The 57,517-nt window shown below is 73.0% G+C and carries 50 protein-coding genes and 4 pseudogenes (1 of these 54 only partly in view); 18 read left to right on the plus strand and 36 right to left on the minus strand.

The window, feature by feature from the left end; all coding sequences use genetic code 11:
• Positions 1-219: 219 nt before the first annotated feature.
• A complete protein-coding gene (locus CCZ36_RS06890; protein ID WP_069740024.1) occupies positions 220-951 on the minus strand; it encodes a VIT1/CCC1 transporter family protein in 732 nt (243 codons plus the stop codon).
• Between the two features lie 270 nt (positions 952-1,221).
• On the opposite strand from CCZ36_RS06890, the gene CCZ36_RS06895 reads away from it, so the two are divergent.
• The 7 genes and pseudogenes from CCZ36_RS06895 to CCZ36_RS06925 all read left to right on the plus strand — a co-directional run bounded on the left by CCZ36_RS06895 (position 1,222) and on the right by CCZ36_RS06925 (position 9,207).
• The gene (locus CCZ36_RS06895) at positions 1,222-2,310 is read left to right on the plus strand and encodes an ADP-ribosylglycohydrolase family protein (RefSeq protein WP_128817211.1); all 1,089 of its coding nucleotides are present in this window, start codon (positions 1,222-1,224) and stop codon (positions 2,308-2,310) included.
• On the plus strand, positions 2,307-3,722 hold the full coding sequence (locus CCZ36_RS06900; protein ID WP_443069794.1) for an ADP-ribosylglycohydrolase family protein: 1,416 nt from the start codon (positions 2,307-2,309) through the stop codon (positions 3,720-3,722). The genes CCZ36_RS06895 and CCZ36_RS06900 overlap by 4 nt, the downstream gene beginning before the upstream one ends.
• A complete protein-coding gene (locus tag CCZ36_RS06905) occupies positions 3,649-4,842 on the plus strand; it encodes an ADP-ribosylglycohydrolase family protein (protein ID WP_128817212.1) in 1,194 nt (397 codons plus the stop codon). Before CCZ36_RS06900 ends, CCZ36_RS06905 begins: the two co-directional genes overlap by 74 nt.
• A 77-nt stretch (positions 4,843-4,919) precedes the next feature.
• Positions 4,920-6,264 (plus strand): annotated as a pseudogene (locus tag CCZ36_RS06910) (ADP-ribosylglycohydrolase family protein).
• Positions 6,261-7,151 carry a ribokinase gene (gene rbsK, locus CCZ36_RS06915; protein ID WP_128817213.1) on the plus strand — a complete coding sequence of 297 codons (891 nt, stop codon included), beginning with the start codon at positions 6,261-6,263 and terminating at the stop codon, positions 7,149-7,151. Before CCZ36_RS06910 ends, rbsK begins: the two are co-directional and overlap by 4 nt.
• The gene (locus tag CCZ36_RS06920; RefSeq protein WP_069743255.1) at positions 7,148-8,344 is read left to right on the plus strand and encodes a CaiB/BaiF CoA transferase family protein; all 1,197 of its coding nucleotides are present in this window, start codon (positions 7,148-7,150) and stop codon (positions 8,342-8,344) included. Before rbsK ends, CCZ36_RS06920 begins: the two co-directional genes overlap by 4 nt.
• The gene (locus tag CCZ36_RS06925; protein ID WP_176734632.1) at positions 8,341-9,207 is read left to right on the plus strand and encodes an HpcH/HpaI aldolase/citrate lyase family protein; all 867 of its coding nucleotides are present in this window, start codon (positions 8,341-8,343) and stop codon (positions 9,205-9,207) included. Before CCZ36_RS06920 ends, CCZ36_RS06925 begins: the two co-directional genes overlap by 4 nt.
• Positions 9,208-9,423: 216 nt before the next feature.
• Here the strand turns inward: CCZ36_RS06925 and lgt are convergent, their stop codons facing one another.
• From lgt to hisI, 11 genes are all read right to left on the minus strand, one after another.
• Positions 9,424-10,410, minus strand: coding sequence for a prolipoprotein diacylglyceryl transferase (lgt, locus tag CCZ36_RS06930; RefSeq protein WP_069740019.1), 987 nt, complete (start codon positions 10,408-10,410; stop codon positions 9,424-9,426).
• A gap of 122 nt (positions 10,411-10,532) precedes the next feature.
• Complete coding sequence (locus CCZ36_RS06935) at positions 10,533-11,453, minus strand: DsbA family protein (protein WP_128817214.1); 921 nt, start codon at positions 11,451-11,453, stop codon at positions 10,533-10,535.
• A 75-nt stretch (positions 11,454-11,528) separates the two neighbouring features.
• Entirely contained in the window at positions 11,529-12,341 is an 813-nt protein-coding gene (trpA, locus tag CCZ36_RS06940; protein WP_069740017.1) for a tryptophan synthase subunit alpha, read from the minus strand.
• On the minus strand, positions 12,338-13,624 hold the full coding sequence (gene trpB / locus CCZ36_RS06945; RefSeq protein WP_069740016.1) for a tryptophan synthase subunit beta: 1,287 nt from the start codon (positions 13,622-13,624) through the stop codon (positions 12,338-12,340). The genes trpA and trpB overlap by 4 nt, the downstream gene beginning before the upstream one ends.
• A 143-nt stretch (positions 13,625-13,767) precedes the next feature.
• Positions 13,768-13,980 (minus strand): tryptophan biosynthesis modulator TrpM, encoded by a 213-nt coding sequence (gene trpM / locus CCZ36_RS06950; protein ID WP_069740015.1) that lies wholly within the window; start codon positions 13,978-13,980, stop codon positions 13,768-13,770.
• Positions 13,981-13,998: 18 nt separating this feature from the next.
• Positions 13,999-14,808, minus strand: coding sequence for an indole-3-glycerol phosphate synthase TrpC (gene trpC, locus CCZ36_RS06955; RefSeq protein WP_069740014.1), 810 nt, complete (start codon positions 14,806-14,808; stop codon positions 13,999-14,001).
• Positions 14,809-14,924: 116 nt separating this feature from the next.
• Positions 14,925-15,359 (minus strand): DUF2752 domain-containing protein, encoded by a 435-nt coding sequence (locus tag CCZ36_RS35590; protein ID WP_069740033.1) that lies wholly within the window; start codon positions 15,357-15,359, stop codon positions 14,925-14,927.
• A 389-nt stretch (positions 15,360-15,748) separates the two neighbouring features.
• The gene (locus tag CCZ36_RS06965) at positions 15,749-16,000 is read right to left on the minus strand and encodes an HGxxPAAW family protein (RefSeq protein ID WP_069740013.1); all 252 of its coding nucleotides are present in this window, start codon (positions 15,998-16,000) and stop codon (positions 15,749-15,751) included.
• A gap of 111 nt (positions 16,001-16,111) precedes the next feature.
• The gene (locus CCZ36_RS06970; protein WP_069740012.1) at positions 16,112-16,777 is read right to left on the minus strand and encodes a TIGR02234 family membrane protein; all 666 of its coding nucleotides are present in this window, start codon (positions 16,775-16,777) and stop codon (positions 16,112-16,114) included.
• A gap of 48 nt (positions 16,778-16,825) precedes the next feature.
• A complete protein-coding gene (locus CCZ36_RS06975; RefSeq protein ID WP_069743249.1) occupies positions 16,826-18,319 on the minus strand; it encodes an anthranilate synthase component I in 1,494 nt (497 codons plus the stop codon).
• A gap of 11 nt (positions 18,320-18,330) precedes the next feature.
• Entirely contained in the window at positions 18,331-18,711 is a 381-nt protein-coding gene (hisI, locus tag CCZ36_RS06980) for a phosphoribosyl-AMP cyclohydrolase (RefSeq protein ID WP_069740010.1), read from the minus strand.
• An 84-nt stretch (positions 18,712-18,795) separates the two neighbouring features.
• On the opposite strand from hisI, the gene CCZ36_RS06985 reads away from it, so the two are divergent.
• Complete coding sequence (locus tag CCZ36_RS06985; protein WP_069740009.1) at positions 18,796-19,428, plus strand: TIGR03085 family metal-binding protein; 633 nt, start codon at positions 18,796-18,798, stop codon at positions 19,426-19,428.
• A 35-nt stretch (positions 19,429-19,463) separates the two neighbouring features.
• On the opposite strand, the gene CCZ36_RS06990 is transcribed toward CCZ36_RS06985, so the two are convergent.
• The 13 genes and pseudogenes from CCZ36_RS06990 to hisD all read right to left on the minus strand — a co-directional run bounded on the left by CCZ36_RS06990 (position 19,464) and on the right by hisD (position 33,044).
• Entirely contained in the window at positions 19,464-20,720 is a 1,257-nt protein-coding gene (locus tag CCZ36_RS06990) for an MFS transporter (protein WP_128817215.1), read from the minus strand.
• A 46-nt stretch (positions 20,721-20,766) separates the two neighbouring features.
• Positions 20,767-21,354, minus strand: a complete 588-nt coding sequence (locus tag CCZ36_RS06995) for an ArsR/SmtB family transcription factor (RefSeq protein WP_128817216.1) — start codon at positions 21,352-21,354, stop codon at positions 20,767-20,769.
• Between the two features lie 83 nt (positions 21,355-21,437).
• Positions 21,438-22,766: a PucR family transcriptional regulator gene (locus CCZ36_RS07000; protein WP_206515713.1), complete on the minus strand. Its 1,329-nt coding sequence runs from the start codon at positions 22,764-22,766 to the stop codon at positions 21,438-21,440.
• Between the two features lie 194 nt (positions 22,767-22,960).
• Positions 22,961-26,002: a helix-turn-helix transcriptional regulator gene (locus CCZ36_RS07005; protein WP_237302602.1), complete on the minus strand. Its 3,042-nt coding sequence runs from the start codon at positions 26,000-26,002 to the stop codon at positions 22,961-22,963.
• A gap of 145 nt (positions 26,003-26,147) precedes the next feature.
• A complete protein-coding gene (gene bdeA, locus CCZ36_RS07010) occupies positions 26,148-27,098 on the minus strand; it encodes a bis(hydroxyethyl) terephthalate hydrolase (protein ID WP_069737825.1) in 951 nt (316 codons plus the stop codon).
• Positions 27,099-27,299: 201 nt separating this feature from the next.
• Entirely contained in the window at positions 27,300-28,055 is a 756-nt protein-coding gene (hisF, locus tag CCZ36_RS07015; RefSeq protein ID WP_128817218.1) for an imidazole glycerol phosphate synthase subunit HisF, read from the minus strand.
• Positions 28,052-28,459, minus strand: a complete 408-nt coding sequence (locus CCZ36_RS07020; protein WP_069737824.1) for a RidA family protein — start codon at positions 28,457-28,459, stop codon at positions 28,052-28,054. The genes hisF and CCZ36_RS07020 overlap by 4 nt, the downstream gene beginning before the upstream one ends.
• A complete protein-coding gene (priA, locus tag CCZ36_RS07025; protein ID WP_006123809.1) occupies positions 28,456-29,181 on the minus strand; it encodes a bifunctional 1-(5-phosphoribosyl)-5-((5-phosphoribosylamino)methylideneamino)imidazole-4-carboxamide isomerase/phosphoribosylanthranilate isomerase PriA in 726 nt (241 codons plus the stop codon). Before priA ends, CCZ36_RS07020 begins: the two co-directional genes overlap by 4 nt.
• Positions 29,181-29,824 (minus strand): annotated as a pseudogene (gene hisH, locus CCZ36_RS07030) (imidazole glycerol phosphate synthase subunit HisH). The gene priA and the pseudogene hisH overlap by 1 nt, the downstream one beginning before the upstream one ends.
• Positions 29,825-29,837: 13 nt before the next feature.
• A complete protein-coding gene (locus tag CCZ36_RS34730; protein ID WP_003969742.1) occupies positions 29,838-30,005 on the minus strand; it encodes a hypothetical protein in 168 nt (55 codons plus the stop codon).
• Positions 30,002-30,598, minus strand: coding sequence for an imidazoleglycerol-phosphate dehydratase HisB (gene hisB, locus CCZ36_RS07035; protein WP_003969740.1), 597 nt, complete (start codon positions 30,596-30,598; stop codon positions 30,002-30,004). The genes CCZ36_RS34730 and hisB overlap by 4 nt, the downstream gene beginning before the upstream one ends.
• Positions 30,595-31,725: a histidinol-phosphate transaminase gene (locus CCZ36_RS07040; protein WP_069737822.1), complete on the minus strand. Its 1,131-nt coding sequence runs from the start codon at positions 31,723-31,725 to the stop codon at positions 30,595-30,597. Before CCZ36_RS07040 ends, hisB begins: the two co-directional genes overlap by 4 nt.
• Positions 31,722-33,044, minus strand: a complete 1,323-nt coding sequence (gene hisD, locus CCZ36_RS07045; protein WP_069737821.1) for a histidinol dehydrogenase — start codon at positions 33,042-33,044, stop codon at positions 31,722-31,724. The genes CCZ36_RS07040 and hisD overlap by 4 nt, the downstream gene beginning before the upstream one ends.
• A 221-nt stretch (positions 33,045-33,265) precedes the next feature.
• Between hisD and CCZ36_RS07050 the strand changes: the two are divergent.
• The 4 genes and pseudogenes from CCZ36_RS07050 (at position 33,266) to ybaK (ending at position 37,462) form a co-directional block, all read left to right on the plus strand.
• Positions 33,266-34,866, plus strand: a pseudogene (locus CCZ36_RS07050) (oxidoreductase).
• A 265-nt stretch (positions 34,867-35,131) separates the two neighbouring features.
• Positions 35,132-36,172, plus strand: coding sequence for a hypothetical protein (locus CCZ36_RS07055; protein ID WP_069737819.1), 1,041 nt, complete (start codon positions 35,132-35,134; stop codon positions 36,170-36,172).
• Positions 36,173-36,177: 5 nt separating this feature from the next.
• Positions 36,178-36,942 (plus strand): LON peptidase substrate-binding domain-containing protein, encoded by a 765-nt coding sequence (locus tag CCZ36_RS07060; protein ID WP_128817219.1) that lies wholly within the window; start codon positions 36,178-36,180, stop codon positions 36,940-36,942.
• Positions 36,943-36,961: 19 nt separating this feature from the next.
• A complete protein-coding gene (gene ybaK / locus CCZ36_RS07065) occupies positions 36,962-37,462 on the plus strand; it encodes a Cys-tRNA(Pro) deacylase (RefSeq protein WP_128817220.1) in 501 nt (166 codons plus the stop codon).
• A 193-nt stretch (positions 37,463-37,655) separates the two neighbouring features.
• On the opposite strand, the gene CCZ36_RS07070 is transcribed toward ybaK, so the two are convergent.
• The 4 genes from CCZ36_RS07070 to CCZ36_RS07085 form a co-directional block, all read right to left on the minus strand.
• The gene (locus CCZ36_RS07070; RefSeq protein ID WP_069737816.1) at positions 37,656-38,384 is read right to left on the minus strand and encodes an ABC transporter permease; all 729 of its coding nucleotides are present in this window, start codon (positions 38,382-38,384) and stop codon (positions 37,656-37,658) included.
• Between the two features lie 52 nt (positions 38,385-38,436).
• Entirely contained in the window at positions 38,437-39,279 is an 843-nt protein-coding gene (locus tag CCZ36_RS07075) for an ABC transporter permease (protein WP_128817221.1), read from the minus strand.
• A 154-nt stretch (positions 39,280-39,433) separates the two neighbouring features.
• The gene (locus CCZ36_RS07080; RefSeq protein WP_069737835.1) at positions 39,434-40,417 is read right to left on the minus strand and encodes an ABC transporter ATP-binding protein; all 984 of its coding nucleotides are present in this window, start codon (positions 40,415-40,417) and stop codon (positions 39,434-39,436) included.
• 139 nt (positions 40,418-40,556) lie between these two features.
• Positions 40,557-41,822: an NYN domain-containing protein gene (locus CCZ36_RS07085; RefSeq protein ID WP_176735254.1), complete on the minus strand. Its 1,266-nt coding sequence runs from the start codon at positions 41,820-41,822 to the stop codon at positions 40,557-40,559.
• Between the two features lie 291 nt (positions 41,823-42,113).
• Here CCZ36_RS07085 and CCZ36_RS07090 point away from each other — a divergent pair, with 291 nt between their 5' ends.
• Complete coding sequence (locus tag CCZ36_RS07090; RefSeq protein WP_069737813.1) at positions 42,114-42,293, plus strand: hypothetical protein; 180 nt, start codon at positions 42,114-42,116, stop codon at positions 42,291-42,293.
• Positions 42,294-42,391: 98 nt separating this feature from the next.
• Here CCZ36_RS07090 and dnaE read toward each other — a convergent pair whose 3' ends face one another.
• Complete coding sequence (dnaE, locus tag CCZ36_RS07095) at positions 42,392-45,931, minus strand: DNA polymerase III subunit alpha (protein ID WP_128817222.1); 3,540 nt, start codon at positions 45,929-45,931, stop codon at positions 42,392-42,394.
• Positions 45,932-46,134: 203 nt separating this feature from the next.
• On the opposite strand from dnaE, the gene CCZ36_RS07100 reads away from it, so the two are divergent.
• The 3 genes from CCZ36_RS07100 (at position 46,135) to CCZ36_RS07110 (ending at position 49,155) form a co-directional block, all read left to right on the plus strand.
• Positions 46,135-47,460 carry a DUF2252 domain-containing protein gene (locus tag CCZ36_RS07100; RefSeq protein ID WP_069744657.1) on the plus strand — a complete coding sequence of 442 codons (1,326 nt, stop codon included), beginning with the start codon at positions 46,135-46,137 and terminating at the stop codon, positions 47,458-47,460.
• Positions 47,461-47,545: 85 nt separating this feature from the next.
• A complete protein-coding gene (locus tag CCZ36_RS07105; RefSeq protein ID WP_069737810.1) occupies positions 47,546-48,274 on the plus strand; it encodes a hypothetical protein in 729 nt (242 codons plus the stop codon).
• 65 nt (positions 48,275-48,339) lie between these two features.
• A complete protein-coding gene (locus CCZ36_RS07110) occupies positions 48,340-49,155 on the plus strand; it encodes a DsbA family protein (protein WP_069737809.1) in 816 nt (271 codons plus the stop codon).
• 94 nt (positions 49,156-49,249) lie between these two features.
• On the opposite strand, the gene CCZ36_RS07115 is transcribed toward CCZ36_RS07110, so the two are convergent.
• Positions 49,250-49,828 (minus strand): dienelactone hydrolase family protein, encoded by a 579-nt coding sequence (locus CCZ36_RS07115; protein ID WP_069737808.1) that lies wholly within the window; start codon positions 49,826-49,828, stop codon positions 49,250-49,252.
• A 52-nt stretch (positions 49,829-49,880) separates the two neighbouring features.
• Between CCZ36_RS07115 and CCZ36_RS07120 the strand changes: the two genes are divergently transcribed.
• Positions 49,881-51,035: a mechanosensitive ion channel family protein gene (locus tag CCZ36_RS07120; protein ID WP_128817223.1), complete on the plus strand. Its 1,155-nt coding sequence runs from the start codon at positions 49,881-49,883 to the stop codon at positions 51,033-51,035.
• A 22-nt stretch (positions 51,036-51,057) separates the two neighbouring features.
• Here CCZ36_RS07120 and CCZ36_RS07125 read toward each other — a convergent pair whose 3' ends face one another.
• The 5 genes and pseudogenes from CCZ36_RS07125 to CCZ36_RS07145 form a co-directional block, all read right to left on the minus strand.
• Positions 51,058-52,644, minus strand: a complete 1,587-nt coding sequence (locus CCZ36_RS07125; RefSeq protein ID WP_128817224.1) for a Na+/H+ antiporter — start codon at positions 52,642-52,644, stop codon at positions 51,058-51,060.
• Between the two features lie 129 nt (positions 52,645-52,773).
• Positions 52,774-53,259, minus strand: a complete 486-nt coding sequence (locus CCZ36_RS07130; protein WP_128817225.1) for a GNAT family N-acetyltransferase — start codon at positions 53,257-53,259, stop codon at positions 52,774-52,776.
• Positions 53,256-54,197: an RluA family pseudouridine synthase gene (locus tag CCZ36_RS07135; protein ID WP_069737804.1), complete on the minus strand. Its 942-nt coding sequence runs from the start codon at positions 54,195-54,197 to the stop codon at positions 53,256-53,258. Before CCZ36_RS07135 ends, CCZ36_RS07130 begins: the two co-directional genes overlap by 4 nt.
• A gap of 43 nt (positions 54,198-54,240) precedes the next feature.
• Positions 54,241-54,831 carry a signal peptidase II gene (gene lspA, locus CCZ36_RS07140; RefSeq protein WP_069737803.1) on the minus strand — a complete coding sequence of 197 codons (591 nt, stop codon included), beginning with the start codon at positions 54,829-54,831 and terminating at the stop codon, positions 54,241-54,243.
• A gap of 59 nt (positions 54,832-54,890) precedes the next feature.
• A pseudogene (locus tag CCZ36_RS07145) lies at positions 54,891-55,555 on the minus strand (TraR/DksA family transcriptional regulator).
• Between the two features lie 562 nt (positions 55,556-56,117).
• On the opposite strand from CCZ36_RS07145, the gene ileS reads away from it, so the two are divergent.
• Positions 56,118-57,517, plus strand: partial view of an isoleucine--tRNA ligase gene (ileS, locus tag CCZ36_RS07150; protein WP_128817226.1) — the beginning only. The gene runs 1,744 nt beyond the window's last position; the window shows 1,400 of its 3,144 coding nt (coding positions 1-1,400); its start codon is at positions 56,118-56,120; its stop codon lies off the right edge, out of view.

Raw genomic sequence — 57,517 nt, forward strand, 5'->3', positions numbered from 1 at the left:
AGCAGGCGTCGTTGCCTGCGGTGCTTACGGCTCTTGCCCGGCGGCACGGGAAACGAAACCACCGAGTAACGGCTACTTATGAGCGGCACTGCATAGCGTCTCATTTTACGGTCGTGGAGCCCGTCGCGCCCAGTGGGCGGCGCCAAGACGTACGTCACACGCGTTGCCGGGCGGTTGCGCCGTCCGGGCGGCCCGGTTACGCCGTCCACCGGGCCGCCGTCATCCGACGGCGACACCGAACAGGGTGCCGAGCCCGTACGTCATCGCGGCCGCCGCACCACCCAGGGCGAGCTGACGCAGTCCGCTGAACCACCAGCTACGGGCCGTCACCCGGGCCACGACCGCACCGCAGGCGAAGAGACCGAGGAGCGCGAGCAGCACGGCGGGCCACAGGGCGCTCGCGCCGAGGAGGTAGGGCAGGACGGGCAGCAGGGCGCCCAGCGCGAACGCGCCGAACGACGAGACGGCGGCGACCAGCGGCGAGGGCAGGTCGCCGGGGTCGATGCCCAGTTCCTCGCGGGCGTGGATCTCCAGTGCCTGCTCCGGGTCGCGCGACAGCTGGCGGGCGACCTCGCGGGCCAGCGGGGCGTCCACACCCCGGGACTCGTAGAGCGCGGCCAGCTCGGCCATCTCGTCCTTGGGGTGCTTCCGGAGTTCGCGGCGCTCGACGGCGAGCTCGGCCTCGACCAGTTCCCGCTGCGAGGCGACGGAGGTGTATTCGCCCGCCGCCATGGAGAACGCCCCGGCGGCCAGACCCGCGAGCCCGGTGATCACTATGGTCTGCTGGGAGACCGCGCCGCCCGCGACGCCGGTCATCAGGGCCAGGTTGGAGACCAGACCGTCCATCGCGCCGAAGACGGCGGGACGCAGCCAGCCACCGTTGACATCCCGGTGGGTGTGGTTCTCCCGGTGCGCCTCGTGCAGAACGGCGTCTGCCGCGATGATGGACACGACTCACTTCTCCCCTGTTGAGTACAACTCTCGACAAAGTCCAAAGTACGCCGCCCGAGCGATCCCCGCCAGCAAGGCAAGGCTGCCCTACACCCCCTCTGACCTGCGAAGGAAGGACAGCCTCAGCTTCCTGGGCCGTCATCCTCCTGGCCCCTTTCCCGCCGATTCCCGCCTCCCTTCGCCCTCCACGGGGGACAGATGCGGACAGGGCCCGTCGAAGGCCCCGGTCCGACTCGGGCGGACCCGCCGGACGAGCGGAAGGGCGACGCGATGAACACGGCCATCGGCCACGACCGGGCCAGGGGCGCACTGCTGGGGCTGGCGGTCGGGGACGCGCTCGGCGCTCCGGCGGAGAACCTGCGGCCCTCTGAGATCCGCCGCCGCTGGGGGCGGATCGAGGGGTTCGTGAGCGACGACCCGGCGGGCACCGACGACACGGAGTACGCGATCTTCTCCGGGCTTCTGCTGGCCCGGCACGGCTCCGCGCTCGACGTCACCCATGTTGAGCGGGCCTGGCACCACTGGATCGCCGATCTCGACGAGGGCCCGTTCCGGGGGGCCGGGTTCAGCGAGCGCGGCACGCTGGAGAACCTGCGCCGGGGTCTGGCCGCACCGATCTCGGCCCAGCACCGGCACGCCTGGAGCGACGGGCTCGCGATGCGGGCCGCGCCCTTCGGGGTGTTCGCGGCGGGCCGCCCCGCCGAGGCGGCCCGGCTGGTCGCGGTGGACGGCCGGGTCAGCCACGAGGGCGAGGGGATCTACGGAGGCCAGGCGGTGGCGGCCGGGGTGGCGGCGGCCATGGTCGGCTCGGGCCTCGCCTCGGTGATCGCGGCCGCGCTCTCGGTGGTCCCGATGGACTCCTGGACGGCCCGCTCGCTGCGCCGGGCGGTGGCGGCGGCCCAGCGCCCGTACCCCGACCGGCTCACGATGGAGCGGGCGGTGCGCTCGGCGGTGGTGATCGCCGGATACCCCTGGACGGACCTCGCGCCGGAGGCGGTGGGCCTGGCGTTCGGGGCGTTCACGGCGGCGCGCGGAGACTTCCGCACGGCGGTGCTGACGGCCGTCAACATGGGCCGGGACGCGGACACGACGGCGGCGGTGGCGGGGGCGCTGGCCGGGGCGCTGCACGGGGTGCGCGCCATCCCGCCGGACTGGGCGGCCGCGATCGGCCCGGTCCGGGGCAGCTGCCTGCCCTCGATGCGCGGCTACCACGTGCTGGACATCGCGGAACTGCTGACCCCGGACGAGGTGGAGGCGGGGGCGACGCGGGAGCGGGGCGGCGGACGTGAACCTTCGGCCGTGCGCGACATGGCGTCGGTAGCGGCGTCCTTCGAGCCGGGACGGGTGGAGGGCCGATGACGACGCGCGGGACGACGACGGGCGGGACGACGACGGGGCCAATCAGGAACCCGGGCCCCACCACAAACCCGGGGCCAACCGGAAACCGGGGAGCCACCGAAAGCCCGGGGCCAACCGGAAACCGGAGGGCCACCGGAAACCCGGGGGCCACCGGAAGCCCGGGGGTCACCCGGCCGAGTACGGAATCGGCCCTCTCCCCCGGCCCCTCCCGGCGCGCCCGGATCGAGGGCCTGTTGCTCGGGCTGGCCGCCGGGGACGCCGCCGGGTGGCCCGCCGCGCGGCACCGGGCGGCCCGGATGCCCGAGTGGACCCGGCGGCTCACCCGGGAACTGGACACCTTCGCCGAGCAGAACGCCACCACCACGCTCCCCGTGCCCATCGCCCTCAACCAGCCGCCCGAGCCGTTGCGGCTCGGACCGTCCGACGACGCCGAGTGGGCCGCGTTCGCCGCCCGTACGGTGCTGGCCGCTGCCGACGACGCGGTGGGCCTGGCTCCCGGCCGCCGGATGCGGGACGCCGTCGACCGGGCCTGGAACGCGCTGGCCGCCACCGTCGCCGCCGCCAGCGCCCGGGCCCCCGAGGTCGAGGCGGCCGTCCTTCCGTTGCGCGCCCGGATCTCGGTGCGGGCCGGGCTCGGCAACCTGGCCGCCGGGCTCCGGCCGCCCGCCACCGGGCACGACAACCCGCACTACTTCGACGACGCCGCCTGTGTCCGGGCGGCCGTGCTCGCCGTGGCCCACCCGGGCGATCCGGCGGAGGCAGCGGCCCTCGCGGAGTTCGACGCCCGCTACACCCAGGACGGCGACGGGGTCCACGGTGCCCGGGCCATGGCCGCCGCGATCGCCGTGGCGCTGACCGGGGCGGACGTCGACACCGTGGTGAACGCCGCCCTGGACCGGCTCCCCGAGGGCACCGAGATCGCCCGCAACGCCGTGCACGCGGTCCGCCTGGCCCGGGAGTTCGCGGACGAGCCGGCCGGGGCGTTCGCCCTGGTTCCGGTGTTGGAGCACCAGATCGTCGACCACGTCTACAGCTACGGGATCGCGGCGGCCGAGACCGTCCCCGTCGCGCTCGCCCTCACCACCGCCGCCCGGGGCGAGATCGCCCAGGCGATCCCGGCCGCCGCCTGCCTCTCCCGGGTCGCCGACTCCGCACCCGCCCTGGCCGGGGCGCTGACCGGGGCGATCGGCTCGATCACCGCCGTACCGGCGGGCTGGCGGGAGGCCTGCCGTACCCTCGCGGGCTGCGCGCTGCCCCGGCTCGCGGGCACGGACCTGATCGAACTCGCCGGGCTGCTGGCAGCCACGGAACCGGCCCTCCCGGGTGGACAATTCCGGCATGACGCCCACAACGGCCACGGCCCCCGCCGCCCCGACCCCGCAGACCTCTCCCTCCGCCCCCGGACTGGATGACCGCATCACCCGGGCCCTCGTCGGCGCGGCCGTCGGCGACGCGCTCGGCGGCCCGGTCGAGGGCTGGGCCCCCGAGCAGATCGCCGAGCGCCACGGCGGCCGGGTGACCGGGATCGTCGGCCCCTGGTACGGCGAGGACTGGCGCACCGCGCGCCCCATCGCGCCGTACCACAAGGGCGACGGGCACGTCACCGACGACACCTTGATGACCCACGCCCTGATCCGGGTCTACGAGAAGGTCCGCGACCACCTCGACGCGTACGCCGTCGCCGACCATCTCGTACCGGATCTGCTGTCTCCCCGCTGGATCCCGGAGCTGGAGGCCGAGGCGCTCCCCCTCCAGCGGATCTTCCTGGCGGAGAAGTGGATCGTGGCCCGGCTGCACTACGGGCACATGGACCCGCGCGAGGCCGGGGCGGGCAACATCGTCAACTGCGGGGCGGCGATGTACATGGCCCCGGTCGGCCTGGTCAACGCCGGCCACCCGGAGGCCGCGTACGCCGAGGCTCTGGAGGTCTCGGCCCCGCACCAGTCGTCGTACGGGCGGGAGGCGGCCGGGGTCTTCGCCGCCGCCGTCGCCGCCGCCTGCCACCCGGGCGCGACCCCCGACGCGGTGATCGACGCCGCCCTCGCGCTGGCGAAGGACGGCACCCGGTCCGCGATCGAAGCCGTCTGTGTAGTCGCCGCGCACCACGAGGACTTCGAGTCCGCGCTCGCACCGCTGCGGGCGGCGGTGGAGCCCTTCGACACGGTCGGCCCCGACTACCGCTCCCCCGCACTCGGCGCCCGCCGCCCGTCCCGGCTGCACGCCATCGAGGAACTGCCCGTCGCCCTAGGGATGTTGCTGGTCGGGAGCGGCGACTACCGGCGTACGGTGCTGGGTTCGGTCAACTACGGCCGCGACAGCGACTCCATCGCGACGATGAGCGGGGCGATCGTGGGCGCGCTCGGCGGCGGGATCCCGGCCGACTGGGCGGAGACGGTGGCGGAGGCGAGCCGCCTGGATCTGCACGCCCCGGCCCGGGCGCTGGCGCAGGTGGCCCGGGAGGTCTTCGCGCGCGACCTGGAGCGGCGCGCGGCCCACGAGGAGGCGTTCACCGCGCTGGCCGGTGAGCGGTGAACGTCGATCCGCCCCGGGCGCCGGTCCCGGACGCGGACGCCCGCCCGCCCCGTGATGCGCGCGTCCGGCTCACCTGGGTGCAGCCCGAGGACCTGGTCGGGCACGAGCTGCGGCAGGCCGCGCAGGACGGCCGGGACGCCCGGGAGATCCAGGAGCGGTGGTACGCGGCCGGGGCTCCCCCGCCCCGGACCGCGCGGGTGCCTCCGAACCGCCCGCACCGCCCCGGCTGCGGGCGCTGGCCGCTCAACTCCTCGACGAACTGGCCCTGCTTGAATCGCCGTTGGCCGCCGACGAGCCCACCGGCCTGGACGCGGTCGTCGCCGCCTGCCCGCAGTGGCCGGGCCCGCCCGAGGCCGCCCCCGTCATCGGGCGGGACCGGCTGCACGCCGCCTGGCTCGGCCGGGCGGCGGGCTGCCTCCTCGGCAAACCGGTCGAGAAGCTGCCGCTGTCCGGCATCCGCGCGCTCGCCCGGGCCACCGGGAACTGGCCCCTCACCACCTGGTTCACGTCGCACGGTGTGCCCGCCGAGCTGCTCGCCGCCCACCCCTGGAACCGCCGCTCGGCCCCCACCTCGCTCGCCGAGAACATCGACGGCATGCCCGAGGACGACGACCTCAACTACCCCCTGCTCACACTGCTGTTGCTCCAGCGACACGGGCGCTCCTTCACCACCGCCGACCTGGCCCGGCTCTGGCTGGACGAGCTTCCCGCCGGGCGCACCTTCACCGCCGAGCGCATCGCGTACGGCAACCTCCTGGCGGGCGTCGAACCCCGGAGACGGCCCGCCGCCGCAACCCGTTCCGGGAGTGGATCGGCGCACAGATCCGGGCCGACGTGCACGGCTGGACCCACCCCGGCGACCCGGCCGGGGCCGCCGCCCAGGCGCACCGGGACGCGGTCCTCACCCACACCGGCAACGGGGTCTACGGCGCGATGTTCACCGCCGCCGCGCTCGCCGTCGCGGCCGGGGGCGAGAGCGATGTGCACGGGTGCCTGGCGGCCGGGCTGCGGGTGGTGCCGCCGCATTCGCGGTACGCCCGCGCCGTCCGGCTGGGCATCGAAACCGCCCGTGGGGAAGGGGAGTTCGACGCCGTCGTGGACCGGCTGCACGCCGTCTACGCCGACACCCACCACTGGGTGCACGTGCTGCCCAACGCCGCGCTGCTGGCCGCCGCCCTCACCCACGCCGACGGCGACTTCACCCGGTCGATCGGCAACGCGGTCTCCGGCGGCTGGGACACCGACTCCAACGGGGCCACCGCCGGATCTCTGGCCGGGCTCCTCGCGGGCACCCCGGACACCCTGCCCGCGCACTGGACCGCCCCGCTGAAGAACCGGCTCGCCACCTCCGTACCCGGCTTCGACCGGGCCGGCTTCGACACCCTCGCAGCACTGACCCACCAGGAGGCTCTGCGCCCATGACTCGCATCGCGGTGCTCGGCAGCACCCATATGGACCTCGTCGCCTACACGGCCCGTGCCCCGGGACGCGGCGAGACCGTCACCGGACGGGAGTTCCGGACGAACCCCGGCGGCAAGGGCGCCAACCAGGCCGTCGCCGCCGCCCGCGCGGGCGGCGAGGTGATGATGATCGGCGCGGTCGGCGACGACGCGTACGGGACGCAGCTGCGCGAGGGCCTCGAACACGCCGGGGTGGACACCGACCTCCTGCACACCGCCGAGGGCCCCAGCGGCACCGCGCACATCGTCGTCGACGACACGGGCTCCAACGCGATCGTGGTGGTCCCCGGGGCGAACGGCGTCGTCACCACGCTCGGCCCCGGCGAGATCGCGGCGATCGCCGCGTCCGAACTGCTGCTGATGCAGCTCGAACTCCCCCTGTCCGCCGTCGTCGAGGGTGCCCGCGCGGCCCGGGCCCAGGGCGTACGGACCATCCTCACCCCCGCCCCCGTACAGCCACTCCCCGACGAACTCCTCGACCACATCGACCTCCTGGTCCCCAACGAGCACGAGGCCGCCGAGCTGTCCGGGCAGGCCGAGCCGCACGCCGCCGCCCAGATCCTGCTGCGCCGGGTGCCCGAGGTCATCGTCACGCTCGGCGCGAAGGGGTGCCTGTACGCGGCCCGGGGCGGCGAGCCGGTGCTCTTCGAGGCCCCTGCGGTGACGGCCGTCGACACCACCGGGGCCGGGGACACCTTCGTCGGGACGCTGGCCGTGGCGCTCGGCGAGGGGCGCCCGGTGGCCGAGGCGGTGGCGTTCGCGTCCTCCGCCGCCGCGCTCTGCGTCCAGAAGCCGGGCGCGTCCACCTCCATGCCCTACCGCAGCGAGATCGAGGCCGAGGCCGTATGAGTACGACAGCGGGACCCCTGACCGGGCTGAAGGTCATCGACCTGGCCACCCTCTTCGCCGGCCCCCTCGCCGCAACGATGCTGGGGGACTTCGGCGCCGACGTGATCAAGGTGGAGCACCCCCGTAGGCCGGACCCCTCGCGCGGGCACGGACCCGCCAAGGACGGGGTCGGCCTGTGGTGGAAGCTGCTCGGCCGCAACAAGCGCACCCTGACGCTCGACCTCTCCGCGCCCGGCGGCCGGGACGTGCTGCTCCAGCTGGCCGCCGAGACCGACGTCATCGTCGAGAACTTCCGGCCCGGGACGCTGGAGCGCTGGGGGCTCGGCCCCGAGGAGCTGCACGCCGTCAACCCGCGACTCGTCCTGGCCCGGGTCACCGGCTTCGGCCAGTCGGGACCGTACGCCCACCGCCCCGGCTTCGGGACGCTGGCCGAGGCGATGAGCGGGTTCGCGGCGATCACCGGGGAGCCGGACGGGCCGCCGACGCTGCCGCCGTTCGGACTGGCGGACTCCATCGCGGCGCTGGCGACGGCGTACGCGGTGATGGCGGCGCTCGCCGGGCGCGAGAAGACCGGCGAGGGGCAGGTGGTGGACCTGGCGATCATCGAGCCGATCCTGACCGTGCTGGGCCCGCAGCCGCTCTGGTACGACCAGCTCGGCTACGTCCAGCCGCGCACCGGCAACCGCTCCCGCAACAACGCCCCGCGCAACACCTACCGCACCGCCGACGGCCACTGGGTCGCGGTCTCCACATCCGCCCAGTCCGTCGCGGAGCGGGTGATGCGCCTGGTGGGCCGCCCGGACCTGATCGACGAACCCTGGTTCGGCGCGGGCACCACCCGCGCCGAACACACCGAGGAACTGGACGGGGCCGTCGGCCACTGGATCTCCCGCCACAGCCGGGAAGAGGTGCTCAACGGTTTCGAGAAGGCCGAGGCGGCCGTCGCGCCGATCCAGGACGTACGGGAGGTGATGGAGGACCCGCAGTACCGGGCGCTGGGCACGTTCGCCGAGGTCGACGACCCGGAGCTGGGGCCGCTGCGGATGCAGAACGTCCTCTTCCGGCTCTCGGAGACCCCCGGCTCCATCCGGTGGGCCGGCCGCCCGCACGGGGCGGACACCGAGGAGATCCTGGCCGGGCTCGGCCTCTCGGAGACCCGGATCGCGGCGCTGCGGGACCAGGGGGCGCTGTGACCGGCTGCGACACGCCCTTCCCTCCCCTGCCGGAGGACCCGCGGGACGACTTCGGCCGGCCGCCGCTGACCTGGCTGTACGTCCCCGGTGACCGGCCGGAGGTGGTGGCCAAGGCGCTGGGCTCGGGCGCGGACGTGGTGATCGTCGACCTGGAGGACGCGGTCGCGCCGGACCGCAAGGAGTACGCGCGCTCCGCCACCGCCGAACTCCTCGGCGACCAGGTGACCGCCGCCCCCGACGCCGTACCGGTCCATGTCCGGGTGCACGGCGAGGACGACATCCGGGCGCTGGCGGGGCTGCCCGGTCTGGCCGCGTTCCGGCTGCCGAAGATCACCCACGCGGTCTCGGTGCACCATGTGGCGGCCGTCGCCCCGGGCGTACCGCTGTATCCGCTGCTGGAGTCGGCGCTCGCGATCGAGCACGCGTACTCGATCGCCTCGGCGCACCACGCGGTCCGGGGCATCGCCCTGGGCGAGGCGGATCTCCGGGCCGATCTGGGCGTACGGGAGGACTCCGGGCTGGACTGGCCGCGCAGCCGGGTCGTGGTGGCGGCCCGGGCGGCCGCCCTGCCGCCACCGGCCCAGTCGGTGTTCCCGGACGTCCGGGACCTGAACGGGCTGTGGGCCTCGTGCGGGCGGGGGCGGGCGCTCGGGATGCTGGGGCGGGCGGCGATCCATCCGCGTCAGCTGGAGGTGATCGAGCGGGCGTTCCGGCCGACGGCGGAGGAGATCGAGGCGGCCGAGCAGATCGTCGCGGCCTCGGCGGTGGAGGCGGGGGCGCTGGCGCTGCCGGACGGGCGGTTCGTGGACGCCGCGGTGGTGGCGTCCGCCCGCCGTACGATCGCGCTCGCCGGACGGGCCTAAAAGGCTGTCGGGTGGCCTCGGGTCGGACAGCGGACGCGGTCTGGTGCGTGCGATTCCAAGGCGGAGGAGGGAGGCGAGGCGGAGCGTCGTCGACCGACGACAACGCGGGAAGCGCGCGTGCCAGGGCGTGGCCGCCCGGCCCGAGGCCACCCGACAGCCTCTGGGACCGCGGGCCCGCCCGGCGAGCGGGAGGTGGTGCGGGGAGGGCTCGGGGGGTCAGCCCTTCTCGGCCGCCGCTTCGGTGCTCCCGGCGGTGAGGTCCTTGCCGGATTCGCCCGGCTCGTCCTTGCTGAGCGGGTCCTTCTTCGCGTCGGTGTCCTGCTCGGCGTCCTTCGCGTCGGCGTCCGTCTGCGCGGAGCCGTCCGCGTCGGAGTCCTTCCCGGTGGTGTCCCGGTCGGGCTCGACGATCTCCTCGCGGCCCGGACGCAGCTTGGCGGAGACCACGATGTAGACGACGGCGAGGACGAAGACGATGATCGCGGTCCACACGTTCAGGCGGAGGCCCAGGATGTGGTGGGCCTCGTCGACGCGCATGTACTCGATCCAGCCGCGACCCGCGCAGTAGGCGGCGACGTACAGCGCGAACGCCCGTCCGTGGCCGAGCCTGAAGCGGCGGTCGGCCCAGATGACCAGGAGCGCCACACCGATGCACCACAGCGATTCGTACAGGAAGGTCGGGTGGTAGGTCCCGGCGACCCGGTTCGGGCCCTCGCTGATCTCCAGCGCCCAGGGGAGGTCGGTGGGCTTGCCGTACAGCTCCTGGTTGAACCAGTTGCCCCAGCGTCCGATGGCCTGCGCGAAGGCGAGGCTCGGGGCCATCGCGTCGGCCCAGGCAGGCAGCGGGATGCCCCGGCGGCGGCAGCCGATCCAGGCGCCGACCGCGCCGAAGGCCACCGCACCCCAGATGCCGAGGCCGCCCTCCCAGATCTTGAAGGCGTCGACCCAGTTCTCACCCTCGCTGAAGTACAGCTGGTAGTCGGTGATCACGTGGTAGAGCCGTCCGCCGACGAGGCCGAAGGGCACCGCCCAGACGGCGATGTCGGCCACCGTGCCGGCTTTCCCGCCCCGGGCGATCCAGCGCTTGTTGCCGAACCAGACGGCGACGAAGACACCGATGATGATGCAGAACGCGTAGCCGCGGAGCGGGATCGGGCCGAGCTCGATCACGCCGGTCGACGGACTGGGAATGGAGGCAAGATTCATGGCGAGGTCGACGCTACCTTGCCGGGCGGTGGGTACGGCAAGCCACCCGGCAACGTCTGGGTAACGAGGACCGCGTCACGGGCGGGCCCGGAACGCGGTCGGGGACCGGCGGCGGAACGCGGTCAGGAACCGGCGGCGGACGAGGGCGCGACCGGGGTGGCGGCCCCTTCGCCCGGGGTGGACGGGGCGCCGGATCCGTCGGCCGGCGCGGACGGGGCCGTGGACCCTTCGGCCGGGGCGGCGGTGCCCGGCTTCTTGCCCTTGTTGGCCTCGGCGACCCACTTCTTCAGGTTCTCCGCGGAGATCTGCTCCTCGCCCTTGCTCGGGAACACGGACTCCCCGTTGAGCAGCACCGTCGGCGTGCCCTGGAAGCCGCCCTCGCGGAAGGCCGTGTCGGACTTCTTCACCCAGCTGTCGTGATCGCCGTCCTCCACGCAGCTGCGGAAGTCCGGCGTGTCGAGCCCCTCGACCTCTCCGGCCAGCTCGATCAGCCGGCTGTTCTTGGCGAAGGCGTCGTCCGGCTCGGGAGGCTGGTTGCTGAAGAGGACGTCGTGGTACGGGGCGAACTTGCCGGCGTCCTGGGCGCAGGCGGCGGCGTTGGCGGCGCGCAGCGAGCCGGTGCCGCCGAGATTGCCGTCGATGATCGTGGCCAGGTGGTACTCCACCCGGATCTGGCCGTCGTCGGCGAGCTCGGTGATGGTGTCCCGGAAGGCCGTCTCGAACTGGGCGCAGACCGGGCAGCGGAAGTCCTCCCAGATCGTGAGGGTGGACGGGGCGTCGGCCGCGCCGACCGGCAGGGTCAGGGCGGCCTCGCCGATCGCACCCGACGGGGCGACCGCCGGGCCGGATGCGGAGTCGCCGCCGCCGTCCTTGCCCACGTTGGCCGCGATCAGGCCGACCACGGCGGCCAGGCCGAGCACCCCGACCACCGCCGAGGCGACGATCAGCGTCCGGCGTCGCTTCTCGCGCCCCTTCTCCCGCTCGCGCTGCTGGGCCAGGCGCTCGCGCGCGCTTCTGTTTCCCTCAGGGATCTTGTCGCTCACACCCGGGGAACGAACCGGGGAGGCACCTCCGCGCCTCCCCGGTCCACAATCCACCCATTCGGGTGGTTCACGGGCTCAGCGCTTTCGAACACCTTCGGCCAGTTCGCCCGCCAGGGAGCGGACGGCGGCGAGGCCGGCGGCCTCGTCGGGGGCGTCCAGCATGGCCTTGACGAAGGCCGAGCCGACGATCACGCCGTCGGCGAACCCGGCGACCTCGGCGGCCTGCGCCGCGTTGGAGACGCCGAGGCCGACGCAGACCGGCAGGTCGGTGGTGGCGCGGGTGCGTCCCACCAGGTCCTGGGCCTGGGCGCCGACGGAGGCGCGGGTGCCGGTGACGCCCATCAGGGACGCGGCGTAGACGAAGCCGCTCCCGGCCGCCGTGATGGTGGCGAGGCGGGCGTCCTGGCTGCTGGGAGCGACGACGAACACGGTGGCGAGACCGTGCTTGTCGGCGTGCTCGCGCCACAGCGCGGACTCCTGGACCGGCAGGTCGGGCAGGATGCACCCGGCGCCGCCCGCCTCGGCCAGCTCGGCGGTGAAGCGCTCGACGCCGTAGCGGTCGATGGGGTTCCAGTACGTCATGACGAGGATCGGGACGCCGGTGGCCTCGTACGCCTCGCGGACCGTGCGCATCACGTCGGCGATCCTGACGCCGCCGCGCAGGGCGATGTCGTCGGCCGTCTGGATGACCGGCCCGTCGAGGACCGGGTCGCTGTGCGGGAGACCGACCTCGACGATGTCCGCGCCGCCCGCGATGACGGCCTTGACCGCTTCGATGCCGCCGTCGACGGTCGGGAAGCCCGCCGGGAGGTAGGCGATGAGCGCCGCCCGGTCCGCGGCCTTCGCGGCGGCCAGGGTGGTGTTCAACAGCTCGATGTTGCCGCTCACTTGGCGTCCCCCTCGATCTCGGCGCGGTCGCTGTCGGCGTCCGCCTCGACGACGGCGTCGGTGTCGTAGAGCCCGAAGTAGCGGGCGGCGGTGTCCATGTCCTTGTCGCCGCGGCCGGACAGGTTGACGAGGATCAGCCCGTCCTTGCCCAGCTCCTTGCCGAGGTCCAGGGCCCCGGCGAGGGCGTGGGCGCTCTCGATGGCCGGGATGATGCCCTCGGTGCGGGACAGCAGGCGCAGGGCCTGCATGGCCGCGTCGTCGGTGACCGCGCGGTACTCGCCGCGCCCGACGTCCTTGAGGTAGGAGTGCTCGGGGCCGATGCCCGGGTAGTCGAGCCCCGCCGAGATGGAGTACGGCTCGGTGATCTGGCCCTCGTCGTCCTGGAGGACGTAGGAGCGGGAGCCGTGCAGGATGCCGGGCTCCCCGGCGGTGAGGGTCGCCGCGTGCTCGCCGGTCTCCACCCCGTGCCCGGCGGGCTCGCAGCCGACCAGGCGGACGCTCTCGTCGGGGATGAAGGCGTGGAAGAGGCCGATGGCGTTGGAGCCGCCGCCGACACAGGCGACCGCCGCGTCCGGGAGGCGGCCCGCGCGCTCCAGGAGCTGGCGGCGGGCCTCGACGCCGATGACCCGGTGGAAGTCGCGGACCATGGCGGGGAAGGGGTGCGGGCCCGCGACCGTACCGAAGAGGTAGTGGGTGCGGTCCACGTTGGCGACCCAGTCGCGGAACGCCTCGTTGATGGCGTCCTTCAGGGTCCGCGAGCCGGACTTCACGGCGACGACCTCGGCGCCGAGCATCCGCATCCGGGCCACGTTGAGCGCCTGGCGCTGGGTGTCGATCTCACCCATGTAGATGGTGCAGTCGAGGCCGAAGAGGGCGCAGGCGGTCGCGGTGGCGACGCCGTGCTGGCCGGCCCCGGTCTCGGCGATGACACGGGTCTTGCCCATGCGCTTGGTGAGGAGCGCCTGGCCCAGCACGTTGTTGATCTTGTGCGAGCCGGTGTGGTTCAGGTCCTCGCGCTTGAGGAAGATCCGGGCCCCGCCGGCGTGCTCGGCGAAGCGCGGGACCTCGGTCAGGGCGCTGGGGCGGCCGGTGTAGTTCACCATCAGCTCGTTGAGCTCGGCGGCGAACGCCGGGTCGGCCTTGGCCTTGTCGTACGCGACGGCGACCTCGTCCACGGCGGCGACGAGCGCCTCCGGGATGAACTTGCCGCCGTACGCGCCGAAATAGCCCTCGGCGCTGGGGATCAGACCCTCGGGGTCCGGAATGAAGAATTCGGACGTCATGCGACGTGCTCCTTGGCATGGCAACGGATGGATGCACCGTATGCGCGGAGCGGCGAGCGCCACCGCGACCGGCATGCGGTCGGGGCGGTGCGGTCGTACGTACGAGAGTGCTGCGGGTACTGCGGTACGTCGGCCGGGGCTCGCTACTGCGCGGACCCCGGGCGCCATCGCATGCCGTTGACCTGGCCGGGCTCGTCCCCGATGACGTACCGCACACGCCGTCCGTGCACGCGCCGGGCGGGGGCGCGGCAGCCACGCGGCCGGCAGCCGCGCGCCAGCGGGGCGTGCGGGTCCCGGGCCGGGACCCCGGCGGGGCCGAGGCCCGGCCGGGTACGGGGCGCGGGACGTCCGGTCATCGTCGTCGGGTCTCCCGGTCAGCCGCGACCGTGGCGGAGGGCCGGGTGGGCGCCCGCGGCGACCAGGTCGGCGACGGCGGCGCGCGGGTCGCGGCCGGTGACCAGGGACTCGCCGACCAGGACGGCGTCGGCGCCGGCGTTGGCGTACGCGATCAGGTCGTGCGGACCGCGGACACCGGACTCGGCGACCTTGACGATGTGGTCGGGGATCTCGGGGGCGACCCGCTCGAAGGTGGAGCGGTCGACCTTGAGGTCCTTCAGGTTGCGCGCGTTGACCCCGATGATCTTGGCCCCGGCGTCCACCGCGCGCTCCACCTCCTCCTCGTCGTGCACCTCGACGAGCGGGGTGAGCCCGATCGACTCGGCGCGCTCGATGAGGGAGACCAGGGCCTCCTGGTCGAGGGCGGCGACGATCAGCAGGGCGAGGTCGGCACCGTAGGCGCGGGCCTCCCACAGCTGGTACGAGGTGACGATGAAGTCCTTGCGCAGAATCGGCGTGTCGACCTTGGCGCGGACGGCCTCCAGATCGGCGAGCGAGCCGCCGAAGCGGCGCTCCTCGGTGAGGACCGAGATGACGGACGCACCGCCCGCCTCGTAGTCCGCGGCGAGCGCGGCCGGGTCGGCGATGGCCGCCAGGGCCCCCTTGGAGGGAGACGAGCGCTTGACCTCGCAGATGACGGTGACGCCCTCGCCGCGCAGGGCGGCGACTCCGTCCTTGGCCTGGGGGGCGCGGGCGGCGCGCTCCTTCAGCTCGTCGAGGCTGACGCGCGTCTGTCGCTCCGCGAGGTCGGCGCGAACGCCGTCGATGATCTCGTCGAGCACACTCACGCGAGCGGCCCCCTTCCGGAACGGTGAATAGGGAACAGGATCAGCCGTACCGATGGTATCCGCAGGAGGGCCCGGGGCCCGCATCCGGCCACGCCGCGTCCCATTACCTGGGCATTTCAGGGGGCCAGCGCCGAGCCGAACGGCAGATTCCGGACGATGGTGAAGACCAGCAGGACGGCGCCCACGCCCCACCACCAGGCGGGTGCCAGACCGATCCGCAGGGGCTTTCCGCGCCAGGCCCTGACCAGCCAGAGGACCCAGACGACGGCGAAGAGGAAGTAGCCGGCGGTGGCGATCGCGTTGGCTTCGAGCGCCGCGCCGAGGTCGCCGGTGATGAAGGCGTGGGCGCTGCGGAGGCCACCGCAGCCGGGACAGAGGACGCCGGTCAGCTTGAGCAGGGGGCAGACGGGGTAGTGGCCGGGCTCGTTGGGGTCGACGGTGCCGACGTACGCGAAGGCGCCGGAGACGGCGGCGAGGATCCCCAGCGGCGTGCCCAGCCGTTTCCAGCCCGTCCGACGGCCCACCTGGTCTTTGCGGCCCGGCCGGCCCACCTGGTCTCCCTGGTCCGGAGGGCCCACCCGGTCTTCCCGACGTTCGGGGGCGCCCACCCAGCCCGTCCGGCGTTTGAGGACGGAACCGTGGCCCTGGGGCTCGTGCACCTGCGAGGTTCCTTCGCCCGAGGGGCCTTTGGGCTGCGGGCTCTCCCCGCCGAGGGTTCCGTCCTCAAACGCCGGACGGGCTGGGGTGTCCGGGGTCGGGCAGACCGTCAAGGGCATGTTCCAGGGGCCGACGCCCCGGGGGTCGGGGTCCGGGGGCTCGGGTGCGGCGGGGGTCGGGGTGGCGTCCACCCGGTGATTGTCCCCCGCCGACGCGAAAAGGCGCAGCCCCGGGGGGCTGCGCCTGTCTGCGTGTCGGTCGCCGGGACGGTCCGGCGGCCGGATCAGTGGGAGATCTGCGCCTGGCCGGCGCGCGCCCTGGCCTCGGCCATCTCGGACGACTCCTTCGGTGCGCCGAGACCGGCGGCCCGCATGGCGAGGCCCACGAGTCCGCCGCCGAAGACCACGGCGACGCCGACCCAGAAACCGAGCGGGTTGGCCGCGACCATGAAGACGCCTGCGACGCAGAAGCCGATGAACGAGATGATGACACCGGTCCAGGCGGCCGGGGTGTGTCCGTGGCTCGTGCCCGCCATGAGTTGCTCCTCGTTGGTGTTGCGCTGTGGGTGACGCTGTAGGTGGGGCCGCCGCCGGGGGACGGCTCGGTTCCATTGTCCCGTACGGGGCCGCCGGGGGTGAGCGTGGGGTCACGCCTCGCGCGTCGGGTCCTCGCCGCGGTCCAGGGCCTTCCACAGGTCCTCGGGCCGGTCCGGGTCGGGGGCCGTGCGGGGCGCCTTGCCGGGGCGGGGGGTGCCGTCGCGCTCGTACTTTCCGGACATGGCGGGCCAGCGGCTGCCGTAGCGCAGCGCGAGGAGCCCGGCCAGCAGGATCAGCAGGCCGCCGGCGGCGGTGACGTAGGGCCAGGCGGTGTGGCTGAGGGCGTCGATGGTGGCCGCCGCGTCGCCGGTGGTCCTGGCCGCCTCCTCGTCCAGGGCCGTGCTGTCGGAGGCGCCCGCCCAGGCGCTGAGGGCGGCGCCGAGGCCGCTGAGGGCCAGGAGCGCGGCAACGATCCGGCGGCCCGCGCCGCGTACGGCGAAGACGGCGACGAGGGCGGCGAGCCCGACGATGGCGAGGGCGGCGGGGACGCCCGTGACGTCCCGGCCGTCGGCGGTCAGCGGCAGGGCGCCGCCGCCGGTGGCCGCCCGGCCCTCGGCCCAGGTCTGCCCGGAGGCCAGGAGGACGACGGTCGCGCCCACCGCGCCCAGGAGCAGACCGGCCGCGAGGGAGCGGCGACTCCCCGCGGAGTCGGACGCGGGGTCGGCGGCGGTTCGGGCACGGGGCTGGGGTACGGGGACAGCACTCACGCCCTCCACTATCCCCTACCGCCCCGCGGCCCGTGGAGCCGGTCGGCCGTCAGCGGTTCAGCGGCCGTGGAGCCGGTTGGCCGTATGGACGGCGCGGAGCACGGCCGCCGCCTTGTTGCGGCACTCGGTGTCCTCGGCGACCGGGTCGGAGTCGGCGACGACACCCGCTCCGGCCTGTACGTACGCGGTGCCGTCGCGGAGCAGGGCGGTACGGATGGCGATGGCGGTGTCGGAGTCCCCGGCGAAGTCGAGGTAGCCGACGCAGCCCCCGTACAGTCCGCGGCGGCTCGGCTCCAGCTCCTCGATGATCTGCATGGCGCGGGGCTTCGGGGCGCCGGAGAGGGTGCCCGCGGGGAAGCAGGCGGTGAGGACGTCGAAGGCGGTGCGGTCCTCGGTGACGCGGCCGGTGACGGTGGAGACGATGTGCATCACGTGGGAGTAGCGCTCGATCGACATGAAGTCGACGACCTCGACGCTGCCCGGTTCGCAGACCCGGCCCAGGTCGTTGCGGCCGAGGTCGACGAGCATCAGGTGCTCGGCGCGCTCCTTGGGGTCGGCGAGCAGTTCCTCGGCGAGCGCCTGGTCCTCCTGCGGGGTGGCGCCGCGGTGCCGGGTCCCGGCGATCGGGTGGACCATGGCCCTGCCGTCCTCGACCTTGACGAGGGCCTCGGGGCTGGAGCCGACGACGTCGAATCCGTCGAAGCGGAAGAGATACATGTACGGGGACGGGTTGGTGGCCCGCAGCACCCGGTAGACGTCCAGGGCGCTCGCGGTACAGGGGGTCTCGAAGCGCTGGGAGGGGACGACCTGGAAGGCCTCGCCCGCCCGGATGCGCTCCTTGATGTCGTCCACGGCCTCCTGGTAGGCCTCGCCGCCCCACCGGGCGGTGTACGGGGGCAGCTCGGACGGGGGCAGGACGGCGGGGGCGTTCTCGACCGGGCGGCGCAGGTCGCGCTCCATCGCGTCGAGGCGGGCGACGGCGTCCGCGTGGGCCTCGTCGACCCCGGTGGCGAGGTCGTTGTGGTTGATCGCGTTGGCGATCAGCAGGACCGTGCCGTTCTGGTGGTCGAGGACGGCGAGGTCCGAGGTGAGGAGCATGGTCAGCTCGGGCAGCTTCAGGTCGTCGCCGCCGTGCTCGCCGATCTTCTCCAGGCGGCGCACGACGTCGTAGCCGAGGTAGCCGACCATGCCGCCGGTGAAGGGCGGCAGGCCGGCGTCGCTCACCAGGTCGCGGGGGGTGTGGAGGGTCTCGACGGTGGCCCGCAGCGCGTCCAGCGGGTCGCCGGCGACGGGGACGCCGACGGGCGGGGTGCCGAGCCAGTGGGCCTCGCCGTCGCGAGTGGTGAGGGTGGCGTCGCTGCGGACGCCGATGAAGGAGTAGCGCGACCACGTCCGGCCGTTCTCCGCGGACTCCAGCAGGAAGGTCCCGGGGCGCTCGGCGGCGAGCTTGCGGTAGAGGCCGACCGGGGTGTCGCCGTCCGCGAGGAGGCGGCGGCTCACGGGGACGACGCGGCGGTCGACGGCCAGCTTGCGGAAGGTGTCGAGATCCATGGCCGCTGACCTTACTGGTCGAGGAGGGGCAGGACGTCGGCGTCGAAGCAGGTGCGGTCGCCGGTGTGGCAGGCGGCGCCGGTCTGGTCGACCCTGACGAGGACGGTGTCGGCGTCGCAGTCCAGGGCGACGGACTTCACGTGCTGGACGTGGCCCGAGGTGTCGCCCTTGACCCAGTACTCCTGGCGGCTGCGCGACCAGTAGGTGCAGCGGCCCGTGGTGAGGGTGCGGTGCAGCGCCTCGTCGTCCATCCAGCCGAGCATCAGCACCTCACCGGTGTCGTACTGCTGGGCGATGGCCGGGACCAGGCCGTCGGCGCCGCGCTTGAGGCGGGCGGCGATGGCGGGGTCGAGGTTACCGGCGGACGGGGCGGGGTCGGGCGTGCTGGTCATGGGGCCATTGTGCCGTGGCACCGGGCGTTTCCCGGCCGGACGTCCACTGGGCGGACCCGGGGTGACGGTCGTACGCTGGCGGGCATGTCGACCCATGCGAAGCGTGAACGTCTTCTGCTCGCCGATCTGTTGGAAGCGGCCGGTCCCGAGGCCCTCACTCTGTGCGACGGCTGGAAGACCCGCGACCTGGCCGCCCATGTGGTGGTCCGCGAACGCCGTGCGGACGCGGCGGGCGGGCTGCTGGTGAGTGCCCTGAAGTCCCGGCTGGAGCGGGTGCAGGCGGAGTTCGCGGCGAAGCCGTACGAGGAACTGATCCAGCTGATCCGCACCGGCCCGCCCCGGTTCTCCCCGATGGCCCTCAAGCAGATCGACGAGGCGGCCAACACGGTCGAGTTCTTCGTCCACGCGGAGGACGTGCGCCGGGCCCAGCCCGACTGGTCGCGCCGCGAGCTGGACCCGGTCTTCGCCGATGTGCTCTGGTCCCACACCGAGAAGACCTCCCGGCTGCTGGGCCGCAGGTCCCCGGTGGGGCTGGTGCTGCGCCGCCCGGACGGCCGGACGGCGGTGGCCCACAAGGGCACCCCGGTGGTGACGGTGACCGGGGAGCCGGCCGAGCTGCTGCTGTACGCCTTCGGCCGGCAGGACTCGGCGGATGTGCGGGTGGAGGGCGACGAGGCGGCGGTGGAGCGGCTGCGGAAGGCCGAGCTGGGGATGTAGCGCCCGGTGCGTGCCCGGTGCCCCGTGACGCCCGGTCAGCGGGGCAGTTCGGCGCGGCGCAGCGTGGTGACGGCCAGGCCCGTCACGCCGCCCGCCGCGCACACGGCCGCGCTGACCGCGAAGACCGGCCCGGTGCCCCAGAGGGCGACGGCGGCCCCGGTGACGGGGTAGCTCAGCGGGGCGATGGCGTAGGTGAAGAACGTCGATACGGAGGTGACCCGGCCCAGGTACGCCGGGTCGGCCGCGGTCTGGACGAGGGCTCCGCACAGCGCCCCGGCCAGCCCGGCCGTGAGGCCGACGAACGCGGCGATCGCGGCGGCGAGGGCCACCGAGGGGACCTGCGCCAGGGCGGCGATGCCCGTGGCGCCGACGAGGGCCATCAGGCACATGACCGTTCCGGCGCGCGGCACCCGGCCCCGGACGGCGAGGACGAGGGCGGACCCGGCCGCTCCGCCGGCGAATCCGGCGACGATCCAGCCCATGCCGGCCGCGCCCCAGCCGCGCTGCTCGGAAAGCAGGATGAGGCCGAGGTTGAGCGGTCCGACGAAGCCGAGCTCACTGAGGGCGATGACGAGCATGAGCGGGCCGAGCAGCGGGTGGCGGCGGATGTACCGGAGTCCGCCGACGAGGTCGTTCCAGGCGCTGGGGGTCTTCTCAGCGGCCGGTGCCTCACCGGCGGTCTCCGGCTCGGGCAGCGGTCTGATCCGCAGTCGCAGGAGCAGCGGCAGGGACAGGGCGAAGAGCACTCCGGCGGCGGCGAAGGCGAGCGCGGGTCCGCCGACGGCCACGGCGACCCCGCCCAGCGGCGCGCCGATGATCGAGGAGCCGCGCGCGGCCAGTGCGCGCAGGCCCTGGATCCGGGCGAGCTGGCCCGGGCCGCTGATCCGGGGCGGCAGCGCTCCGACGGCGGGCAGGAACAGGGCGTCGACCGCGCCGAAGAGCAGAGCGACGGCCACCAAGGCGCCCACGGTGGGCGCGGTGAGGAGCAGGACGGCGGCGAGCGCGAGCACCAGGAGCGCGCGGGCGGCATCGCTGCCGATGACGACGCGGCGGGGGCCGAGCCGGTCGGCGAGCACTCCCCCGCCAAGCATCAGGAGGGCCCGGGGTATGGAGCCGGCGGCGAGCACCAGGCCGGTGCCGGAGGCGCTGCCGGTGCGGGCGGCGGCCCAGGCGAGGGCCATGAAGTAGACGCTGTCGCCGATCATCGACGCGGTGTACGCGCCGAGCCAGCGCAGGACGTTCGGGTCGCGGTGCGCGGGCCGTTCGGGGCATTCCACAGTGGTGGTGGTCATGGGTTCGTCCCTGAGGAAGTGAGGCGGTCCGGAAGGATCGGCGGGCTCACGGGCGGAAGGGGAACCCGTAGGTGTGCAGGGCGACGCTCTCCCGGCCCTCCGTGTCGCCCGCCTCGTCGCGGGCGCGGCCGGCTTCCTCGTAACGGTCGATCAGCGCGCCCATCTCCCGGCTGAGCGAGGCCAGTTCCTCGGCGGTGAGCCGGAGGAGGTTCTCCGAGCTCCAGGAGGCGCTGCGCCATTCCGTGTCCCAGGTGTGCCGGGAGTCCTGGTGGGCCCGGTAGAGCTCGACGTGCTGGTCGAAGGACATCCGGTTGGCGGCGGCGTAGACGGCCACCTTGTCCGGCGCGTCGTCGAAGTCCTCGTCTCTGAAGGTCAGTCCGCGGGAGGACGGCTGCCACCAGCGTTCCCGGCCGTCGGTGCCCCGGCCCTCGGCGGGTTCGATCAGTCCGCTGTCGGCGAGCTTGCGCAGGTGGTAGCTGACGAGGGAGACCGCCTCGTCGACCAGTTCGGCGAGCTGGGAGGCGGTGGCGGTGCGCTTGATGTGCAGGGCGCGGTAGAGCTTCAGGCGCAGGGGGTGGCCGATCGCCTTGAGGGTGTCGAGGTCGGAGACGCGGCGTCGCTCTTCACTGGGCATGACATGACCGTAGACGCGCAGGAAAAGTTGCGCAAGGAAAATTGCGCAATATTTGTTGTGCAGTTTTCGGACGTGGCGTTCCTTCAGGGACCGAGCAGCCGGCGGGCGGCCAGCGCGAGCGAGACCTCGACCGCGTCCCGGGGCCGGGTCAGACAGCGACCCGTGAGCTGTTCGAAGCGGCGGAGGCGGTTGAGGACGGTGTTGCGGTGGCAGTAGAGCCGGGCGCCCGCCCGTTGCGCCGAGCCGTCCGCGTCCAGCCAGGCGGTGAGGGTCTCCACGATGACGTCGCGGTCGGCGGGGTCCAGCCGGTCCAGCGGGCCCAGCACCCGGTCGGTGAGGGCTCCGGCGAGCGCCGGGGACGACACGACCAGGGCGTCCGGGAGGTGCTCGTCGAGCAGGACGGTCCCCCCGGAGGCGGGGCAGGCGCGCAGCGCGGTCTCCGCGAGCCGCCGGGCGTCACCGAGGGCGGCCAGGCCCTCGACGGCGGAGCCGATCCCGGCCCGGGCCCCGGCCGGTACGTCGAGCGCGGCGGCCAGTGCGCTCAGCTCGCCGGGCGAGCCCGCCAGCGGCAGGATCGCGAACTCGGCGTCCGGGCCCGGGTGCCAGAGCGCCGTGGCTCCCGAGGCGCCCAGGGGCAGCTCCACCGGCGCTCGGGCGGCGGACCGGGGTCCGCCCTGGGCAGCCTCCGCACCACTCACGCCACCGGCCGCCGGCCCGCGCGGGCCCGTGGCCACCGCCAGCACCGCGTACCGCCCCTGCTCGGGCAGCCCCAGCATCTCCGCCGCCTCGGCCAGGTCCGCGATCCGGGCGGTCCCGTCGAGCAGGGCGGCGACCATGAGCCGCTGCCGGTTCTCGCGACGCCAGGACAGCCGTCGCTCGGCCTGCCGGTAGGCGTCCGCGACGACCCCGCAGTGCTCGTCGACGAAGTTCCACACATCGGCGGCCACATGGACGAGCAGCCGGATGTCGTCGGGGTCACGGCGGGCGGTCTCGTCCACGAGGTCCTGCCAGACCATCGCGCCGCCCATCCGGAAGGCGTGCAGGACGGCGTCGAGCGGTACGCCCTGCTCGGCGCGGATCTCGCCGATCCAGCGGGAGGTGCGGTGGGCCGACTCCCGGAACTCGCGCGGCTGGATCAGGGAGCCGACGTTGTGCCGCAGCGAGTGGTGGACCTCCTGCCAGACCTCGGCCCGGTCGGAGTCGATCGCCGCCCGGTAGGCGGGCTCCTGGGCGTACAGGGCCTCCACCAGCCGGTCGGTGAGGGCGGGCAGCGAGGCGACGAGGACCCGGGCGGCCCGGTGCAGCACCTCGACGGCCTCGCGGTCGGCCAGGGACCGGAAGCGTTGCGGCAACGGCGGTACCGGGGAGGGGGCGTGCAGCGCCCCGATCCGCGAACGTACGACCTGTGGCATGGCGGCCTCCACCGGGAATCGGCCGGCCGCGCGAGCGGCGGGCCCGGCGCACCGGCCCGGGCAGGGCGCGAGCGCGGCGAGACGATCCTGACGCCCGCAGAATGACATACCGCCCAGTCGGTACCTAGGGGTCTGCGCGGAACTCGTCATCACGGTCTCGCAACCTCCCGGCCGCAGAAGGGGCGCGCCAGGGCTCAGGGGCGCAGCAGCCGGGCCAGTTCGGTGCGGGAGCGGATACCCAGGGCGGCGAAGACGTTGCGGAGGTGATGGTCGACCGTGCGCGGGCTGAGCGAGAGCCGCAGCGCCACTTCGCGGTTGGTCGCCCCCTCGGCGACGCAGCGGGCGATGCGCTGCTGCTGCGGGGTGAGCGCCGCCAGTGGATCGCCGACGGAGTCCGGCCGCTCCCCGGCCGGCTCCCCCGCCGCCCGCAGCTCCCCTGCCGCCCGGTCCGCCCAGGCGCGGGCCGAACAGCGCTGGAAGCCGACCAGGGCGTCGCGCAGCGGGTCGCGGGCCTCTCGGGTACGCCGACGGCGGCGCAGCCACTGCCCGTACAGCAGCCGGGTGCGGGCCTGCTCGAACTCGCCGCCCGCCCGCTCGTGGTGGGCCAGGGCCTCGGCGTAGCGGGCGTCGGCCTCGTCGGCGGGGGCCAGGAGGGCGCGGCAGCGGGCCAGTTGAGCGGGGGCGCCCGGGTCGGCGGTCCGGACGGTCCAGGCCGCGAACTCCTCGACGGCGGCCTGGAGGTCACGGATTTCCTCGGGTGCCCGTCCGCCCAGCACGGCGGCCTCGACCCAGCAGGGCACGGCGAGCGTCCGGGTGGCGAAGTGGCCCCGGCCCGGCCCTGCCTTGATCAGGGGGGCCAGCCGGGCGGCCGCCTCGCCCGGCCGCCCGGCGGCCAAATCCGCGCGGGCCCGGGCCCAGGTGGCGAGGGTGGCGGCCTGGGCCAGTCCGTGGGGGCCCGCCCCGGCCAGCGCGGCGTCCCCGTGCGCGACGCATGCCTCGGCGGGCCCTTCCACGGAGGCGGCGAGAGCGAGCACGGCGTGCAGATGGGCGGAACTGTTGGGCTGCCCCGTACGGCGGGCGGCGTGCAGCCCCTCCAGCGCGTGGGCCCGCGCACCGGTGTGGCGCCCTGCCCGCAGTTCGGCGTACGCGAGGTGTTCGAGCGCCTGGGGCAGGAGCGCGTCGGGCCCTTTGGTCCGTACGGCGGCGAGCGCGCGGGCGCCCGCGCGGCAGGCGGCGGCCACGTCGCCGAGGACCAGGGCCACGACACAGGCCCGGAGCAGCGCCGCCGAGTCGCCGGGGTCCCGGCCGGGGGCGAGGCAACGGCGGAGGCGGGCGTGCCCTTCGGCGGTGCGGCCTTCGAGGACAGCGCTCATGCCGGCCCGGTAGTGCTCCAGGTGCTCGTCCGCCGGGCCGCGGGCGAGACGGTTCATGGCGTCGAGGTAGCCGAGGGCGTCCCCCGCCGCCCAAGCGGCCTCGGCCGCGGCGAGCAGGGCCTCGATGGCCCGACGGGGATCGTGCGGCGCGAGGAGCGGGGCCGCGGCGAGCAGGACCTCGTGGGCGTCGGCGACGGGCCCGGAGCGGAGGGCCAGCATGCCGTGGACGTACGGGGCGAGGCCCGGCGCGAGGCCGGCGCCGGCTTGGGCGGTCACGGGATCCGCGGGGGCGAGGCCGGCGGGTGGATCCGCCTCACCGGGCTCGGTGGCCCCGCCCACTGCGCCGGGCCCGGCGGCCAGGTCCGCCTCGGCCGCGCGGGGCCCGGTTCTGGCCAGCAGGGCCCGGGCCAGGGCCGGGTCGCCCGCCAGCCGCGCCTGCTCGGCCGCCGCGGCGAACCGGACCGCGCGCAGGGCCGGACCGGTGGAGAGCAGAGCGGCGCGGACCAGGGCGGCGGAGCGCGCGGCGTGCGGCAAAGGAGCGACGGCGGCCGCTTCGAGCCCGCCGGCCAGCGCGGCGTCCGGCCCGGATGCGGCGCAGGCCCGCTGGACGAGGGCGGCGAGCGGAAGGGCCGACGGCGCGGTGGTGGTGCGCGCGGTACGGGACTCCGGGGCGTTTGGAAGGCCCGGCACCTCCCGGGCCGACGCGGCGTCCGCCCCGCCGCGGTCGCCGATCTCCGCCAACAGGGTGGCGAGCAGTTCGTGGGCGGCGCGGCGGTGGGCCCAGGGCGCGTGGTGGAGCACGGCACGGGCGGTGAGGCGGTGGGCGAAGTGCACGCGGCTGCCGACCCGTTGAAGGAGGCCACCGGTTCCGGCGCCGTCGAACAGGGCCCGGTCCAGGAAGACGCGGGGCAGTCCGCCCCGCGTGCCGGCGCGCAGCAGGAGCAGCGCGTCCGCACCAGCGCCCTCCGGCTCGTGCTCCTGCGCCGCCGCGGCGAGCAGGAGCAGGGTGCGGGTCCGGTCGGGGAGCTCGTCGAGGCGTTCGGCGTGGGCGGCCAGCACGGCTTCACCGCCGGGCAGGGGCCAGGGCAGCGGGGTGCGTCCGGCGAGCTGATCCGGGGTGAGGCGGCCGGTGAGCCCGGCCAGCAGACGAGGGTTTCCGCCCGCCTCGCGGAGGAGTTCGGCGCGCACGACCGGGTCGAGCCCTTCCGTACCGGCGGTCAACCGGCCCAGGAGCGCCGAGGCCGCCGCTTCGTCCAGGGGCGCGAGGTGCAGAGTGGGCAGTCCGGCGAAGGCGGTGCCGTCGGCGGCCGAGAGGAGGAAGGCGATCCGGCTGCCCGCACCGGGCCTGCGGGCCGCGAAGGCGAGGGCGGCCCTCGACGCCGCATCCCAGACGTGCGCGTCGTCGACGCAGACCAGCAACGGCCCGCCGTCGGCGAAGTCCCGCAGTCGGCCGGCCAGGGCCTCGGGCACGGCGTCGGGGGCGAGGGCGGCGGGTGCGACGCCGGAGGCGGAAGCGTCGAGCGCGGTGCCGGCGGCCAGGACACCGGACGGGACTCCCGCACCCGGGGCGGCCACCCCCGAACCGGCCCCGGCCACGTCCGACCCGAGCAGGGCCCCCAGTCCGCTGTAGGGCACGGCACGGTCGGCGGGAGCGGCCACGGCCCACAGCACGGGGCCCCGGTCCCGGTGCGCGTCGGCTGCCGCGCACAGCAGAGCCGTACGGCCGAGACCGGGCGGCGCCGCCAGCACCAGCGCGCCGCCGTCGCCTCGCCGTAACGGCGCCAGCAGGTTCTCCAATGCTGCGAGTTCGGCATCCCGGCCGTACAGCCGGAGCGGACTGCGCACGGTCGTCGATGGGGTCACACCGGCACCGTACGTTCGCCTCGGCGGAGGAGGAAGCGCCGCGTCCGGGTCCCGCGCGGGGACGGGCCGGTGCGGTGCGGGCTCCCAGTCCGGACCCTGCCGCGCTGTGCCGGAGCACAGCGGGGCAGGGGCCGGAGCGCCGGGTCTACGCCGTGTGCGGGCAGTTGCCCCGGTACTCCGCGATGGTCAGGCTCGGCTGCGGGAGCGGGCAGAGGAACTGCTCGTAGCGGGTGTCGTTGTCGATGAATCGCTTCAGCCAGGAAATGCTGTACTTCGCGATCGTCGTGTTGGAGGTGTTCGGCGTGAAGTGCGAGGCTCCGCGCAGCTCCAGGTAGGCCTTGTCCAACGAGCCGGGCAACGAGGCGTAGAAGGGCTTGGAGTGCGTGGCGACCGGAGCGATCGAGTCACCGTCCGCCCCGACCACCAGCGTGGGCGTGCGCAGTTCGGGCCAGGTCTTGTCGGTGTTCCAGCCGGTCAGCGGAATGGCCGCCTTCAACGACGTACGGCTCTTCGCCGCCTCCAGCGAGCCGCCGCCGCCCATCGAGTGGCCCATCACGCCGAGGCGGCCGGCGTCGACGCGGTTCCGTACCGAGCTGCGCTGGGTCAGGTAGTCCAGGGCGGCGAGGAGTTGGCGGCCCCGGCTGTCGGGCTGGTCGAGCGTGGTGTTGGTGTCGATGGTGAAGACGACGAAGCCCTGGGAGGCCAGGCGTGGTCCGAGCCAGGCGATCGAGGACTCGTAGGCGGTGAAGCCGGGCGAGATGACGACCGCGCCGAAGGTGCCGTCGGCGGTGGACGTCGGGTAGTGGATCGTGCCACCGCCGAATCCGCTCGCGACGAGCGAGGAGACGGAGGTCTGGGAGGTGGCGTACGAGCCGCGGCTCGCCTCGATGGAGGCGTTGGTGGGGGCCGGACCGCGCTCGTAGGGATTGTCGGCGGCCTGGGCGCCGGGCGCCAGGCCCGTCAGCAGGAGGCCGGCGGTGGCCGCGGCCGCGGTCACCAGACTCGTCAGCGTACGGGAACGACCCGTGGACGTACCGGAGCGGCTCGGGCGGGCAGGGCGCGGGGGGATGGTGCCGGAGGGAAGGTGCTGCTGCACGGGGGGATCCTCTCGGTGGTGGCGGGGGAACCACACCACGCGAGCCCGTGAGCCCGTCGTCCCAGAGCCCTCGGGGTACACCGCGTGGCCGCCGGTGTCGTTCGCCGGCGGTCGCCACTCTCGCCCCGCGTCCCCGGGGTACGCATCGGCGGTATCACCGGTCTCGGGGACCGGTGATACCGCCTCGCACCGCGTACGGGCTCAGCGGACCGGGTGGCCCGCGTCCCGGAGCGCGCCCTTGACCTCGGAGATCCGCAGGTCGCCGAAGTGGAAGACGGACGCGGCGAGCACCGCGTCGGCACCCGCCTCGATCGCCGGGGCGAAGTCGGCGAGCCGGCCCGCGCCGCCGGAGGCGATGACGGGGACGGTGACGTGCTTCCGTACCGCCTCGATCATCTCGGTGTCGTAGCCGTCCTTGGTGCCGTCGGCGTCCATCGAGTTGAGCAGGATCTCGCCCGCGCCCAGCTCGGCGGCCCGGTGGGCCCACTCGACGGCGTCGATGCCGGTGCCCTTGCGTCCGCCGTGCGTGGTGACCTCGAACGTGCCCTCCGGGGTGCGGCGGGCGTCGACCGAGAGCACCAGGACCTGGCGTCCGAAGCGTTCGGCGATCTCGCCGATGAGGTCGGGGCGGGCGATGGCGGCGGTGTTGACGCCGACCTTGTCCGCTCCGGCGCGCAGCAGCTTGTCGACGTCCTCCGGGGTGCGGACGCCGCCGCCGACGGTGAGCGGGATGAAGACCTGCTCGGCGGTGCGGCGGACCACGTCGTACGTCGTCTCGCGGTCGCCGCTGGAGGCGGTGATGTCGAGGAAGGTCAGCTCGTCGGCGCCCTCGGCGTCGTAGAGCTTGGCCATCTCGACGGGGTCGCCCGCGTCGCGCAGGTTCTGGAAGTTGACGCCCTTGACGACCCGGCCGTTGTCGACGTCCAGGCAGGGGATGACCCGTACGGCGAGGGTCACTGCGCACCTCCTCGGTAGGCCTCGACCTCGACCTCGACGACCAGGCTCGGGTCCACGAAACCGGACACGATGATCATGGAGGCGGCGGGGCGTACGGCGTCGAACAGCTCCTTGTGGGCGCGGCCGACCTCGTCGACGTCCCGGGCGTGCGTGATGTACATCCGGGTGCGGACGACGTCCTCGCGGCCCAGACCCAGCTGCTCCAGCGCCGCGAAGGCTACGTCGAAGGCGGTGACGGTCTGCTCGTAGGGGGAGCCGGCGGCGATCTGGCCGTTGACGACCGAGGTGCAGCCGGCGACCAGGACGAGCCCGCTGGGGAGTTCGACGGCGCGCGAGTAGCCGAACTTCTCCTCCCAGGGGGCGCCGGTGGAGATCCGGCGCACCGGGGAAGCCTCGTCCGTCATACGGCGACCGCCTTGAGCGCCTCTTCCAGCGTGAACGCCTTCGCGTACAGCGCCTTGCCGACGATCGCGCCCTCGACGCCTTCGGGGACGAGGAGGGAGATCGCGCGGAGGTCGTCGAGCGACGAGACGCCGCCGGAGGCGACGACCGGGCGGTCGGTGACGGCGCAGACGTCGCGCAGGAGGCCCAGGTTGGGGCCTTCCAGGGTGCCGTCCTTGGCGATGTCGGTGACGACGTAGCGGGCGCAGCCCTCGGCGTCGAGGCGGGCGAGGGTCTCGTAGAGGTCGCCGCCGTCGCGGGTCCAGCCGCGGCCGCGCAGGGTGGTGCCGCGGACGTCGAGGCCGACGGCGATCTTGTCGCCGTGCTCGGCGATGACCTTGGCGACCCACTCGGGGGTCTCCAGGGCGGCGGTGCCGAGGTTGACGCGGCGGCAGCCGGTGGCGAGGGCGGCCTCCAGCGAGGCGTCGTCGCGGATGCCGCCGGACAGCTCGACCTTGATGTCCATGGCCCCGGCGACCTCGGCGATCAGGGCGCGGTTGTCACCCGTGCCGAAGGCGGCGTCCAGGTCGACGAGGTGCAGCCACTCGGCGCCGGCGGACTGCCAGGCGAGGGCGGCCTCCAGCGGGGAGCCGTAGGAGGTCTCGGAGCCGGACTCGCCGTGGACGAGGCGGACGGCCTGGCCGTCGCGGACGTCGACGGCGGGGAGCAGTTCAAGCTTCGGCATTACAGCGTCTCGATCCAGTTGGTCAGCAGCTGGGCGCCGGCATCGCCGGACTTCTCGGGGTGGAACTGGGTGGCCCACAGCGCGCCGTTCTCCACGGCGGCCACGAACCGTTCGCCGTGCGTGGACCAGGTGACCTTGGGCGCACGGATCTTGGCGTTGGTGACTTCGAGGGTCCAGTCGTGCGCCGCGTAGGAGTGCACGAAGTAGTACCGGGCCTCGGGGTCCAGACCGGCGAAGAGCCGGGAGTCCTCGGGGCCTCCACGGTGTTCCAGCCCATGTGCGGGACGACGTCGGCCTTCAGGGGGCCGACCGTGCCGGGCCATTCGTCCAGGCCCTCGGTCTCCACACCGTGCTCGATGCCCCGCTCGAAGAGGATCTGCATCCCGACGCAGATGCCCATGACGGGGCGGCCGCCGGCCAGCCTGCGGCCGACGATCCAGTCGCCGCGGGCCCGCTTCAGCCCGTCCATACAGGCGGAGAACGCGCCGACGCCGGGGACGAGCAGCCCGTCGGCGTTCATCGCGCGGTCGTAGTCGCGGGTGATCTCGACGTCCGCGCCGACGCGGGCGAGGGCGCGCTCGGCGGAACGGACGTTGCCGAAGCCGTAGTCGAAGACGACGACCTTCTTCTGGTTCTCACTCATGACGTACCCGTCCTCAGTCCCACAGGCCCTGGATCCGCAGGATGCCCGCCACCAGGCACATCACGGAGCCGATCGACAGCAGCACGATGACGCCCTTGGGCATCCCCTGCTTGGCGAAGGAGTAGACGCCGCCGGCCAGGAAGAGGCCGACGACGATCAGGATGGTGTTGAGGCCGGTCACAGGGCGCCCTTCGTGGAGGGCAGGATGCCGGCGGCGCGCGGGTCGTGCTCGGAGGCGTACCGCAGGGCGCGGGCGAGCGCCTTGAACTGGCACTCCACGATGTGGTGGGCGTTGCGCCCGTACGGGACGTGGATGTGCAGGGCGATCTGTGCCTGGGCGACGAAGGACTCGAAGATGTGGCGGGTCATCGTCGTGTCGTAGGTCCCGATCATCGGGGCCATGTTCTCCGGCTCGGTGTGCACCAGGTAGGGGCGGCCGGAGAGGTCGACGGTGACCTGGGCGAGCGACTCGTCCAGCGGGACCGTGCAGTTGCCGAAGCGGTAGATGCCGACCTTGTCGCCGAGAGCCTGCTTGAAGGCGGCGCCGAGCGCGAGGGCGGTGTCCTCGATGGTGTGGTGGGTGTCGATGTGCAGGTCGCCCTCGGTCTTGACCGTGAGGTCGAAGAGGCCGTGGCGGCCGAGCTGGTCGAGCATGTGGTCGTAGAAGCCGACCCCGGTGGCGACATCGACCTTTCCGGTGCCGTCGAGGTTGATCTCGACGAGCACGGACGTTTCCTTGGTGGTGCGTTCCACGCGGCCTACGCGGGGGCTCATGCGTCGTGCTCCTTCTTGAGTTCGCGTACCGCATCGAGGAACGCGTCGTTCTCTGCCGGGGTGCCCGCGGTGACCCGCAGCCAGCCCGGTACGCCGTTGTCCCGGACCAGGACGCCCTTGTCGAGGATCCGCCGCCAGACGGCGTGGCTGTCGTCGAAGCGGCCGAACTGGACGAAGTTGGCGTCCGAGTCGGTGACCTCGTAGCCGGTGGCGCGCAGCTCGGCCACCAGCCGGTCGCGCTCGCTCTTGAGCTGCGCGACGTACCCCAGCAGCGTATCGGTGTGCTCCAGGGCGGCGAGCGCGGTGGCCTGGGTGACCGAGGAGAGGTGGTACGGGAGCCGCACCAGCTGGACCGCGTCGACCACGGCCGGGTCGGCGGCGAGGTAGCCGAGGCGGAGCCCGGCGGCGCCGAACGCCTTGGACATGGTCCGGGAGACGATCAGGTTGCGGCGGCCCTGGATCAGCGGGAGCAGCGAGGGCCGGTGGCTGAACTCGCCGTACGCCTCGTCGACGACGACGATCGAGGGCCCGGCGGCCTGGGCGGCGTCGTACAGGGCGAGGACGGTCTCGGCCTCGACCGCGGTGCCGGTGGGGTTGTTGGGCGAGGTGATGAAGACGACCTCGGGGCGGTGCTCGGCGATGGCGGCACGGGCGGCGGCCACGTCGATGGTGAAGTCCTCGTTGCGCGGCCCGGAGATCCAGCCGGTGCCGGTGCCCCGGGAGATCAGGGCGTGCATGGAGTACGAGGGTTCGAAGCCGATCGCGGTCCGGCCGGGCCCGCCGAAGGTCTGGAGCAGCTGCTGGAGGACCTCGTTGGAGCCGTTGGCGGCCCAGACGTGGGCCGCCGTCACCTCGTGGCCGGCGGTCCGCGTGAGGTAGCGGGCCAGCTCGGTGCGGAGCTCGACGGCGTCCCGGTCGGGGTAGCGGTTGAGGCCGCGGGCGGCCTCGCGGACCCGCTCGGCGATCCGGTCGACCAGGGCGTCGGGCAGCGGGTACGGGTTCTCGTTGGTGTTGAGGCGTACGGGGACGTCGAGCTGCGGTGCTCCGTACGGGGACTGTCCGCGCAGTTCGTCGCGGATGGGGAGCTCGTCCCAGGGGTTGCGGGGGGTGGTGCTGCCGTTCGTCACTGCTGCGGGACCTTCCAGCCGAACCTTGCCTTGAGGGCTGCGCCGTGGGCGGGGAGGTCCTCCGCCTCGGCGAGGGTCACGACATGGTGGGTAACCTCGGCGAGCGCGTCGCGGGTGTAGTCGACGATGTGGATGCCGCGCAGGAAGGACTGCACGGAGAGGCCCGAGGAGTGGCAGGCGCAGCCGCCGGTGGGCAGGACGTGGTTCGAGCCGGCGCAGTAGTCGCCGAGCGAGACCGGGGCCCAGGGGCCGACGAAGATCGCTCCGGCGTTGCGGACCCGGTCGGCGACGGCGGCGGCGTCGGCGGTCTGGATCTCCAGGTGCTCGGCGCCGTACGCGTCGACGACCTTGAGGCCGTCCTCGATCGAGGAGACCAGGACGATCGCGGACTGGCGGCCGGCGAGTGCGGGTTCGATGCGGTCGGCGATGTGCTTGGTGGCGGCGACCTGCCCGGGCAGCTCCGCCTCGGTGGCGGCGGCCAGCTCCTCGGAGTCGGTGACCAGGACGGCGGCGGCCATCGGGTCGTGCTCGGCCTGGCTGATCAGGTCGGCGGCCACGTGCACCGGGTCGGCGGTGGCGTCGGCGAGGATCGCGATCTCGGTGGGTCCGGCCTCGGCGTCGATGCCGATCCGGCCCTTGAGGAGGCGCTTGGCGGCGGCGACGTAGATGTTGCCGGGGCCGGTGACCAGGTTGACCGGGGAGCAGTCCTCGGTGCCGTACGCGAACATCGCGACGGCCTGGGCGCCCCCGGCCGCGTACACCTCGTCGACGCCGAGCAGGGCGCAGGCGGCGAGGATCGTGGGGTGCGGGAGGCCGCCGAAGTCCTTCTGCGGCGGGGAGGCGACGGCGACGCCCTCGACTCCCGCCTCCTGGGCCGGGACGACGTTCATCACGACGGAGGAGGGGTAGACCGAGCGGCCGCCGGGGACGTAGAGCCCGACGCGCTCGACGGGGACCCACTTCTCGGTGACGGTGCCCCCGGGGACGACCTGGGTGGTGTGCGTGGTGCGGCGCTGCTCGCGGTGGACGAGGCGGGCGCGGCGGATCGACTCCTCCAGCGCGGCGCGGACGGCCGGGTCCAGCTCCTGGAGAGCCTTCGCCAGGGCCGCGGCGGGGACCCGGACCGACGCGATCCGGACACCGTCGAGCTTCTCTCCCCAGTCGATCACTGCCGCGGAGCCACGATGGCGTACGTCCTCGCAGATGGGCCGCACCGTCTCCAGGGCGGCTTCCACGTCGAACTCGGCACGGGGCAGCAGGTCGCGCAGGGCTCCACCCTCGGGGAGGGCGTCACCGCGCAGATCGATTCGAGAGATCACACGGCAATTCTCTCAGACCGCTCCGGACGGCCGGTCGCCCGTATCACTGGCTGATACCGGTCGTCCGCACCACTGGCTGATACGTGTCTCGGCCATGTCCGGCTGTCACTGCTGACCGCTGGCTTTCACGGCGTCACACAGGGGCATAACGGCTCTACAGCATGTGTGCCCACGAGGGCATGGCGGCAGCGCGACAGCATGTGTGCACGGAGGGAGCGGCCGTGACCGAGCCGCACGAAGGAGATATCCCGGACGGCCTCAGCGCAGCGGAGCTGGGCATGTGGCAGTCCTTCCGCAACGGGACCACCTACGACTTACGCACCTACGACCCGACCCGCAACGACCCGTTCACCCCGCACACCTGGGGGCCCGAGCGGAGCGTCGGCGCGCGCACGGTGGCGCGGCTGCTGCTGGACGGACCGCCCGCCCGGCCCGGCCGGGTGGCGGCGCTGAAGCTCCGGGGGTGCGGATCACCGGGAAGCTGGATCTGGCGGGCGGCCGGGTCTCTCCGTACGTGGAGCTGACCGGCTGCCGCTTCGAGCAGGAGGTGGTGCTCCCCGAGTGCCACTTCACGACCCTGCGGCTGGTGGGCTGCGCGCTGCCCCGGCTGGAGGCGGCACGGTTGCAGACCGAGGGCGATCTGCATCTGCCGCGCTGCCGGATCGACCGGGGCATCCGGCTGACCGACGCCCAGATCGGCACGGATCTGCTGATCAACCAGCTCAGTGTCGGCCCGGACCGGCACGGGCGGGCCATCGTCGGGGACGGCATGACGGTCGCGCAGGACCTCCAGGCCGAGATGATCGAGACGCTGGGCGAGCTGAGCCTGCGCGGGACGAAGGTGGGCGGTTCGCTGAGCCTGCGCGGCAGCCGGCTGCGCGCCGCGGAGGACCGGCGCGCGCTGAACGCCCCGCAGCTGACGGTGGAGCGCACGCTCTACATGACCGAGGCGTGGGTGAGCGTCGACACGGGGAACCAGGGCACCACTCCCCCGTACGGCGTGGTCTACGCCCCGACCCCGGCGCGCGGCACCCGCTCGCAGATCTTCGAGAGCAGGGGCGGGGTGCGGCTGGACGACGGCCGGTTCGGGGACGCGGTGGACCTGCACAAGGCCCGGTTCACCATGACCCGGCAGGACGAGCTGTCGCTGCGCCGGATCGTCACGCCGGAGCTGCGGTTCAACGCGGAGCGCCCGGAGGAGGGGCGGGTCGTGCTGAACGGCGCGAAGGTGGTGACCCTGATCGACCTGTCGACGAGCTGGCCGGGGCCCGGGGGCCTGGCGATGGGCGGTTTCGTCTACGAGAACCTCGTGCCCTACGGCCACTTCCCGCTCTCCCGGCGGCTGGAGTGGGTGCAGGCCGCGACCCCGGAGTACGTCCCCGAGCCGTACGAGCGGCTGGCCACGGTGATGCGCAGTTGCGGGGAGGACGCGGACGCCCGCGAGGTGCTGCTCGCCAAGCAGCGCCGCCGTCGCGAGACGCTGCCGCCCGCGGCGAAGGCCTGGGGGTACCTCCAGGACTGGACGGTGGCGTACGGCTACCGGCCGGGGCGGGCGGCGGTGTGGATGGCGGTGTTGTGGGCGGCGAGTACGGCGGCGTTCGCGCAGCACACCCCGGCCTCGGTCAAGGGCGAGGAGCATCCGCAGTGGAATCCCGCTCTCTACGCGCTGGATCTGCTGATCCCGGTGATCAACCTCGGGCAGGACGGCTACTGGCGGATGGAGGACGCCTGGCAGTGGGCCGCGGCCGGTCTGGTGCTGGTGGGATGGGTTCTGGCCACCGCGGTGGCGGCGGGGGCGACCCGGACGCTCCGCAGGGGCTGATCCGGAAGGCCGGGCGGGTGCAGGCCGGTTGCCGTGCGGAACTGCTCCCTGAGGCGTCACCGTACGCTCGCGGGCGGCCGGGCGGTCGGTCCCGGCCGCCCGCGCGCCCGGTGACCACGGGACGGAAGAGGGTCCCGGGCGGATGCGATCAAGCCAACAGCGGGCATTTCCTTTGCTCTTTCTTGACCTGGCCCGATACAACCCATTCACTCGGCACAGAAGCTTCACAGCACGCCTCTGGCGCGGCCCTCACCAGCGCTTTTCAATGGTCTGCACCATGGCATTCCTTCGCGCTCTGCTCAGTACCGCGCGCATCGTCCGGCACAGCCCTCCGCTGTCCGCCGGACTGTCCGCGGATGACGCGGTGCTGCTCGACGCCCCCGACGAGCGGCTCTCTCCCGCGCTGGTCGCCGCTGCCCTGGGCGACTACGAACCGGCCGCCAAGCTGCTCGCCGGCACCCGGGACTCCGCCGACTGGGAGAACCGGGACCGCTACCTCGGCCGGCTCGTCGCCTTCGCCCGCGGCCGGGACGGCTGGCTCGTCGACTGGCTGGCCGCCGCCCCGCGCGATCCGGACGCGCTGCTGGTCAAGGCCGAGCTGTCGGTGCGCCGGGCCTGGGAGTCGCCCGCCCGCGCGGAACTGCTCCGCGAGGTCGGCCCGCTGATCACCGCGGCCGCCGACGCGGACCCGCGCGACCCGGTGCCGTGGCGCCTCGCCCTGGACCACGCGCGCGGCACCCACGCCACGCACACCGCCTTCGAGTCGCTGTGGGGGCAGGCCGTACGGCGCTCCGCGCACCACTACGGCTGCCATGTCGCGGCGCTGCGCTATCTCTCCGCCGCCTGGTACGGCTCGCACCGCGAGTGCTTCGACTTCGCCGAGCAGGCGGCGGCGGACGCGCTGCCCGCCTCGCTGGTGCAGGCCCTGCCGGTCCGGGCGGCCTTCGACCTGCTCCTGGACACCCAGGCCGCGGGCCGGACCACGTCCGTGCTGGAGGAGCGGATCGACGCGGCGGCCGACCTGGCGATCAAGCTCTCCGCCGCCTACCGGCCCGGCGATCCGTGGCCGGCAGAGGTCCGCAACCTCCTCGCGTACGTCCTGCTCGCCCGGGGCCGCTGGACGGAGGCGCTGCACCAGTTCAACCTGATCGGGCTGCACGCGACGTCGTTCCCGTGGTCGTCGGTGTCCGAGGACGCGCTCGGCCGGTTCCTGGACGCGCGGGACGGCGCGCGCCTCCGGGTGGCCTCCCTGACCCCGCTGCGCGGCCGGGCCGGTCACGGCCGTCCCAGGGGCCATTACGCTTGAGCGTTGTGACCACCGCCCGTCTCCCCCTTTTCCCGGTCAACACGGTGCTGTTCCCCGGCCTCGTGCTGCCGCTCAACGTCTTCGAGGAGCGCTACCGCGCCATGATGCGGGAGCTGCTGAAGAGCGACGAGGACGAACCTCGCCGCTTCGTCGTGGTCGCGATCCGCGACGGCCGCGAGATCGCCCCGACGGCCACCGGCATGCCGGACACGGTCGCGGCGGCCCCGCCCACCGAGCGCGCCCCGGCGGACGGCTTCGGCCCCGATCCGATCCAGACCTTCCACCGGGTCGGCTGCGTCGCCGACGCGGCGACGATCCGCGAGCGCGCCGACGGCAGCTTCGAGGTCCTGGCCACCGGCACCACCCGGGTCAGGCTGCTGTCCGTCGAGGCGGACGGCCCCTATCTGACCGCCGAGGTCGAGGACCTGGCCGAGGAACCGCCCGTAGGGGACGAGGCCGACGAGGCCGGAGCTCTGGCGGAGGGCGTGCTGCGGGCCTTCCGCTCCTACCAGAAGAGGCTGGCCGGGGCGAGTGAACGCTCGCTGGCGACCGGCGCGGAGCTCCCCGACGACCCGTCCGTGATCTCCTACCTGGTCGCGGCGGCCACGGTCCTGGACGTCCCCACCAGACAGCGCCTGCTCCAGGCCCCGGACACCGCGACCCGGCTGCGCGAGGAACTGACGCTGCTGCGCAAGGAGACGGCGGTCATCAGGCATCTGCCCTCGCTGCCCGCTGCGGACCTGACGCGCGCCCCCACCCACCCCAACTGACGACGAGGACCGGCCCCCGTTGGCGAAGAAACCCAAGAAGAACCAGCCGGGCGGCACCCCCGCCACGGTCGCCCTGACCGCGGCGGGCGCCGCGTTCACGGTCCACGCCTACGACCACGACCCGGCGTCCCCGTCCTACGGCGAGGAGGCCGCCGAGGCTCTGGGCGTCTCTCCCGACCGGGTCTTCAAGACCCTGGTCGCGGACGTGGACGGCACCCTGACGGTCGCGGTGGTCCCGGTGGCCGGCTCCCTGGACCTCAAGGCCCTGGCATCCGCGGTGGGCGGCAAACGCGCCACGATGGCGGACCCTGCGGCGGCGGAACGCACGACGGGCTACGTCCGGGGCGGCATCTCCCCGCTCGGCCAGCGCAAACGCCTGCGCACGGTGCTGGACGCGTCGGCGCGGACGCACGCCACGATCTGCGTCTCGGCGGGGCGTCGCGGCCTGGAGGTGGAGCTGTCGGCGACGGACCTGGCGGAGCTGACGGGGGCGACGATCGCGGAGATCGCGCGCCCGTAGTCCAGCCCCTCCGGCGGTTGAGGAGCGGGTCTACGGCCGTGCCGGGAAATGGCAGCCCGTCCGGCGCTTGAGGAGCGGGGTCCGCGGCAGAGCCTTGAGATCCCAGCCCGTCCGGCGCTTGAGGACACCGCGGTCCGGGGCGGAGCCCCGGTTTCGGGAAGGGCCGGGTAGGGGACAAGCCCGCCGGGGGCGTCTAGCCCGGCCCGGCACCGCCTGCGGGCGGCGACGACGGCGCCCCCGGCCCCGCCAGGGGCCCCTGCACCGGCCCGTCGTAGTACCCCGAATACCCCGACCAATCCGGCTCCACATCCCGCGGCCCGAACGCCGCCGTCAGCAGCAGATGAACGCCCATCGCCGCGAACGGCCACGCCAACACCGCCACCCACACCGTGTGCAACTCCAGCGGGGCGTCGAACGTCACGCCCTGCCCCGCCTCCCGGGCCCGCCCCACCACGTCGGACGACGGCCCCAGCCAGACACCGACCCGCCACGCGATCAGCGAGGCGAGCAGCGCGCCCAGCGCCAGACCGACGACCACGAGAACGCCCCCGCGGCGCAGCCGCCAGAAGACGAGGGCCGCCGAGAGCACGCCGAAGCCGATGGCCAGCAGGACGAACGTGCCCTCCGCCCCGATCGCCTCCTCGCCCTCGCTGTTCTTGAGGAAGACCGCCGTGTCGTCGGAGACCAGCGGAACGCGCGGCGCGAGCCACATCCACAGCAGCCCGAGCGCGATGCCCGAGACCGCGACCAGGACGGTGACGACAGCGGCCTGACGGAGCTCCGTGGCCGTATCCGGGTCGTCCGGGGCACCCGCGTGGGGCGCGAGGCGGGAACCCGAGGGCGGGGCCTGCCACGGGTCGTGGGGGCCGGGCTGGTGAGGCGGCGTCAGAGGTGCGGTCACCGTGCCATCGTGCCAGGCCACCCTGTGCGGCGCCTCACCGGATACCGCACCCGTGCCCGCCGGCCCCGGGGAGCTACCGTACGGCCGCCCGCCGGTACGCCCACGTCGCCAAGGCCAGCGAGAGCACCCCCACCGCCGCGCAGATCGCGAGGAAGAAGGCGATGATCCCCCAGTCGGGGCGGGCGTCGAAGGAGCGGGCCAGCGCCTCGACCCCGTACGTCGAGGGCAGCAGGTCGCGCGCCCACCCCACCGGCTCCGGCAGCCGCTCGGCCGGCAGCACCCCGAGGAGCAGGGCGGCGGACATGCCCAGCTGCCCCAGCAGCGTCGCCAGCTCCGGGCGCGGGGCGAGCAGCCCGAGGGCCGCGCCGAGCCCGGCCAGGGCGGCACCGGAGAGCGGGACGACGGCGACCAGGACCCACAGGTGCGTCATCGGCAGCTGGAACAGCACGCTTCCGGTGATCGCGGTGAAGACCGCGCCGGGCACGGTGAACGAGGCGTACGCGGCGGCCGCCCCGAGCACCACCGCGGCGGGCGGCACGGGCAGCGTGGCGTAGTGGTCGAGTCCGCCGCTCGCCCGCAGCTGCCCGAAGTACTGGGCGAGCAGGTTGAGCGCGACGAACGCGACGACCAGGACGCTGGACCCGGCGACCACCGCGCGCGCCTCCGAGCCGCCGTCCACGACACCCCGCATCAGGATCATGATCCCGACGGACTGGAAGGTCGCCACGAAGAGCAGCGGAATCCGGGCGACGCGCGCCCGGGAGAGCTGGGCGCGGTAGACGGCGGCCAGCGAGGGCAGCAGCCGGGCGCGCGGGGCGAGGGGCGCCGTGACGGTACAGACGGGGTCGGGGCCCGAGGAGCCGGGTGCGGGCCGGGTACGCGTCGTCGCGGTCCTGGCCGGAATGATGCTCGTCACCTGAGGCCGCTCCCCTTAGACACATCCACCACGTCACACACGTCCAGCACATCCAGCACGTTCGGTCCGGGGGACGCGTCCCACCCGTCGAGTACGTTCCGCGCGCCCGGCGCGCTCACGTTCTCCGCGACGACACGCATGCCTCTCACGCCTCTCACGCCTTCACCAGCCCCTCGGTCGCGTCGCCGGCGTCTCCCCCGAGCGCGAGGTAGACATCTTCCAGGCTGGGGGTGGCCAGGGTGAAGTCGTCGAGCGCGGCGAAGGCCGCGCCGCCGGTCACCGCGGCGACCGCGGCCCGTGCCTCGTCCGGTCCGAGCCGCAGCATCCAGCGCCGTCCGGACTCCTGGGCGGACGCCCGCAGCGCCGCCACCTCGGGGACGTCCAGGGGGGCCCGTTCGCGCCAGACCAGCTCGACGCGGACCTCCCCGGCGACCCGTTCCTTGAGTCCGGCGGGGGTGTCGCAGGCGATGACCCGGCCGCGTTCGAGGACGGCGACCCGGTCGAGGACGGTCTCGGCCTCGATGACGTTGTGGGTGACCAGCAGGACCGTGGCCCCGCGCTCCGCCCGGCGGCGGTCGACGGCCGCCCAGACGGCGCGGCGGGCGACCGGGTCCATGCCGGTGGTCGGTTCGTCGAGGACCAGGACGGGCCGGTCGCCGACGAGGGCGGCGGCGAAGCAGGCGAGCCGGCGCTGACCGCCGGAGAGCTTCTTCAGGGGCCGTCCGGCGATCGATGTCAGGCCCAGCTCCTCCAGGACGGCGTCGCGCTCGGCGCGGGCCTCCCGCACGGGGAGGCCGCGCAGCCGACCGGTGGTCTCGGCGGCGAGCGAGACGGTCAGTTCGTCGAGGGCGGTGGACTCCTGCCCGAGGTAGCCGACCAGCCGGGAGGCCCGCTCGGGGTGGCGTACGAGGTCGTGGCCCAGCACCTCGACGCTGCCGGAGTCGGGCCGCATCAGCCCGGTGAGCTGACGGACCAGGGTCGACTTGCCGGCGCCGTTGGGGCCGAGCAGTCCGAAGATCTCGCCGCGCTCGACGTCCAGGCTGATGCCGTCCGTGGCGCGGACCTCGGGTGTCGCGGGTGCGCCCCGGCGGCCCCGGGTCGCGGGGTAGGTCTTGACCAGATCGCGCACCGCGCACACGGTGCCGGTGTCCCGCTGCGCCTGTGCTGTGCCCGTACTCACGAGGTATGAGGGTACGGGGTCACATGCCCCGGTTCGCGCCCGGGGCCACCCCGCGTCGCCGCCCGGGCGGACGGCGGCTCCCCCGTCCGCTCCCCGCCTACTCCCCCGCCGGTACGTGCTCGGCGGCGGCCCGGACGTCGATCTCCCGCCAGAAGCCGGCCCGGATCGCGTAGCGGTCGTGCTCGTCGATCTGGTCGTCCTTGTGGGCGAGGAGTCCGAAGCGGGCCGCGTACCGCAGGAGTTCGCCGTCGATCCGGTGCGGGATGCGCGGGTACATGGTGGAGAGTTTCTGCAGGTGGACGCTTTCCGGGAGGCGCTCCATCCAGCGGCGGGCGAAGACCTGGCCGACTTCGAAGGGGTCGCCGCCGACGGTGGTGATGTCCTCCTCCCGGTCGGCCCAGCGCTGTTCGGCGCTGGTGACCTGGGCGAGGGTCGGCAGGGACGCGGTCTCGGCCGGCTCGCCGAGCGCGCCGCCGCGCTCCACCCACCCCTTGTCGGAGGACCAGCGCAGTGTGGCGCCGGCGGGCTGGGCCGGCTGCTGGCGGTCCGGGTGGGTGGCGTGGGCGCGCAGCGCGGCCAGGTCCTTGGGGGTCGGCACGCCTTTGTGGCCGGTGGCGGCGGGCGTGCCGGTGGCGGCGGGCGCGCTCTCGGCAGGCTCCGGTGAGCTCGGCCGGGCGGCGGCGGCCTGGGCCGCCTCGGAGGCGCGTTCGGCGGAGGCGGCGAGAGCGGCCTCGGGCAGCGGCGCGGAGAGGATCGCGGCGATCTCGGGGCGGGTGGCGGGCTGCGGGGCGCAGGCGCCGCCGAGGTCCTTGGCGCGTACGGCCTTGGTGATCCAGGCCCGGTCGAGGACGCGCCGTTCGTCGGCCTCGGCGACGAGGTCCTCGGACTGGTTGTAGTCGCCGTCGGCGGCCTGTACCGCCCAGAGGTGGACGGCGACCCCGTGTTCCTTGGCGGACATGAGGCCGGGAAGCAGGTCGCCGTCGCCGGTCACCAGCACCACGTCGGAGCAGGCCCGGTTTCTGGCCAGCTCGGTGAGTTCGGCGTGCATGGCGGCGTCGACGCCCTTCTGGGCCCAGCGTCCGTCGCTGCGGGTCAGGGCGCCGAGGCGTACGGTCACCCGGGGCATCACGCGGAGCCGGCGGTGTTCGGGCTGGGGCACCCGGTCGGGGGCGCCGTCGAACCAGTAGATGCGCAGGAGGGGTTGCTGGGTGTCGGCCTCGGCCCGCTCGCGCAGTCCCTGGATGAGGGCGGCGTGGTCGACGGTGATGCGGGAACGGGCGGGCTCTCCGGCCAGCAGACTCGCGGCTGCGCCCAGCAAGTAGCCGGCGTCCACCAGGACGACGCAACGGTCCACGCGTTCCACCCTCTTCCAGAACTCGGGAACGGTTCAGCGGCCCGTTCCTCGATGACCGGGTCCGCTTACCCAGGGTTTCCTTCGAGTCTGCCCGACCGCGCAGGGGTTAACGGCCGGAACTGGATCATCGGCGTGGCGGATCCGGAGAGGGAGCGGAAAAGGAAGGGAGAAGGTGCGCGGGAACGGGGCCGCCGCGGAAACCGCTACGCACGGTAATGATCCAACATGCGGTGTTTGCGGGGCTATGTGAGTCTGACAGCGGTCCTGGCCCCCCAGGATTCCCCACAGGAGGCATTCACCATGGCCAAGAACAAGAACCGCAAGCAGGGCAGCCAGCACGACCGCGCGTCCGCGTCGGAGCGTAGCGCGGAGCAGGCCAAGTCGACGGCGTTCGAGTCCCGGAACCAGCCGGAGACGCAGGCCCAGGGCAGCCCGGCCGACGCGGCGCGCAAGCATCAGCGACGCTTCGGCCACAACTGACCCGTCGGCCGCTTGCGGTAGTGACAGGCGTTGAAGACAGCGAGAGGGGCGTCCCGCACCGGCGGGGCGCCCCTCTCGTCGTGTCGTGCTCGGCGGGCTCAGCCGGCCAGGCAGGACGGGCCGAGCAGCACCTTCAGGTCCCCGAAGAGCGCCGAGTCGGCCTTGACGCGGTGCCGGTCCAGGCGCAGGACGGTGGTCTTGCGGGGGCCCTGGAGCTTGATGCGTACCTCGGTGTCGCCCCGGTGGTGGCTGAGGACCTCGCCGAGCCGGGTGACCATGGGCGGAGTGATCTTCACGGTGGGGATGGTGAGGACGACGGGCGCGTTGGTCCCGGCGTTGGAGATGTCGGGGACCTGCATCTCCATGGCGACCAGCCGGGGCACGTCCTCCCGCTTGTCGAGGCGCCCCTTGACGAAGACGACGGTGTCCTCGACGAGCTGCGTGGAGACCAGCTGGTAGGTGGCGGGGAAGAACATGCACTCGATGGAGCCCGCCAGGTCCTCCACGGTGGCGATGGCCCAGGCGTTGCCCTGCTTGGTCATCTTGCGCTGGAGGCCGGAGATGATGCCGCCGACGGTGACGACGGAGCCGTCGCTGTAGTCGCCGCCGGTGAGCTGGGAGATCGAGGCGTCGGCCTTGTCGGACAGCACGTGCTCCAGGCCGAAGAGCGGGTGGTCGGAGACGTACAGGCCGAGCATCTCCCGCTCCTGGGCGAGCAGGTAGGACTTCTCCCACTCGACGTCGGAGAACTCCACGTCGAGCCCGAACCCCGGCTCGTCGCTCGTCTCCTCGCCCATCCCCCCGAAGAGGTCGAACTGGCCCTCGGCCTCCTTGCGCTTGACCTGCACCACGTTGTCGATCATCTGCTCGTGGTGGGCGACCAGCCCCTTGCGGGTGTGGCCCATCTCGTCGAAGGCGCCGGCCTTGATCAGCGACTCGACGGTCCGCTTGTTGCAGACGATCGCCTCGACCTTGTCCAGGAAGTCGGGGAAGGAGCTGTACTTCCCCTTGGCCTTGCGGCAGCGGATGATCGAGTCCACGACGTTCTGGCCGACGTTGCGGACGGCGGTCAGGCCGAAGAGGATCACGTCGTCGCCCTGGGCGGCGAAGTTGGAGAGCGATTCGTTGACGTTGGGCGGGAGCACCTTGATGCCCATGCGGCGGCACTCGTTGAGGTAGACCGCGGACTTGTCCTTGTCGTCCTTGACCGAGGTCAGCAGGGCGGCCATGTACTCCGCGGGGTAGTTCGCCTTGAGGTAGGCGGTCCAGTAGGTGACCAGGCCGTACGCCGAGGAGTGCGCCTTGTTGAACGCGTACCCGGCGAACGGCACCAGGACGTCCCACAGCGCCTTGATCGCCTCGTCGGAGAAGCCCTTCTCCTTGGCGCCCTTCTCGAAGAGGACGAAGTTCTTCGCCAGCTCCTCGGGCTTCTTCTTGCCCATCACGCGGCGCAGGATGTCGGCCTCGCCCAGCGAGTACCCGGCGACGATCTGGGCGGCCTTCTGGACCTGCTCCTGGTAGACGATCAGGCCGTAGGTGAGGCCGAGGACCTCCTTGAGGGGCTCCTCCAGCTCCGGGTGGATCGGGGTGATCTCCTGGCGGCCGTTCTTGCGCTCCGCGTAGTTCGTGTGCGAGTTCATGCCCATCGGGCCCGGCCGGTAGAGGGCCGAGACGGCGGAGATGTCCTCGAAGTTGTCGGGCTGCATCTGGCGGAGCAGGGAGCGCATGGGCCCGCCGTCGAACTGGAAGACGCCGAGCGTGTCACCGCGGCAGAGCAGTTCGTACGTCTTGGGGTCGTCCAGCGGCAGGGAGAGCATCTCCAGGTCGATGCCCTTGTTGGACTTCACCATCTTGATGGCGTCGTCCATGATCGTCAGGTTGCGCAGGCCGAGGAAGTCCATCTTCAGCAGGCCGAGCGACTCGCACTGCGGGTAGTCCCACTGCGTGATGGTGACGCCGTCGGTGTGCCGGACCCAGACGGGTGCGTGGTCGACGATCGGCTCGCTGGACATGATGACGCCGGCGGCGTGCACGCCCATCTGCCTCACCAGGCCCTCGACTCCCTTGGCGGTGTCGATGACCTTCTTGACGTCCGGCTCGCTCTCGTACATCCCCCGGATCTCGCCCGCCTCGCTGTAGCGCGGGTGCTTGGGGTCGGTGATGCCGTTGAGGTCGATGCCCTTGCCGAGGACGTCGGCGGGCATGGCCTTGGTGAGCCGGTCGCCCATCGCGTACGGGTAGCCCAGGACGCGGGCGGAGTCCTTGATGGCGTTCTTCGCCTTGATCTTGCCGTACGTGCCGATCATGGCGACCTTGTCGGCGCCGTACTTCTCGGTGACGTACCGGATCACCTCGACGCGCCTGCGCTCGTCGAAGTCGATGTCGACATCGGGCATGGAGACGCGCTCGGGGTTGAGGAACCGCTCGAAGATCAGCCCGTGCTCGATCGGGTCGAGGTCAGTGATGCCCATGGCGTACGCCACGATCGAGCCGGCCGCCGAGCCACGGCCGGGGCCGACCGCGATGCCGTTGTTCTTGGCCCACATGATGAAGTCGGCGACGACCAGGAAGTACCCCGGGAACCCCATCTGGATGATGATGTCCATCTCGTACTCGACCTGCTTCTGCCGGTCTTCGGGGACCCCGTTCGGGAAGCGGCGGGCCATGCCGACCCGGACCTCCTCCTGGAACCAGGTGATCTCCGTGAAGCCCTCGGGGATCTCGAACTTCGGCATGAGGTTCTTCGCCTCGAACATGCCGGTGGTGTCGATCTGCTGGGCGACCAGGAGGGTGTTGGCGCACCCCTCCTGCCAGGCCTCGGAGGAGTCGATGGCGTACATCTCGTCCGTGGTCTTCAGGTAGTAGCCGGTGCCGTCGAAGCGGAAGCGGTCGGGGTCGGAGAGGTTCTTGCCGGTCTGGATGCAGAGCAGGGCGTCGTGGGCGGTGGCCTCGTGCGCGTACGTGTAGTGGGAGTCGTTGGTGACGAGCGGCGGGATGTTCAGCTTCTTGCCGATCTCCAGCAGCCCGTCGCGGACCCGGCGCTCGATCTCGATGCCGTGGTCCATCAGCTCCAGGAAGTACCTGCCCTCGCCGAAGATGTCCTTGTAGTCGGAGGCCGCCTGCACCGCCTCGTCGAACTGGCCGAGCCGTAGCCGGGTCTGCACCTCGCCCGAGGGGCAGCCGGTGGAGGCGATGAGCCCCTCGGACCACTGGGAGATGGTCTCCTTGTCCATCCGGGGCCACTTCTGGAGCCAGCCCTCGGCGTACGCGTCGGAGGAGAGCCGGAAGAGGTTGTGCAGCCCGGTCTTGTTCGCCGCCCAGATCGTCTTGTGGGTGTAACCACCGGAACCGGACACGTCGTCGCGCTTCTGGTGCGGCTGTCCCCACTGCACCTTGCGCTTGTGCTTGCGCGACTCGGGGGCGACGTACGCCTCGATGCCGATGATCGGCGTGACGTCCGCCTTCTTCGCCGAGTGGAAGAAGTCGTAGGCCCCGTGGAGGTTGCCGTGGTCGGTCATCGCGATGTGCGTCATGCCCATCTCGTTGGCCGCCTCGAACATGTCCTTGAGCCGCGCCGCACCGTCCAGCAGCGAGTACTGGGTATGAACGTGCAGGTGCGTGAAGGGCGGCTTGGTCACGGCGTCGGGCCTCCGGGAAGTCGGGCGATGACGGACGGGGGGACAGCGTGGAAGTCTACGACGTGACGGAGTCGGACGACGGGCACTCCCGGCTTCCGCCGAGCGTTGGAGAGAGCGGAACACGTGTCCGTTTTGTCATGCACTCGGTCACACGGTTCCAGGGCTCGACGCCATACACCGGCTACCGCAGGAGGCAGTAAGAAATGTCGGAAACGCAGACCGGCGCAGCGCGGCGCGGGGAGCAGATTCTCGCCGTTTTCGACACCGCCTTCGGGGAGTTGCTGGCCGCCGATCCGGCCGCGTTCCGGGTCAAGTTCCGCAAGATGGCGGGCTCGGCCTTCGCCTTCTACCGGGGCACGGCCTGCCTGTTCTACAGCGATCTGGAGCGGGAACGGCACGGCGGCCCGTTCGTGGACGAGCGCACCGGCCGGGTGTGGATCCACGGCGATCTGCACGCGGAGAACTTCGGCACCTACATGGACGCCAACGGCCGCCTCGTCTTCAACGTCAACGACTTCGACGAGGCGTACGTGGGCCCCTTCACCTGGGACCTGAAGCGGTTCGCCGCCTCCGTGGCGCTGATCGGTTACGCGAAGGCGCTGGCCGACGAGCAGATCACCGAGCTGGTCCGGATCTTCGCCGCGTCCTACCGCGAGCGGATCCGTGCCCTGGCGACGGGCGCGAAGAACGACGAGGTGCCGCCGTTCACGCTGGACACCGCGGACGGCCCGCTGCTGGGCGCGCTGCGCGCCGCCCGCTCGCGCACCCGGTTCTCGCTGCTGGACTCGATGACGGTGATCCGGGACTTCGAGCGCCGGTTCGCGGACGGCGGCGGGGCGATCGACCTGGACGCCGCGACGCGCTACAAGGTGCTCGCCGCGTTCGACGGCTATCTGGAGACGCTGCCGGAGTCGAGCCTCACCCGCCCCGACTCCTACCGGGTCAAGGACGTGGTGGGCCGCCGGGGCATCGGCATCGGATCGGCCGGACTGCCTTCGTACAACATCCTTCTGGAGGGCAACAGCGACGCCCTGGAGAACGATGTGGTGATCTACCTCAAGCAGGCGCAGACCCCGGCGGTCTCCCGGCACATCACGGACGCCGCCGTGCGGGAGTACTTCCAGCACGAGGGTCACCGCACGGTGATCTCGCAGCGGGCGCTCCAGGCCCACGCGGACCCGTGGCTGGGCTGGACCGAGCTGGACGGGGCGGGCCAGCTGGTCGCCGAGGTCTCGCCGTACGCGGTCGACCTGGACTGGTCCGACATCGACGAGGCGGACGAGATCGCGGCGGTCGTCGCGGACCTGGGCCGGGCGACGGCCACGATGCACGGGGCGGCGGACGACGAGAGCGGCCACTCGCTGGTGCCGTTCTCCACGGAGCGGGCGATCGACGCGGCCATCGCGGCCGACGAGGAGGGCTTCGCGCCGCTGCTGGTCGACTTCGCCCACAGCTACGGGGCGCGGGCGCGCGCGGACCACCAGATCTTCGTGGACCTCTTCCGCAACGGAAGGATCCCGGGCCTGTAGGGCGGGGCCTCGAACTGCCTGCCGGGCGGGACTCTCAGCCTCTTTTAAGGTCCGCTTACCTCCACGCATGACACACTTTCCGGCGATGGACATCTCAGGGACGCAGCTCAGGGTCGCGCGCGCGGCGGTCTTCACCGCGCTCGTCGTCACCCTGTCCACGGCGTCCCACGTGCTGCTCTCCGGAGTGCCGCTGCCACTGACCGCGGTCGCCCTGCCCGCCGTCGCGGTCTTCGCCGTGGCGTATGCGCTGGCCGGGCGGGAGCGCGGCTTCGGGGCGATCGCGGGGCTGCTGGTCCCGCTGGAGCTGGCCGCCGACACGCTGTTCACCACGGGCCAGCATCTCTGTTACGGGGCGGCCGGCGGCCCGGTCGCGGGCCCGCTGCGCGCGGTGGGTTTCGACGTCCTGTGCGGCGGCGGCGAGGTCGGCACGGGCGGGGCCCGGATGGCGGGCGTCGGCGCGGTGGGCACCCCGCTGGCCGATGTGGCCGGTGCCGGTGACCGCGCGGCTGCGCTCCTCGCCCAGCCCGGCCCCGCGGTGCCGTGGCTGCTGCTCGTCGCCCATGTGGCCGTCGGGCTGCTCGCCGCGGCCTGGCTGCGGCGCGGCGAGGCGGCCCTGGCCGGACTGGTGCACACGGCGGCCCTGCTGGCGTTCCGGCCGCTGCTGACGGCGGTCGCCGTGGTGCGCGCGGGGGTGCGGGCCGCGGCCCGCCGGTCCCGGCCCGCCGGGCGTCCGCACCCGCCGCTGACCGCCCGTTTCCTCGTGCACAGTGTGGGTCGCCGGGGGCCGCCGCCCGCGCCGTACGCCGCTGCCTGAGGGCACGGCGACACGCGGTACACGGCAGACCCACTCCCCACACACGTACGCACGGAGAAACGAACATGAGCAACCGCAACAGCCAGGCGAACAAGGCGGCGGCCCGCGAGCGGCTGCGGGCCGAGCGCGAGCGCCAGGCCAAGAAGGACAAGACCCGCAAGCAGGTCGTCGTGGCGGTCTCGGTCGTCGCCGCCCTCGCCGTGGTCGGCGGCATCAGCTACGGCGTGATGCAGCTGAACAAGCCGGACGCCTGGGAGGCGGCCGCCGACGCGAAGAACGTCACCGCCCCGAAGAACACCTCGGGCAAGGACGGCACCACCGTCGTCGTCGGCAAGCCGAGCGCGAAGAAGACCCTGGAACTGTACGAGGACTCGCGCTGCCCGGTCTGCGCCACGTTCGAGCAGGGCGTCGGCGAGACCGTCTCGAAGGACGTCGAGGCCGGCAAGTACAAGGTCCAGTACATCGGCGCGACCTTCATCGACAACACCGACAACGGCGAGGGCTCCAAGAACGCCCTGAGCGCGCTCGGTGCGGCGCTGGACGTGAGCCCCGAGGCCTTCCTGGAGTACAAGGCCGCGCTGTACTCGGCCGAGTTCCACCCCGAGGAGAGCGACGACAAGTTCGCCAAGGACAGCTACCTCATCGAGGTCGCGAACTCCGTGGACGCGCTGAAGGGCAACAAGGACTTCCAGAAGAACGTCGAGGACGGTACGTACGACGCCTGGGCGATGAAGATGTCCAAGACCTTCGACAACAGTGGGGTGCAGGGCACGCCGACGCTGAAGATGGACGACAAGAAGATCACCGCCGAGGGCAGCGAGAACGCCCCGATGACGGCCGACGAGTTCACCAAGGCCATCGACAAGGCGCTCAAGGCGTAACGCCTCACAGCTCCGTGGAACCCGGCGGTCCGGGGCGGACCTGCCGCCCGGGAGCACCGGGTTCCACGCGCTTCCCGGGTGGCCGGAAGGCGGACTACAGCGTGGCCAGGAAGCCGAGCGCGACCTTCCAGGTCTGGTCGGCGGCCGCCTGGTCGTAGTCGTGCAGATCGGGGTCGGTGAACAGGTGTCCGGCCCCCGGGTAGCGGTAGATCTCCACGTCCGCGCCGGTGCGCTGCATCTGGAGGTACCAGCTGTTCAGCCAGTCGTGGGACTCGAAGGGGTCCGGGTCCGCGACGTGCAGCTGGACCGGAAGCTCGTCCACCGTGGCGTTCTCGGCGATGTCCGACGTGCCGTGGAACAGCAGCAGCCCCCGGGCCTTCGCGTCGCCGAGCGCCAGGGTCTGCGCGGTCGCCGCGCCGAGGGAGAAGCCGGCGTACACGAGCCCCTGGTCGGAGTAGGGCGCGGCGGCCAGCACGGCACGCTTGAGCAGTTCGTCCTTGCCGACCTCGTCCTTGTAGGCCATGCCCTCTTCCACCGTGTCAAAGGTGTGCCCCTCGAACAGATCGGGCACGCGCACCTCGTGGCCGGCGTCCCTGAGGCGCGCGGCCGCGGCGTGCACGGCGGGCCTGAGCCCGTACGTCGAGTGGAAAAGCATGATGTTCATGAGGCCCATGGTGCCATTTCGCACCCTCTGAGGGCCGCCCTATGGCTGGGAGGACGAGCGAATGGAGAGCGTGCTGCGCCCGCTGATCGTGATCGGCGGTTCCGTGGTGGTCACGCTGCTGATCGGCTGGCTGGTCGACCTGCTGCTGCGGCGGGCCGACAGCCGTCACCACGAGACCCCGTTGTGGGGGCTGCTGCGGCGCTGCCGTCCTCCGTTGCAGGTGGTGGTGATCACGGCGTTGCTGCGCGGCAGCTACCACCAGACGGAGATCGCCTGGGTGTGGGAGCACCGGGCCGGCATCGGCCAGATCCTGACCCTGGTGCTGATCGGCGCGTCGGCCTGGCTGGTGGTGCGGATCGCGGCGACGGTCGTGGAGGCCAGTTACGCCCGGTACGCCATGGGCACCCGCGACCCCGCCCGGGTCCGCCGGGTCCGGACACAGGTGACGCTGATCCAGCGGGTCGTCATAGCCGTCGTGACGGTCGTCGCGATCGCCGCGATGCTGCTGACGTTCCCCCCGATGCGGGCAGTGGGCACCTCGATGCTGGCCTCGGCCGGTCTCCTCGGCATCGTCGCGGGCGTCGCCGCCCAGTCGACGCTGGGCAATCTCTTCGCCGGGCTCCAGATCGCGTTCGGCGACATGGTGCGGATCGGCGACACCGTCGTGGTGGACGGCGAGTGGGGCACGATCGACGAGATCACCCTGACGTTCCTGGCAGTACGGACCTGGGACGAGCGCCGGATCACGATGCCGGTCTCGTACTTCACCAGCCAGCCGTTCGAGAACTGGTCGCGCGGCGGGGCCCAGATGACCGGCACGGTCTTCTTCCACCTCGACCACTCCGCTCCGGTCGCCGCGATGCGCGAGAAGCTGCGGGAGATCCTCGGCGACATCGCCGCCTGGGACGGCCGGGACTGGTCGCTGGCGGTCACGGACACGACGCCGTCCACGATCCAGGTGCGGGCGGTGATGACGGCGAAGGACGCGGACGACATCTGGACGGCGCGCTGCGCGGTGCGCGAGCAGCTGATCGGCTGGCTGCGCGACCACCATCCGTACGCACTCCCGCGGATCGCCACCGCCCCCGCCGCACTGCCTCCGGGCGAGCAGTGGGCGGAGCTGACAGGAGCGAAGGCGGGCCCGGCGGGCCGCAACGGCTCCGCCCCGCCCGCGGACCGGGACGACTCCCAGGCCCCGCGCACGGGCCGCGGCTGAGGGGCGGGCGCCCGTCACCGGCTCACCGCAGCGAGCGGAAGTCCAGGTACCGCAGCACCCGGTCCACGACCTCCGGGTCGGAGCCGGGCTCGCTGCGCGCGGAGAGCACCTCGTGGCGGGCGGCCGACATCATCTCGCGCTGGACGCGGCTGATCGCCTTGAAGCGCTGCGCCCGCTGGGCGTAGGCCTCGCGCCGCTCCTCGTCGATCATGTCGGGGCTGATCCGGGCGCCGATGTCGTACGCGGCACGCTGGAGCCGCTCCACGACCTCCTCGGGGAACTCCTCGACCTCCTGGATCTCCTTGAGCCGGTACTTGGCGGCTTTGGCGGCCCGGATCGCGAGGTCCCGCTCCAGGGCCTCCTCTGCGGCGGTGTCGGCCCCGACGCTCAGCTTGCGCACCAGCCAGGGCAGGGTGAGCCCCTGGAAGACCAGGGTGGCCATGATCACCGCGAACGCGATGAAGATGATCTCCTCGCGGCCGGGGAAGGGCTGCCCGTCGTCGGTCTCCAGCGGGATCGCCAGCGCCAGGGCGACGGAGGCCACCCCGCGCATCCCGGCCCACCACATCACGACGGTCTCCCGCCAGCTGGTGGGGATCTCCTCGCTGACGTCCCGCCGGGTGTGCAGCCGCTTGGCCAGCCAGGTCGCGGGCAGCAGCCACAGCAGCCGTACGCCCACGACGACGGCGACGATCGCGAGCCCCCAGCCGACCATCTCCAGGGCGTGCCCGTCGGCCGTGCCGAAGACGGAGTGCAGTTCCAGGCCGATCAACCCGAAGGCGACCCCGGTGACGAGGGTGTCGACGATGTCCCAGAAGGTACGTCCGGTGAGCCGGCCCAGTACGTCGTCGGCGTCGGCGGTGCGCTCGGCGAGGAACAGCGCGACGGTCAGGACGGCCAGCACGCCGGAGCCCTCCAGTTCCTCCGCGAGGACGTAGGCGACGAACGGCACCAGCAGGGTCAGCCCGACCTGGAGCGTGGCATCGCCGAGCAGGTTCATCAGCTTGATGGTGAGCCAGCCGATCGCGAGACCGACGGCGACCGCGACGACAGCCGAGAGGATCAGAAGCCCGAAGGCCTCGGGGAGCGAGAAGGTGCCGCTGACGGCGGCGGCGATGGCCACGTGGTAGAGCACGATGGCGGTCACGTCGTTGAAGAGGCCTTCGCCCTCCAGGATCGACACCAGCCGACGCGGCAGCCCCACCGAGCCCGCGACGGCCGTCGCCGCGACCGGATCGGGCGGGGCGACGAGCGCGCCGAGCGCGACGGCGGCGGCGATCGGCAGCCCCGGCACGATCGAGTTGGCGACCGCGGCGACGGCGGCCGTGGTGACGAAGACGAGGGCCACGGCCAGCAGGAAGATCGGACGCTTGTTGGCGGCGAACTGCCGCCAGGAGGTGCGCTGGACGGTGGCGTACAACAGGGGCGGGAGCAGCGCGGGGAGGATGATCTCCGGCGGCACGTCCACGTTCGGGACGAATGGCGTGAACGCCATCGCGATGCCCGCGAGCGTCATCAGCACCGGCGCGGGCAGCCCCAGCCGGTCGCCGAGCGGCACCGTGACCACGGCTCCGAGCAGCAGCAGGAGCAGCAGGGTCATCTGTTCCACGGCGGGCCTTCCGGAGCATGCGGGTCCGGCAGGTCACGAGCGGCCGAACAGGGCTTCCACCCTGCCACGCGGGGCGCGCGTTTCCGCAGATCCCCCCGGGAACCGGCCGATCCCGCCGGATTCCGGCCCTCAGGCCGGGCGGAACTCCCGCCGCATGGCCCGGTGCGGCATGCCCGCGTCGGGGAACTCGGGGCCGTACGCGACGTAGCCGAGCCGCTCGTAGAAGCCGAGGGCGTGCGTCTGTGCGTGCAGGTCGACGGCGGCCAGGCCGAGCGCCCGCGCCTCGTCCTCGATGGCCCGTACGAGGGCCGCGCCGACGCCGAGGCCGCGCGCCTCCCGGCTCACGGCGAGCCGGCCCAGCGAGCCGACGGCCGGGTCGCCGCCGGTCTTCCCGGCCGCGTCCGCGCCGTGCAGCAGCCGCCCCGTGCCGAGGGCGGTGCCGTCCGCCGCGACGGCCAGGACATGCACGGCGGTCGCGTCGTAGGTGTCGTACTCCAGTTCCTCGGGCACGTTCTGCTCGCCGACGAAGACGTCCTTGCGGACCTGGAAGCAGGCCGCGAGGTCGCTCTCCTCGACGGCCCTGCGCGTGCTGTAGGAGGAGGGCGCGCCGGTCACTGGCTCTCCGCGGAGATGGTGTCGAGGGCGTGCTGGAGGTCGGCCGGGTAGGTGCTGGAGAACTCCACCCAGCTCCCGTCGGCCGGGTGCTCGAAGCCCAGGCGGACGGCGTGCAGCCACTGCCGGGTCAGCCCCAGGCGCTTGGCCAGCGTCGGGTCGGCGCCGTAGGTGAGGTCGCCGACGCAGGGGTGTCGGTGGGCGGACATGTGGACCCGGATCTGGTGGGTGCGGCCCGTCTCCAGCTTGATGTCGAGGAGGCTGGCGGCGCGGTAGGCCTCGATCAGGTCGTAGTGGGTGACCGACGGCTTGCCCTCGGCGGTGACCGCCCACTTGTAGTCGTGGTTGGGGTGGCGGCCGATGGGGGCGTCGATGGTGCCGCTCATCGGGTCCGGGTGGCCCTGGACGAGGGCGTGGTACTTCTTGTCGACGACCCGGTCGCGGAACTGGGCCTTGAGCAGGGTGTAGGCGCGCTCGGACTTGGCGACGACCATCAGGCCGGAGGTGCCGACGTCGAGGCGGTGCACGATGCCCTGGCGCTCGGCGGCGCCGGACGTCGAGATCCGGTAGCCGGCGGCGGCGAGGCCGCCGATGACGGTGGTGCCGGTCCAGCCGGGGCTGGGGTGGGCGGCGACGCCGACCGGCTTCATGATGACGACGATGTCGTCGTCGTCATGGACGATCTCCATGCCCTCGACGGGCTCGGCGACGATCTGGACGGGAGCGGGCGCCCCCGGCATCTCGACCTCCAGCCAGGCGCCGCCGTGGACCCGCTCGGACTTCCCGGCCACCGAACCGTCCACCTGGACCTTCCCGGCTGCGGCCAGCTCGGCGGCCTTGGTGCGGGAGAAACCGAACATCCGGGAGATGGCGGCGTCGACGCGCTCGCCCTCCAGGCCGTCGGGTACGGGCAGGGTGCGGATCTCGGGATGCGTACTCACCAGTCGAGTATGCCTTGCGCGACACGCTGCCCGTGCAGCCCCGTCAGTCCTTGTGGACGGTCCCGTCGGGGTCCAGGCCCTTGAAGGACAGGATCACGATGAGGATGCCGCCGCAGACGATGGCGGAGTCGGCGAGGTTGAAGACGGCGAAGTGCTTGGGGGCGATGAAGTCGACCACCGCGCCCTCGAACACGCCGGGCGCCCGGAAGAGCCGGTCGGTGAGGTTGCCGAGCGCACCGCCCAGGAGAAGCCCCAGGGCGATGGCCCACGGCAGGCTGTAGAGCTTGCGGGCCAGCCGGACGATCACCACGATCACACCTGCGGCGATGATGGTGAAGATCACCGTGAACGCCTCGCCGAACCCGAACGCGGCGCCCGCGTTCCGGATCGCCCGGAACTGCAGCCAGTCGCCGATGATGTCGATCGGCGGCTGGTGCTCCAGCTTGGCGACCACGATCATCTTCGTGACCAGGTCGAGCAGATAGGCCACGATGGCCACGCTCAGGAGAACGAGGACCTTCCGCTTGCCCCGGCCCGCGTTGACGGCGGCGTCGGCGGCCGTGCTGCCGCCCTCGTCCGTGCCCTCGGCCTCGGGATTGTCCGGCGTACCGATGATGCGCTCCGCCTCTGCCACGTGAGTCCCTCAACCCTAGGTGCCTGCCTTCGGACGAGGGTACGACACACCTGTGCGGATCAGCCGCGCCGCTCCTGCTTCTGCTTGTCCTCGACGCACAGGGTGGCCCGGGGAAGGCCTGCATGCGCGCCTTGCCGATCGGCTTGCCGCAGACCTCGCAGAGTCCGTACGTCCCGGCCTCCAGCCGGGCGAGCGCCCGCTCGGTCTGCTCCAGCATCTCCTGGGCGTTGGCGGCCAGCGACAGCTCGTGCTCGCGGGTGATGTTCTTGGTGCCGGTGTCGGCCTCGTCGTCGCCCGCGCCGTCGCCGGAGTCCCGCATCAGCCCGGCGAGGGCCGCACCGGAGGCTTCCAGCTCACGGCGGAGCCGCAGGATCTCGCTGCTCAGCAGGGTGCGGGCCTCGGTGACCTCCTCGGGTGTCCAGGGATCCTCCCCGGGCCGGACGGCCAGCTCGTCCGGGGCGACGGCACGGGCGGGCGGCACGGGGGCCGTGGCCTGTGCGCCTGCTGCGGGACGACTCGCGCTCTTCTTGGCTACCACCGTGGGGGCTCCCGTCTGCTCGGCGGCCCGGGCCGCCTCCGTGGCCGCCGGTGCGGCCGTTTTCGCGGTCTTGTCAGCGGTGCTCTTCTTGGCGGCGGGCTTGTCGCCGGCCGCCGCCTTCTTGGCCGCGGTCTTCTTGGGGGCGGTCTTCTTCACCGTCTTCTTCGCTGCCTTCTTCGCCACCATGGCCGCGGCCCTTTCACATGTGGTGATCTTGCTCGCGAATCGTGCTGGGACGATAAATCGACTCCAGTCCCGCGGCAACGGGGCACGCCGCCCTCTCACCTCCCCCGTGTCCGGTCGTGGCGCGCCTGCCTCCGTTGTTCCCAGCTCCCCGCCCGGTAATCCGTCCCCCGGGCCTCGCCGGGAAGTGCTTGTACCCCGTCCCGCCACTCGGGTCACGCCCGCGCGCCTCGATAAACCGGTCGGCCGTCGCCCGTACGGGCCCGTACACTGGCCCCAGCGAGAGGCATCGACGGGACGAGTAGCGCCGTACGCAGCCAGCAGCGACCCGGGGACGGTGGGAGCCCGGGGGCGAGCGCGATGTGAAGATCACCCCTGAGCCGCCGGAAGAACGCCCGGAACACGTGGGTTCCGCCCACGGGCACCGGGCCATTAGACCCGGCATCGCGACCCCAATGAGGGGGCCACGGGCTGTGCCCGGGGCCAAGGAGGGTGGTACCGCGGGAGCCGAGACGCTCTCGTCCCTCCGACGGAAGTGGAAGACGTCCGCCGGAGGAAGCCGCACATGACATCGCCGCAGTACCGCCAGGTACCCGCCCAGGTAGACCTGCCCGCGCTGGAGCACGCCGTGCTCGACTTCTGGCGGGAGAACAAGGTCTTCGCCAAGAGCCTGGAGCAGTCCGAGGGCCGCCCCGAGTGGGTCTTCTACGAGGGCCCGCCCACCGCCAACGGCATGCCGGGCGCCCACCACATCGAAGCCCGCGTCTTCAAGGACGTCTTCCCCCGCTTCCGCACCATGCAGGGCTACCACGTCGGCCGGAAGGCCGGCTGGGACTGCCACGGCCTGCCGGTCGAGCTCGCGGTGGAGAAGGAGCTGGGCTTCAACGGCAAGAAGGACATCGAGGCGTTCGGCATCGCCGAGTTCAACGCCAAGTGCCGCGAGTCGGTGACCCGGCACACCGACGCGTTCGCCGAGCTGACGACCCGCATGGGCTACTGGGTCGACCTGGACGACGCCTACCGCACGATGGACCCGGAGTACGTGGACTCCGTGTGGTGGTCGCTGAAGGAGATCTTCAACAAGGACCTGCTGGTCCAGGACCACCGGGTCGCCCCCTGGTGCCCGCGCTGCGGCACGGGCCTGTCCGACCACGAGCTGGCCCAGGGCTACGAGACGGTCGTCGACCCCTCGGTCTTCGTCCGCTTCCCCCTGACGTCGGGCCCGCTGGCCGGCGAGGCGTCACTGCTGGTCTGGACGACCACCCCGTGGACGCTGGTCTCCAACACGGCGGTCGCCGCGCACCCCGGGGTCCGCTACGTCGTCGCGACAAACGGCGAGGAGAAGCTGGTCGTCGCCGAGCCGCTGGTGGAGAAGGCGCTCGGCGAGGGCTGGGAGGTGACCGGCCAGTCGTTCACCGGCGCCGAGATGGAGCGCTGGACCTACGAACGCCCCTTCACGCTGGTCGACTTCCCGGCCGAGGCGCACTACGTGGTCAACGCCGAGTACGTCACGACCGAGGACGGTACGGGTCTGGTCCACCAGTCCCCCGCGTTCGGCGCCGACGACCTCGTGGTCTGCCGCTCCTACGGCCTCCCGGTGGTCAACCCGGTCCGCCCCGACGGCACGTTCGAGGAGGACCTCCCCCTGGTCGGCGGAGTCTTCTTCAAGAAGGCCGACGAGGCGCTCACCGCGGACCTGGACGCGCGCGGCAAGCTCTTCCGCCACGTCCCGTACGAGCACAGCTACCCGCACTGCTGGCGCTGCCACACAGCGCTGCTCTACTACGCGCAGCCGTCCTGGTACATCAGGACGACGGCGATCAAGGACCGCCTCCTCCAGGAGAACGAGAAGACCAACTGGTTCCCGGACTCGGTCAAGAACGGCCGCTTCGGCGACTGGCTGAACAACAACGTCGACTGGGCGCTGTCCCGTAACCGCTACTGGGGCACGCCGCTGCCGATCTG

The organism is Streptomyces sp. S063 (assembly GCF_002832675.1).
GTDB lineage: Bacteria > Actinomycetota > Actinomycetes > Streptomycetales > Streptomycetaceae > Streptomyces > Streptomyces sindenensis.

Coding starts and splice junctions, on each gene's coding strand:
- CCZ36_RS07110 (WP_069737809.1), top strand. CDS start 48,340: ATGAGCAACCGCAACAGCCAGGCGAACAAGGCGGCGGCCCGCGAGCGG.
- CCZ36_RS07105 (WP_069737810.1), top strand. CDS start 47,546: ATGGACATCTCAGGGACGCAGCTCAGGGTCGCGCGCGCGGCGGTCTTC.
- CCZ36_RS07100 (WP_069744657.1), top strand. CDS start 46,135: ATGTCGGAAACGCAGACCGGCGCAGCGCGGCGCGGGGAGCAGATTCTC.
- CCZ36_RS06965 (WP_069740013.1), bottom strand. CDS start 16,000: ATGGCGGGCACGAGCCACGGACACACCCCGGCCGCCTGGACCGGTGTC.
- CCZ36_RS06895 (WP_128817211.1), top strand. CDS start 1,222: ATGAACACGGCCATCGGCCACGACCGGGCCAGGGGCGCACTGCTGGGG.
- hisI (WP_069740010.1), bottom strand. CDS start 18,711: ATGACCAGCACGCCCGACCCCGCCCCGTCCGCCGGTAACCTCGACCCC.
- trpB (WP_069740016.1), bottom strand. CDS start 13,624: ATGACGTCCGAATTCTTCATTCCGGACCCCGAGGGTCTGATCCCCAGC.
- trpM (WP_069740015.1), bottom strand. CDS start 13,980: ATGACCGGACGTCCCGCGCCCCGTACCCGGCCGGGCCTCGGCCCCGCC.
- CCZ36_RS06995 (WP_128817216.1), bottom strand. CDS start 21,354: ATGCCCAGTGAAGAGCGACGCCGCGTCTCCGACCTCGACACCCTCAAG.
- CCZ36_RS06985 (WP_069740009.1), top strand. CDS start 18,796: ATGTCGACCCATGCGAAGCGTGAACGTCTTCTGCTCGCCGATCTGTTG.
- lgt (WP_069740019.1), bottom strand. CDS start 10,410: ATGAATCTTGCCTCCATTCCCAGTCCGTCGACCGGCGTGATCGAGCTC.
- CCZ36_RS06900 (WP_443069794.1), top strand. CDS start 2,307: ATGACGACGCGCGGGACGACGACGGGCGGGACGACGACGGGGCCAATC.
- CCZ36_RS07120 (WP_128817223.1), top strand. CDS start 49,881: ATGGAGAGCGTGCTGCGCCCGCTGATCGTGATCGGCGGTTCCGTGGTG.
- rbsK (WP_128817213.1), top strand. CDS start 6,261: ATGACTCGCATCGCGGTGCTCGGCAGCACCCATATGGACCTCGTCGCC.
- CCZ36_RS07115 (WP_069737808.1), bottom strand. CDS start 49,828: ATGGGCCTCATGAACATCATGCTTTTCCACTCGACGTACGGGCTCAGG.
- CCZ36_RS07090 (WP_069737813.1), top strand. CDS start 42,114: ATGGCCAAGAACAAGAACCGCAAGCAGGGCAGCCAGCACGACCGCGCG.
- CCZ36_RS06975 (WP_069743249.1), bottom strand. CDS start 18,319: ATGGATCTCGACACCTTCCGCAAGCTGGCCGTCGACCGCCGCGTCGTC.
- CCZ36_RS07055 (WP_069737819.1), top strand. CDS start 35,132: ATGGTCTGCACCATGGCATTCCTTCGCGCTCTGCTCAGTACCGCGCGC.
- priA (WP_006123809.1), bottom strand. CDS start 29,181: ATGCCGAAGCTTGAACTGCTCCCCGCCGTCGACGTCCGCGACGGCCAG.
- CCZ36_RS07000 (WP_206515713.1), bottom strand. CDS start 22,766: ATGCCACAGGTCGTACGTTCGCGGATCGGGGCGCTGCACGCCCCCTCC.
- hisB (WP_003969740.1), bottom strand. CDS start 30,598: ATGAGCCCCCGCGTAGGCCGCGTGGAACGCACCACCAAGGAAACGTCC.
- CCZ36_RS06905 (WP_128817212.1), top strand. CDS start 3,649: ATGACGCCCACAACGGCCACGGCCCCCGCCGCCCCGACCCCGCAGACC.
- CCZ36_RS06990 (WP_128817215.1), bottom strand. CDS start 20,720: ATGACCACCACCACTGTGGAATGCCCCGAACGGCCCGCGCACCGCGAC.
- CCZ36_RS07020 (WP_069737824.1), bottom strand. CDS start 28,459: ATGACGGACGAGGCTTCCCCGGTGCGCCGGATCTCCACCGGCGCCCCC.
- CCZ36_RS06920 (WP_069743255.1), top strand. CDS start 7,148: ATGAGTACGACAGCGGGACCCCTGACCGGGCTGAAGGTCATCGACCTG.